General features: G+C 39.3%; 37 protein-coding genes. 17 read left to right on the top strand and 20 right to left on the bottom strand.

All coding sequences use genetic code 11. The annotated features are described in order from the left end of the window. The first annotated feature begins 1,368 nt into the window (after positions 1-1,368). A complete protein-coding gene (locus L1283_RS25015; RefSeq protein WP_115047668.1) occupies positions 1,369-2,391 on the top strand; it encodes a LacI family DNA-binding transcriptional regulator in 1,023 nt (340 codons plus the stop codon). Positions 2,392-2,538: 147 nt separating this feature from the next. Here the strand turns inward: L1283_RS25015 and uxuA are convergent, their stop codons facing one another. The 9 genes from uxuA to ettA form a co-directional block, all read right to left on the bottom strand. Continuing rightward, positions 2,539-3,699, bottom strand: coding sequence for a mannonate dehydratase (gene uxuA / locus L1283_RS25010; protein ID WP_115047666.1), 1,161 nt, complete (start codon positions 3,697-3,699; stop codon positions 2,539-2,541). 12 nt (positions 3,700-3,711) lie between these two features. Next, positions 3,712-4,530 carry an SDR family oxidoreductase gene (locus tag L1283_RS25005; protein ID WP_088160737.1) on the bottom strand — a complete coding sequence of 273 codons (819 nt, stop codon included), beginning with the start codon at positions 4,528-4,530 and terminating at the stop codon, positions 3,712-3,714. Positions 4,531-4,609: 79 nt separating this feature from the next. Next, positions 4,610-4,798, bottom strand: coding sequence for a cbb3-type cytochrome oxidase assembly protein CcoS (ccoS, locus tag L1283_RS25000; RefSeq protein WP_088160736.1), 189 nt, complete (start codon positions 4,796-4,798; stop codon positions 4,610-4,612). Between the two features lie 5 nt (positions 4,799-4,803). Next, positions 4,804-7,197 (bottom strand): heavy metal translocating P-type ATPase, encoded by a 2,394-nt coding sequence (locus tag L1283_RS24995; protein WP_429626565.1) that lies wholly within the window; start codon positions 7,195-7,197, stop codon positions 4,804-4,806. A 9-nt stretch (positions 7,198-7,206) separates the two neighbouring features. Continuing rightward, the gene (gene hemN / locus L1283_RS24990) at positions 7,207-8,577 is read right to left on the bottom strand and encodes an oxygen-independent coproporphyrinogen III oxidase (RefSeq protein ID WP_175442018.1); all 1,371 of its coding nucleotides are present in this window, start codon (positions 8,575-8,577) and stop codon (positions 7,207-7,209) included. A 1-nt stretch (position 8,578) separates the two neighbouring features. Further along, positions 8,579-8,995 carry a lactate dehydrogenase gene (locus L1283_RS24985; protein ID WP_070567181.1) on the bottom strand — a complete coding sequence of 139 codons (417 nt, stop codon included), beginning with the start codon at positions 8,993-8,995 and terminating at the stop codon, positions 8,579-8,581. A gap of 373 nt (positions 8,996-9,368) precedes the next feature. Beyond that, on the bottom strand, positions 9,369-10,436 hold the full coding sequence (locus L1283_RS24980) for a response regulator (RefSeq protein WP_070567183.1): 1,068 nt from the start codon (positions 10,434-10,436) through the stop codon (positions 9,369-9,371). Between the two features lie 42 nt (positions 10,437-10,478). After that, a complete protein-coding gene (locus L1283_RS24975) occupies positions 10,479-11,663 on the bottom strand; it encodes a PAS domain-containing sensor histidine kinase (RefSeq protein ID WP_070567185.1) in 1,185 nt (394 codons plus the stop codon). A 9-nt stretch (positions 11,664-11,672) separates the two neighbouring features. Further along, a complete protein-coding gene (ettA, locus tag L1283_RS24970; protein WP_046672222.1) occupies positions 11,673-13,355 on the bottom strand; it encodes an energy-dependent translational throttle protein EttA in 1,683 nt (560 codons plus the stop codon). 185 nt (positions 13,356-13,540) lie between these two features. On the opposite strand from ettA, the gene L1283_RS24965 reads away from it, so the two are divergent. Both L1283_RS24965 and L1283_RS24960 read left to right on the top strand, forming a co-directional pair. After that, the gene (locus L1283_RS24965; RefSeq protein ID WP_312352707.1) at positions 13,541-16,066 is read left to right on the top strand and encodes an ATP-dependent Clp protease ATP-binding subunit; all 2,526 of its coding nucleotides are present in this window, start codon (positions 13,541-13,543) and stop codon (positions 16,064-16,066) included. Between the two features lie 43 nt (positions 16,067-16,109). Further along, positions 16,110-16,625 (top strand): hypothetical protein, encoded by a 516-nt coding sequence (locus tag L1283_RS24960; protein ID WP_312352708.1) that lies wholly within the window; start codon positions 16,110-16,112, stop codon positions 16,623-16,625. A 65-nt stretch (positions 16,626-16,690) separates the two neighbouring features. Here the strand turns inward: L1283_RS24960 and recN are convergent, their stop codons facing one another. Beyond that, the gene (recN, locus tag L1283_RS24955) at positions 16,691-18,352 is read right to left on the bottom strand and encodes a DNA repair protein RecN (protein WP_286851490.1); all 1,662 of its coding nucleotides are present in this window, start codon (positions 18,350-18,352) and stop codon (positions 16,691-16,693) included. Positions 18,353-18,655: 303 nt separating this feature from the next. On the opposite strand from recN, the gene L1283_RS24950 reads away from it, so the two are divergent. Further along, complete coding sequence (locus tag L1283_RS24950; RefSeq protein ID WP_145331110.1) at positions 18,656-19,270, top strand: sprT domain-containing protein; 615 nt, start codon at positions 18,656-18,658, stop codon at positions 19,268-19,270. A 67-nt stretch (positions 19,271-19,337) separates the two neighbouring features. After that, positions 19,338-19,751 carry a hypothetical protein gene (locus L1283_RS24945; protein ID WP_088160727.1) on the top strand — a complete coding sequence of 138 codons (414 nt, stop codon included), beginning with the start codon at positions 19,338-19,340 and terminating at the stop codon, positions 19,749-19,751. Between the two features lie 174 nt (positions 19,752-19,925). Here the strand turns inward: L1283_RS24945 and L1283_RS24940 are convergent, their stop codons facing one another. The 4 genes from L1283_RS24940 to L1283_RS24925 form a co-directional block, all read right to left on the bottom strand. Further along, entirely contained in the window at positions 19,926-20,186 is a 261-nt protein-coding gene (locus tag L1283_RS24940) for a hypothetical protein (protein ID WP_075991712.1), read from the bottom strand. Between the two features lie 82 nt (positions 20,187-20,268). Further along, positions 20,269-20,598, bottom strand: a complete 330-nt coding sequence (locus L1283_RS24935; protein WP_286851493.1) for a hypothetical protein — start codon at positions 20,596-20,598, stop codon at positions 20,269-20,271. A gap of 16 nt (positions 20,599-20,614) precedes the next feature. Then, on the bottom strand, positions 20,615-21,907 hold the full coding sequence (locus L1283_RS24930) for a FecR domain-containing protein (RefSeq protein WP_286851495.1): 1,293 nt from the start codon (positions 21,905-21,907) through the stop codon (positions 20,615-20,617). Positions 21,908-22,010: 103 nt separating this feature from the next. Further along, complete coding sequence (locus tag L1283_RS24925; protein ID WP_286851497.1) at positions 22,011-22,541, bottom strand: RNA polymerase sigma factor; 531 nt, start codon at positions 22,539-22,541, stop codon at positions 22,011-22,013. A 261-nt stretch (positions 22,542-22,802) separates the two neighbouring features. On the opposite strand from L1283_RS24925, the gene L1283_RS24920 reads away from it, so the two are divergent. Next, entirely contained in the window at positions 22,803-23,390 is a 588-nt protein-coding gene (locus L1283_RS24920; RefSeq protein ID WP_286851498.1) for a MauE/DoxX family redox-associated membrane protein, read from the top strand. Between the two features lie 160 nt (positions 23,391-23,550). After that, positions 23,551-23,922, top strand: a complete 372-nt coding sequence (locus L1283_RS24915) for a hypothetical protein (protein ID WP_286851500.1) — start codon at positions 23,551-23,553, stop codon at positions 23,920-23,922. A 62-nt stretch (positions 23,923-23,984) separates the two neighbouring features. Here the strand turns inward: L1283_RS24915 and L1283_RS24910 are convergent, their stop codons facing one another. From L1283_RS24910 to L1283_RS24900, 3 genes are all read right to left on the bottom strand, one after another. Continuing rightward, positions 23,985-25,340, bottom strand: coding sequence for a RagB/SusD family nutrient uptake outer membrane protein (locus L1283_RS24910; protein WP_286851501.1), 1,356 nt, complete (start codon positions 25,338-25,340; stop codon positions 23,985-23,987). Positions 25,341-25,350: 10 nt separating this feature from the next. Continuing rightward, on the bottom strand, positions 25,351-28,569 hold the full coding sequence (locus L1283_RS24905) for a SusC/RagA family TonB-linked outer membrane protein (RefSeq protein ID WP_429626564.1): 3,219 nt from the start codon (positions 28,567-28,569) through the stop codon (positions 25,351-25,353). A gap of 61 nt (positions 28,570-28,630) precedes the next feature. Next, entirely contained in the window at positions 28,631-30,916 is a 2,286-nt protein-coding gene (locus L1283_RS24900; RefSeq protein ID WP_312352709.1) for a TlpA family protein disulfide reductase, read from the bottom strand. Positions 30,917-31,711: 795 nt separating this feature from the next. Here L1283_RS24900 and L1283_RS24895 point away from each other — a divergent pair. Both L1283_RS24895 and L1283_RS24890 read left to right on the top strand, forming a co-directional pair. Beyond that, positions 31,712-32,266, top strand: coding sequence for a hypothetical protein (locus L1283_RS24895; protein ID WP_286848558.1), 555 nt, complete (start codon positions 31,712-31,714; stop codon positions 32,264-32,266). 47 nt (positions 32,267-32,313) lie between these two features. Beyond that, positions 32,314-32,976, top strand: coding sequence for a hypothetical protein (locus L1283_RS24890; protein ID WP_286848556.1), 663 nt, complete (start codon positions 32,314-32,316; stop codon positions 32,974-32,976). A gap of 193 nt (positions 32,977-33,169) precedes the next feature. Here L1283_RS24890 and L1283_RS24885 read toward each other — a convergent pair whose 3' ends face one another. Next, positions 33,170-33,880 (bottom strand): DUF1016 N-terminal domain-containing protein, encoded by a 711-nt coding sequence (locus tag L1283_RS24885; protein ID WP_286848555.1) that lies wholly within the window; start codon positions 33,878-33,880, stop codon positions 33,170-33,172. Positions 33,881-34,145: 265 nt separating this feature from the next. On the opposite strand from L1283_RS24885, the gene L1283_RS24880 reads away from it, so the two are divergent. From L1283_RS24880 to L1283_RS24870, 3 genes are all read left to right on the top strand, one after another. Further along, positions 34,146-34,289 carry a hypothetical protein gene (locus L1283_RS24880; protein WP_286848553.1) on the top strand — a complete coding sequence of 48 codons (144 nt, stop codon included), beginning with the start codon at positions 34,146-34,148 and terminating at the stop codon, positions 34,287-34,289. A gap of 38 nt (positions 34,290-34,327) precedes the next feature. Further along, positions 34,328-35,113: an esterase/lipase family protein gene (locus L1283_RS24875; RefSeq protein WP_286848550.1), complete on the top strand. Its 786-nt coding sequence runs from the start codon at positions 34,328-34,330 to the stop codon at positions 35,111-35,113. Positions 35,114-35,189: 76 nt separating this feature from the next. Further along, positions 35,190-35,678 (top strand): hypothetical protein, encoded by a 489-nt coding sequence (locus L1283_RS24870; protein WP_157625984.1) that lies wholly within the window; start codon positions 35,190-35,192, stop codon positions 35,676-35,678. Here the strand turns inward: L1283_RS24870 and L1283_RS24865 are convergent. Beyond that, positions 35,675-35,956: a WGR domain-containing protein gene (locus tag L1283_RS24865; RefSeq protein ID WP_286848548.1), complete on the bottom strand. Its 282-nt coding sequence runs from the start codon at positions 35,954-35,956 to the stop codon at positions 35,675-35,677. The two genes, L1283_RS24870 and L1283_RS24865, sit on opposite strands and share 4 nt — an antisense overlap. A gap of 233 nt (positions 35,957-36,189) precedes the next feature. On the opposite strand from L1283_RS24865, the gene L1283_RS24860 reads away from it, so the two are divergent. Then, positions 36,190-36,930, top strand: coding sequence for a hypothetical protein (locus tag L1283_RS24860; RefSeq protein ID WP_429626563.1), 741 nt, complete (start codon positions 36,190-36,192; stop codon positions 36,928-36,930). 421 nt (positions 36,931-37,351) lie between these two features. After that, positions 37,352-37,879, top strand: a complete 528-nt coding sequence (locus L1283_RS24855) for a hypothetical protein (protein ID WP_286848354.1) — start codon at positions 37,352-37,354, stop codon at positions 37,877-37,879. A gap of 69 nt (positions 37,880-37,948) precedes the next feature. Here the strand turns inward: L1283_RS24855 and L1283_RS24850 are convergent, their stop codons facing one another. After that, a complete protein-coding gene (locus L1283_RS24850) occupies positions 37,949-40,300 on the bottom strand; it encodes a BamA/TamA family outer membrane protein (protein ID WP_286848353.1) in 2,352 nt (783 codons plus the stop codon). Positions 40,301-40,308: 8 nt separating this feature from the next. Here L1283_RS24850 and L1283_RS24845 point away from each other — a divergent pair, with 8 nt between their 5' ends. From L1283_RS24845 to L1283_RS24835, 3 genes are all read left to right on the top strand, one after another. Beyond that, the gene (locus L1283_RS24845; protein ID WP_286848351.1) at positions 40,309-41,058 is read left to right on the top strand and encodes a TrmH family RNA methyltransferase; all 750 of its coding nucleotides are present in this window, start codon (positions 40,309-40,311) and stop codon (positions 41,056-41,058) included. A 340-nt stretch (positions 41,059-41,398) separates the two neighbouring features. Beyond that, on the top strand, positions 41,399-42,571 hold the full coding sequence (locus tag L1283_RS24840) for an MFS transporter (protein ID WP_182332949.1): 1,173 nt from the start codon (positions 41,399-41,401) through the stop codon (positions 42,569-42,571). 253 nt (positions 42,572-42,824) lie between these two features. Next, on the top strand, positions 42,825-43,012 hold a 188-nt coding region (locus L1283_RS24835), incomplete at its 3' end, for a DUF4372 domain-containing protein (protein ID WP_429626562.1).

Genomic DNA, 43,012 nt, shown 5'->3' with positions numbered 1-43,012 from the left:
TCCGTTGGGACTGCAAAGGTAGAAATCTTTTCTGAACTTCCAAAAACTTTTTGAAGTTTTTTTTCTTTTCCCTTTTTTCGATTTCCGCGTTTAAACTTAAACCGGGCGGGATTTTTGATCCTGCCAAACTCCCTTAAACCCTTCTTTTTTTCAGGATTCCTTCTTTCGAAGCAACCGTCCCTCCCTTGCGGAGTGGTGCAAAGATAGGGAGTTTACTAACAAACTTCCAAGCCTTTTGTTCTTATTTATTTCATTTTCCCCTTAACTACCTGTAACGGTGCGAGATTCTTTTTGTAAAACAGGTGGGCGGAAGGCTGGGAACGCCGGATCCGGCACAGGATAGGGACGGGAACCGGGATCTAACCTGGACATTGCGGGGGAAACATGGATGATCCTGAAAATTGGATCGCACCACGGACATCCGCGGAACCGGGCTTCGGTACAGGCTCCGCAGCGGAAACATGGATGGACATTGTATTGCTCGATCTGCTTAAGCTCGGGATCACTATGGTAGCCCGCTCGCCTCAATGCCCAATTGAAGACGGTGCGCACAGGCGCAGCAGATGGACGGGAACAAGCGTAAAAGATCGCAGAACTCAGCGCTCCGGAATACCTTCTTTTGCAGCTATACTTTCCTACCTGTTTACTTAGGTTTAGTTTAGGTTTTAGTTAGGTTTTGTTTAGGTATAGTATAGGTTAGAGCTAAACAAAATCTAACTTATTGCTAAGCTAAATATAAACAAAAGCTAACCTAAGGAATAAGAAACCCTCAACTTTTCTTTATTTACTGGGGAAGCATGGCTCATTTAGGGCTAACTAGTGTTCCGCCCCGTGGACTGGGCTCCGGCTGCTACGCAGGCCTTGCGGGAACCTTCGGCACCCCTCTCCACCTGCTTCGTGCCATGCTCGGGGCAGGTTTGCCCTGCAACCGTGTTCTGTCCGTGTTGAGTCCGAGTCTGGCATGGATTCAGGTTACTTTCAAGGTAGCCGCACCCTGCCCGCAGAGCGAAACTAAGCCCTAGCTAAACCCTCGCTAGGCCCATTCAGGATAGATTTTGGACTGGTTCAAGATCGAAAACGAAACGAACCGCAGCGCGACATCTTACCTAGAAATACCGAAAAATAGCCCAAAAAACACCAAACACTCGGACTCGCATAGGTTACATGGGCCGAAAAGCCCTTGGTTAGCTTCGTGTATGTGCTGAACTTCCTTTTAATTTTGAAGAGGGATTGGAAAAAGGAAATCCTGCCAATCAAATCCATTGACTAAATCCCAGCCGACCTTAGATAATGGCTAATTATGAAGATAAAAACACATTTATACATTTTTTTATGTAGATTTATATTCTTAAAATAACCACCAAAGCGATGAGCAGAACTACCCTGAAAGATATAGCGTTGGCACTCAATATTTCTGTTTCGACGGTTTCCAAAGCATTATCAGACAGCTACGAAATAAGTGAAGCGACTAAAAAGATGGTTCAGGAATATGCCAAAAAGCATAATTTCCATCCAAATAAATTGGCACGGAGCTTAAAAATAGGAAAATCCAATACAATAGGGGTTATTGTATCCAATATTAGCAATACATTCGTTTCACAAATCCTCGATGGAATTCAGATCGCTTCTCAGCAGACGGTCTATGACGTTATTTTCATGCAAAGCCGGGAAGACGAACGGATTGAAAAAAATTGTATTGACGTTTTACGCATGCGCGGTATTGATGGCTTAATGATATCTCCAGTCTCTTCTGATTCAAATATTGAAGAACTAAAAGCATTGATAAAATCGCAGATACCTGTGGTTATTTTTGATCGCATCAATCACCAGCTCGATACATTCAAGGTCGGGGTCAATAATTTCCAAGGTGCATATAACGCCACAAAACACCTCATCGAACAGGGGAAAAAAAACATTTTGCATATCACGGGAAAGAACTTAGGGGTCGCAGCCGAACGATTAAATGGCTTTAAATCTGCTTTATCAGATGCGGGTATTCCTTTTGATAATAGGCATTACATCGAATGTAGCTTTAATAATACCACGTATATCGACCAAACAATAAGAGAGATTTTGCTCAAAGAATATCTTGAGCATAAAAATATAGATGCAATTTTTGGAGCAACAGATATTATTACAACCCGCACATTGGGTATTTTGGCTGAACTTCAGATTCAGGTTCCTTCCGAAGTTGCCGTTATCGGTTTTTCAAACACACAAATTGCTGCTTCGTTAAATCCAGCACTATCAACCGTTGTACAGCCTGCAACAGAAATTGGAGAATTAGCAACAAATAAATTAATGGCGACTATTAACCAAACAAGACCAGTGTATGAATTTGAAACAATTGAGCTTCCGACACAGGTCATCATTCGTAAATCTTCTTTATAATTTCGTTGATTATAAGCTTCGAAGAAGCATTTAAAAGTAAAACAGCCGAGAAACAGAAAGACATCGCTTCTAATTTCCCGGCTGTTTTTTTTTATAAACGGTCCAGACCAAAAGTTATTGATCACAAATTAAACTTGCCCCTTGATATTATTCACCGACAATACCGTATTCCAAACCACGCAATTCTGCAAGCCCTCTCAATCTTCCAATAGCAGAATACCCGGGATTTGTTACTTTATTTAGATCATCCAACATCTGATGACCATGATCTGGTCTGAACGGGATAGCTGTAGATCTCAATTGATTTTCAGCAACCAAAATTTTCATCACTTTATACATATTGACATCACCATCCAAATGGTCTGCCTCGTAAAAACTCCCGATCGCATCTTTCTTCACATTCCGCAAGTGAACGAAGTTCACACGCCCTTTGATATTTTCCAAGATAGCTGGCAAATCGTTGGTCTGACTAGCCCCCAGGGATCCTGTACAAAAACAGACGCCATTAAATTGCTGCGGAACTGCATTCAGAAAATAGTCAAAATCCTCGCCATTACTGGCTATGCGGGGCAAACCTAATATCGGATATGGTGGATCATCCGGATGAATCGTCATGCATATACCATTCTCTTCGCAGGTTGCCGCTATTCCTTGAAGAAAATAAACCAGATTATTGCGCAAACCGTCTTTTCCAATATGCTTATAGGTATCAATGCTTGCTTTCAATGCCTCCAATTCCACATTCTTCTCCCCCGGAATTCCCATTAAGACAACATTTGCCAATTCATCTTTTTGCTGTTCCGAAATTTCATCAAATCGCAAAGATGCACGTTTTACAACATCTTCTGGATACGCTGCTCGAGCTTCATCACGTTTTAATATAAATATATCAAAGAGGGCCAAATCAATCCAATCAAAATACAATGCTTTTGAACCATCCGCCATGGTTAAATCCAATTGTGTACGCGTCCAGTCCAGCACCGGCATAAAATTATAACAAATTGTTTTGATGCCGCATTGTGCAAGATTGGTTAAAGTCTCATTATATTTCTGGAGGTATTCATCGACCCTAGCACCTTTTGTCTTAATCTCCTCATGTACTGTCACACTTTCTACAACAGACCAGGTAAGACCCGCATCTTCTATAATGCGTTTTCTTTCTTGAATATCGGCAAGTGGCCATACCTCACCGTGTGGAATATGATGTAATGCCGTAACAATACCAGTAGCTCCAGCCTGTTTGATATCTTGTAAAGATACCGGGTCATTGGGGCCATACCAACGCCAGGTTTGTTCTAATTTTCTCATCTTAAAGTTTAATTAAACGCCACACCATGCATTAAAACCACCATCGACAAAAACAGTCTCCCCTGTCACAAAGGCCGATGCATCACTCAATAGATAGATTAAAGTTCCTTTTAACTCACGGGGGTCGCCCAAACGGTTATAGGGAGTTCCGTTAAGAATACGTTTGGTACGGTCGCTATACGTACCGTCTGGATTGATCAATAAGTTTTTGTTCTGCTTGGTTAAGAATACGCCGGGAGCGATTGCATTGACACGAACTTGATCGCCATAACGCTGAGCGAGCTCGGTGGCCATCCATTTTGTATACCCATCGATACCGTGTTTTGCAACAGTATAGCCCAAAACTCGTGTAAAAGGACGACTGGCTGTAAGAGAAGATATATTGATGATGACGCCTTTTCCGCTTTCAGCAATCACACGACCAATAATATGCGTAGGAATCATTGTACCATACAAATTAAGCTCTATTGCTTTAATGGTATCCTGAATATTGCTCGCAAATAAATCTTGATCGGCACCAATTGTTGCACCTGGAATGTTGCCTCCAACGGCGTTTACTAAAGCGTCTATCCTACCCCACTTTTGCAAAACTTCATCTTTCGCCCGAGTGACATCCTGTTCGTTCATGATGTCAACTTCAACAAATATAGCTTCGCCACCAACAGACTCTACCTGCTGAACACGCTCCGCTCCGATTTGTCCATTACGTCCAAGTACTGCGACTTTGGCTTCTGCCTCGGCCAAAGCCTCAACAAATGCTTCGCCTAAAATCCCTGTACCTCCCGTAATTACAACTACCTTATCTTTTAATGAAAATGGATTATTATGCATGTATTTTTATTTCAAATTGGTATTTACCCCCAATTTTATTGATAATAACCTTAATTACAAAAAAAAGTAATTGATTTAATTACGATAACGTTTTAGTTACGTCACCTTCTTTATCTTCCTCTTCTGTCGTTTCATCATCAAACAGAATCCGTATAGAAGGTGTATAGGTATCATTATGCTGACCGGTTTTATTTGCCCAGAAAAAAGCACATAGGAAAACCAAAGCCAACAAAACACTACAACCGATCAAAATATACATTATTTCCATAACAACTAGAGTTTACGACGTTTGGCATACCACCTCGTCATGAGACTTGTAAAAGAGATGATCGTTACCGTACTTATTGGCATTAGAATCGCGGCAAATAACGGCGACATAATACCCTGCACGGCAAAGCTCAATCCAATTACATTATATAAAAGAGAGATACCAAAGCTCATGTGTATTACTTTCACCGCATTTTTGCTAAAAGCAAAGAAATCCGGCATTTTTGAAAATGACTCCCCATCCAGTATCGCATCGCAGCCGGGAGAGAAGTTATTGATATCATCACTCACGGCGATGCCCAGATCTGCTTTACGCAATGCCCCCGCATCATTAAGGCCATCACCAATCATGCAGACATGCTTTCCTGCTACCTGAAAATTTTGAATGGTTTCCAGTTTTTCCATTGGTGATTGATTAAAAAGCAAACTTGCATTCGAGGGAAAAATTAACTGGAGTGCATCCAGACGTCTATCGTTATCCCCTGAGATTAAATGAAGGTCGTATTCGACTTTAAAATCTTCAATCAAAGCCGAAAGGCCATCCCGCCAGGATTGCTCCATAGTAAAATATCCTTTTAACTCCTCACCTATACGAATAAAAACCACAGAACCATCTGTTTTAATATTACCGATATTCAAAAAGTTAGCACTACCGATTTTAATTTCCTTGCCACTTACATTAGCCTGCATCCCCTTTCCCGGAAATTCCTTAAAATCCTGTATCGAAATAGCAGAAGAGACATTCAGCCACTTGACAATCTCACGGCTCAACGGATGGCTAGAGTTTCTACATACCGCATTCAGTAGTTTTTTGTCAACTGCCGAAAGGCTACCTTCAAAATAAATTGAGGTTGCTTTAGGCGACGATATTGTGCCAGTTTTATCGAACACCAGGGTATCAATCCTCGCCATCTGCTCAATTGCGGCCGTATTTTTCACATAGAACTTATTTCGATCAAAAATACTTAGCGCTGCAGAAAGGGTAAATGGAGAGCTCAACGCCAACGCACATGGACATGCGATAATTAATACCGCCGTAAAAGCTCCCCAAGCCCGGCTTGCACTTCCATCAACGGCCCAAAATAAGGCAGCCAATAGTGCAATAGCCAATAAAACAACAGTAAAATATTCACTTATAAAGTTGACAAAAGTCTGAAAATGTTTGTCATAATCTTTATAATTCTCATTATTCCATAATTTGGTCAAATAGGACTGTGAAATCGGTTTGACTACTTCAAGTTCTATCGCTTCCCCCGTCTGGCGCCCGCCGGCATAGATAATTTCACCCAAGGTTTTACTGACCGGGCTTGATTCTCCGGTCACAAAGCTAAAATCTATCGCAGCATCACCTTTTAAAAGCATGGCATCAGCGGGTATAATTTCATTGTTCCGAACCAAGATACGGTCACCGATATGAACGTCAGCTAATTGTACAGGTTTGTCCCCTGATTCCGTCAATACTGTTACAGCCACGGGGAAATAACTCCGGTAATCCCGTTCAAATGAGATATGATAATAGGTACGTTGTTGTACCCATTTTCCGATCAATATAAAGAATACAAGACTACAGAGTGTATCCGTAAAACCAGCTCCTGTCTGTGTGATCACCTCAAACGCGGAACGCAAAAATAACACGAGGATTCCTAGAGCTAATGGCACATCCAGATTCAACCGCTTTTGTTTCAGACTCCAATAGGCCGATTTGAAATAATCCGATGCACAATACAATAAAACAGGGAGACCAAAGGCCAGGTTTATATAACCAAAGAAATTGGCATATTCCTTTTCAAAACTCCCCATTCCAAAATAATCAGGGAAACTGAATAACATAGAATTTCCAAAACAGAAACCGGCAACAGCAATTTTTGCGACCAAAGGATTCAAATTATTTCTATTCCCTTCCTTTACAACATCCTGCAAAGTGATTTTAGGGTCATAACCGATATTGACCAAAAGATAAACCAGGTCTTTCAATGGCAGCTCATTGTGATTGAATGTAATGCTCGCCTGTTTCTTCATAAAGTCCACGCGCGACTGCAGTACGTTGGGATTTAGTTTATATAAATTTTCCAGCAACCAGATACAAGAGCTACAGTGAATAGCTGGAATATAAAAGGTGATGATAGTCATCTTATCATCTTTATAATCCACTAATTTACCGGCAATCTGTGGTTCATCCAGATAGGAAAAATCTTCTTGCTTGGATTTATTTGATTTACCCGGGTGCTGATTATAGCGATAATATTGCTGCATACCACTATCGTTCAGTACTTGGTAAACGGTCTGACAGCCCAGACAGCAAAAATCATGATGATCAAGCTGATAGCCCGTTTCCTCAATTTTATCACCGCAATGGAAACATTTTTCTGCAAGTTGTATTTCATCCCTTAGCTCTGCCATACCTTCGTTCTAAATTGCCTGACTAAATAATTGATTTTGTGCTTTTGAACGCAATAATCGCTGATCAAAGGCCATACAGATATTTCTTAAAAAGGAGCGTCCAATAGCAGTACATTGAATTAGATCGCCGGATATGGAGACTAAACCATCTGCAACAAGTTCAGACAATTCGTCGATAATCTGCTCATTCAACGGCGCACCTGTCGGCAAATGCACTTTGCCTTTACACATCATATCGAGGATATAACGCCTTACAAGAAGATCCTCCTCGTTGAGTATATGTCCTTTTATAACGGGCAATACCCCTGCATCAATAAGTTTATGGTATTCTTCTACGGTCTTCACATTTTGAGCAAAAGCCCCCCAGGCATCGCTGATCGAAGAGACTCCGATACCGATTAACAAGGGACTAAATCGATCGGCATACCCCATAAAATTGCGATGTAATCTTTCTTGTTGAAAAGCCACAAATAACTCGTCCTCTCTTTTCGCAAAATGATCCATACCGACATCTTCATAGCCATGGGCCAAAATCATTTTTTTTCCAAGGTTATATAAGGCGAGTTTGGCTGCGCCATGAGGTAGATCTGCTTCAGTATAATGCCGTTGACCGGGTTTTATCCAAGGCACGTGGGCATAGCTATAGAAAGAGATCCGGTCTGGACCGAGCAGCATCGCTTTTTGGATCGTATCTTCCACCGTAGCCAATGTTTGCTTGGGCAATCCATAGATCAAATCGAAGTTGATCGACTCAAATCCAATTTTCCGCGCATTCAGCATAACCTCCTCCACTTCCTCCAAAGTTTGATGCCTATTGATCACAAACTGCACAAGTGGATCAAAATCCTGTATTCCCAGGCTCAAGCGCCGAAATCCCAAGTCAAATAAGGTTTCTAAATGTGTGACGGTTGTATTAGCAGGATGAGCTTCGAAAGAGAATGAACGATCAGGAGCCAGGTCTGCGTGTTTAAGTATCCCCTCAATCAGTACTTTCAAATTATCCGGATGGAAAAAGGTCGGAGTACCACCACCCAAATGTATTTCTGCCAATAACGGTCTTTCTCCCTTAAATAAAGCGACATACATTTCCCATTCTTTCAAAAGAGAGGCAATATAAGGTTCTTCAACGCGATGGTTTTTTGTAATGCGCGTATTGCAACCACAATACGTACATAGGCTTTCACAAAAAGGAAGGTGAATATATAAGCTGATACCTTTTTCTTTCGACTGCTGGAAAGTTTGGTAGACTTGATTAGTCCAAGCTGCCCGGGAAAATGCTTCATTATCCCAAAAGGGAACAGTAGGATAGCTTGTATAGCGCGGTGCGGCAACATTATATTTTTGCACCAATTCTTCCATTGTAACCTGCGATGTAATCATTTTATTTTATTTTTTTAGCACAGTCGTTTAGACAACAACAGGCTTTACCAACACATTTTTCTAATCCCCATAAGTTGAGATTCCGGACGGTCTGCTCTGCCAGTCCTTTTGGACTCTGATCTTCAAATGGTGCATTGGCAATCTGAATATTCAGATCTCCAGCCTTTACCAGATCGATATGAGCAGTATCCTTACTGCGGGTCATAATCTTATTGATCCCTAACCCTTTTAAATTAAGTAGCATGCTCTCGTCCAACATATCGCTCACGGAAATAACTACCGCATCTTTTCCACGCGCGTAATTCTGTGTCTCCGCATTTAATCCATTTGAAATCAAAGTCAAATCATGTTGTTTGGCATTTGCCAATGCCCAAAACTCTTTTTCAAATGACCTTACATTATATACTACTACTTTCATTCTGATTCTACAATCACCAATTAAGGTTTATCCTAAGAACAAAAGTAAATCATGCATATGGGCAAAAAGATGATATAGCACCACACCTTAAAATGATATTTATCACAATTCACAAAAACTTGCATGATTTCGCTAACATCAACAGCTGTAAAAGTCAACCGAAAGCTATTATATGGCCAATAATCGCGTACTATACGTTCATTGAAACCAATGAAACCAAACTAGTTCAATAAAACGGCATAGCGAACTCGCATTGATACTTTAATGAAAAGACACAAATCAGTAAACATAGGCTATCAGAAAAAAAGCGTGTTCAGAAAAACTGAACACGCCTTTTTTAGTAAATTGATTTTTAAATCTTAGCTGCTGATCGCTACTGCTTCACATCCCGCAGGTTCTTGATGGAATTGATGTATATCTTCCCTTTTTCTTTCGAAATCAGTTTTTCTTCTTTAAAGTCGGAGAGCATACGGGAAACAGTTTCATTGGCTGTCCCTGCAATTGAAGCTAGGCCGTCTCGTGTCACATCAATTGAGCATGCATCAGCCTCATTGATATTAACTCCACTTTTTTCAGCAACGCTAATCAAGGCATTGGCGACACGCTTACGGACAGAATGATAGGCAAAACCCAGCAATTGCTCTTCTTTTTCACGTAAGTCGACAGAAAGGAGCTTAATAAATTTACTGGCTATTGCAGGTTTTTTCCATAACAGCTCCAAAAAACTGTCCTTTGGAATCAACACAATTTCACTTTGTTCAACAGCTTCGGCGTAGTCTTCATAATTATCATTCAACAAAATCGAAGCATAACCAAAGTAATTGCCTTCAATAAAAATACCTGTAGACAGCTCACGTCCATCTTTATAGGACTTAAAGCTGCGCACCTGACCAGATTTCACAAAATAGACGTACGTTGGCGAATCATCTTTTTCATAAATAGACTGTTTTTTCTTCACTGTTTTCACCCGTGAATTGGCAATTAGCTCTTTTAGCAACAATACCTGCTCTTCGGCGCTCAAACTCAAATCTTCTTCCTGAGGAATATCTGCTGCAAGCTGCTCATGTCTTTTGAGGCGAACATCTATTGCATTCATCAATTCAACATCATCAAAAGGTTTCGTCAAATAATCATCCGCCCCCATTTCCATCGCTTTGCGCATATCTGCGCGTTCCGCTTTGGCAGTCAGAAAAATGAACGGAATTTTAGCAGTACTCTCAATTTTGCTTAACATAAATAAGACTCCGTAACCATCCAATTCAGGCATCATGATATCACAGAGAATCAGATCAGGTATATGTCTTGTCGCCAGGTCGACGCCAACACGTCCATTTTCGGCAGTAATGACATCATACCTTCCTGTCAACTCCAATATTTCGGTAGTCCCTTCTCGGATATCGATATTATCTTCAATAATTAGAATTGTCTTTTTATTTCTCATCTGCAATTATTTATTCAGTTATGCGAATCTGCAAGTTCACCTTTATTTAAAGCTTACTCTGAATGAAGTTCCTTTGTGTACTTCCGATTCAAATTCCATCTGCCCCGCCATCAATTCGATGTATCGTTTTACAATATTCAAACCTAATCCTGTACCAGGGATATTACCTGTATTATGTGCTCTAAAAAAAGGCTCAAACAAATGTACCTGATCTTCCTCGGGTATACCAATACCATTGTCTTTCACGGATATTAAGCAGCCTTCTTCGTCGATACAGGTTGTGAATTCGATCAAGGTATCTTCTCCGGAATATTTGATCGCGTTGGAGATTAAGTTGACCAAAGCATTTTTCAACAAATTTGGATCTAGGGTGAAATGCCCAATTTCTCCGGTATGTTGGTATACAATATGCTGATTTTTCTTACAGATCATTTGCATTTCTTCGGTGATCTCTTCTGCCAACTCAACGAGATTGATGTATTGCTTATTCATCACAACAATACCCGCTTCCAATTTTTCAAGTGACAGAAAGTCGTTCAGGATACTTGTGAGCAATTGAACTGCACTTTTAATTTTATTGGTGTGTTTAATGATATTAGCCTTATCATCCGGTCGTTCGGAATACTTTTCAATAAGAGAAGCCGAAAGCTGAACCGAGCTTAAAGGTGTCCGGAACTCATGCGAGGCCATGGACACAAACCGTGATTTCAGCTGGTTAAGTTCAATTTCTTTTTCCAAAGACTTTGAGACTTCTGCTTTAGCTTTTTCAAGTTCAGATACCAGAGAGATCAGATCGCGTGTACGCTCACTGACTTTATGTTCAAGTTCGGTTGCATGTTGCTTGAGCATATCCTCGGCAGCTTTCTCACGCGATAAATCGTGAATAAAGCCCGTAAAGATATTCTTATCTTTTAACCAAACCTCACTGACTGCCAAGCGGAATGGAAATGTTTCTCCATTTTTCTTTAAGCCCATCACTTCACGGCCGATTCCGATAATTTTCTTGTGACCTGTGGTTTGGTAATTATGCAGATAACCATCGTGATTACCACGATCAGGTTCAGGCATTAACATGGAGATATTGTGTCCGATCACTTCTTCAGCCTGATAACCGAACAATTCCAAGGCAGCAGGGTTAATGCTTTCCACATTCCCCCTGTTGTCTATGGTAATTATTCCATCAATAGCGTGATCTATTATAGCAGCTAAAAGCCTTCCACCGTCCATGATCGTTGCTTATTTTACCAGTTTCTTGTATTTAATACGGTGCGGTGTTACGTCACCAACGCGTTTTTTACGGTTTTCTTCATATTCAGTGTAGTTACCTTCAAAGAAATAAACCTGTGAATCCCCTTCAAAAGCAAGGATATGGGTACAGATACGATCCAGGAACCATCTATCGTGGGAGATCACAACGGCACAACCACCGAAATTCTCCAAGCCTTCTTCCAGTGCCCGTAAGGTATTTACATCAATATCATTGGTCGGCTCATCGAGTAAGAGCACATTTGAGCCTTCTTTGAGTGTAATAGCCAAGTGAACACGGTTACGTTCTCCACCGGAAAGTACACCTACTTTCTTTTGTTGATCAGCACCGTTAAAATTAAATTTGGAAACGTAAGCTCTTGAGTTTACCGAGCGGTTACCCAGCATCATATTGTCGCTGCCACCCGTAATATTTTCCCAAACCGATTTTTCAGGATCGAGGTCGTGGTGCATTTGGTCTACGTAACCCAATTTTACTGTTTCTCCGACCTTGAACGAACCCGTGTCAGGTGTTTCCTGACCTGTAATCAGACGGAATAAGGTTGTTTTACCCGCACCGTTGGGTCCAATAATCCCTACAATACCCGCAGGCGGCAACATGAAACTCAAATTTTCAAACAAGATACGATCGCCATACGCTTTGGAAATATTAGTTGCCTCAATGACCGAATTACCTAAACGTGGTCCCGGAGGAATAAACAATTCCAATTTTTCTTCACGTTCTTTCGTTTCCTCAGAAGCTAATTTTTCATAGTTATGCAAACGAGCTTTCGATTTGGCGTGGCGTGCTTTCGGTGCCATACGCACCCATTCCAGCTCACGTTCCAAGGTTTTTTGACGTTTGGTTTCCTGTTTTTCTTCCTGTGCCAAGCGTTTTGCTTTTTGATCTAACCAAGAAGAATAATTTCCTTTCCAAGGAATACCCTCACCGCGATCCAATTCAAGAATCCATCCGGCTACATTATCCAAGAAATAACGGTCGTGGGTAACGGCAATGACCGTTCCTTTATATTGTTTTAAATGTTGTTCTAACCAATCAATCGACTCGGCGTCCAAGTGGTTGGTCGGCTCATCTAGGAGTAATACATCAGGTTCCTGCAACAATAAGCGACATAATGCTACACGTCTGCGCTCACCACCTGACAAATTGACAATCTTCGCATCTGGTTCGGGGCAACGTAAAGCATCCATTGCTCTTTCCAATTTCGAATCGATTTCCCAAGCGTTAGTGGCATCAATGATATCCTGAAGTTCCCCTTGTCTAGCCAACAATTTGTCCATCTCATCGGCATTTTCATACACCTCTGGCAAGCCAAATTTTTCGTTGATTTCTTCGTATTCCTGTAAGATGGCTGTAATTTCAGCGACACCTTCCTGAACGACTTCAAGAACAGTCTTTTCAAGATCCAATTGAGGTTCTTGTGCTAAATAACCCACAGAGTAACCTGGGGAGAACACCACCTCGCCTTGGTAGGATTTATCCAATCCAGCGATAATTTTTAATAGGGAAGATTTACCTGATCCGTTTAAACCGATCACACCGATCTTCGCACCATAGAAAAAAGATAAATAGATATTTTTTAACACTTGTTTTTGAGGCGGATAGATTTTGTTGACACCCGCCATCGAAAAAATGATCTTCTCGTCTGACATAAAATTTAAAAAAATTCGAAAACTCTTATTATATTAACATACAAATGTAATCTTTTATACTGACATTTTGGACGTGTAACGGTCATGGCTTAATTGTTGATGACATTATTTAAAATAATTTTAAGGTTTGAAATGCAGAATTTACTACATTTATATATCCTTAATATAAAACAGAAAGGTATTCAATGGAAGCAAAATTTTCACCGCGCGTAAAGGATGTCATATCGTACAGTAGAGAGGAAGCTTTGAGATTGCGTCACGATTATATAGGAACGGAGCATTTATTGCTCGGATTGATTCGTGAAGGCGATGGTATGGCGATAAAGATCCTTAAAAACATAGGCATTGACACGACAGCACTACGTCAATCTGTGGAGGACGCAGTGAAGGGGGCATCGGTTTCACGCGCTCCTATTGGCAATATGCCATTAACAAAACAGGCTGAAAAAGTTTTGAAGATCACTTATTTGGAAGCTAAAATATTCAAATCGGACATCATCGGAACGGAGCATCTATTATTGGCTATCTTACGGGATGAAGATAATATTGCTTCTCAGATTTTACAACAATACAATGTGACTTACGACATCTTCAAATCTGAAGTTGAGCAAAATAGAACGACCATCAAGGATGAGGCTCCGGGCTCTCCTACAGGCGACGATGATTTTGCTGAGGATGATCAATATATCCAACCTAAAAAAGTTTCGGATATCAAATCCAAAACTCCGGTATTGGACAACTTTGGCCGTGATTTGACCAAAGCTGCCGAAGAGGGTAAATTGGATCCTATTGTGGGTCGCGAGAAAGAAATTGAGCGTGTATCTCAAATTTTATCCCGACGCAAGAAGAACAATCCTTTGTTGATCGGTGAACCGGGAGTTGGTAAATCAGCTATTGCGGAGGGACTTGCTCTTCGTATTGTCCAACGCAAGGTCTCACGTGTACTATTCAATAAGCGTGTAGTCACATTGGATCTGGCTTCATTGGTTGCCGGGACGAAATATCGCGGTCAATTTGAAGAACGTATGAAAGCGGTCATGAATGAACTGGAGAAATCACCGGATGTCATCTTATTTATCGATGAGATTCACACAATCGTTGGTGCAGGTGGCGCTTCAGGATCGTTAGATGCTTCCAATATGTTCAAACCAGCCTTGGCAAGAGGAGAAATCCAATGTATTGGTGCAACAACATTGGACGAATATCGTCAATACATTGAAAAAGATGGTGCTTTGGACCGTCGTTTCCAACGTGTAACGATTGAGCCGGCAACACATGATGAAACGGTTGAGATATTGAATCGTATCAAGGAGAAATATGAGGATCACCACAATGTGACCTACACTCCCGAAGCGATTGAAGCCTGTGTGTCGTTAACAACACGTTATATTACAGACAGATTCTTACCAGATAAGGCTATTGATGCTTTGGATGAGGCAGGCTCTCGCGTGCACTTAAACAATATTCATGTACCGCAGTCCATTATTGACATTGAAAATAAAATTGAAGAGGTCAAATTGGAAAAGAACAAAGTCGTTCGTAGTCAAAAATACGAAGAGGCTGCCAAATTGCGTGATACGGAGAAAAAATTGATCGAAGAGCTCGAGAAGGAAAAAATCGCTTGGGAAGAAGAGACGAAGTCTAAACGCTATACTGTTTCAGAAGAAAATGTTGCTGAAGTAGTGGCCATGATGACAGGTATTCCAGTACAACGTGTTAGTCAGACAGACAGTCAAAAGCTGTTGAATATGGCTGAGTTGATGAAGGGAAGAATCATTGGTCAAGATGACGCTGTAGGTAAATTGGTGAAAGCTATTCAACGTACACGTGCGGGCTTGAAGGATCCTAAAAAACCAATCGGGTCATTTATCTTCTTAGGTCCTACTGGGGTCGGTAAAACAGAGTTGGCTAAAGAATTAGCTCGATTTATGTTTGATACAGAAGATGCACTGATCCAAATTGACATGAGCGAATACATGGAGAAATTTGCGGTATCTCGCCTTGTTGGAGCGCCTCCAGGATATGTTGGTTATGAAGAAGGTGGTCAATTGACTGAAAAAGTGCGTCGTAAACCTTATGCCGTTGTCTTATTGGATGAGATTGAGAAAGCGCATCCAGATGTATTCAATCTGTTGCTACAGGTATTGGACGAAGGTCAATTAACAGATAGTTTGGGCCGTAAAGTAGATTTCAGAAATACCATAATCATTATGACTTCAAATATTGGTGCACGCCAATTGAAGGAATTTGGTCAGGGTGTTGGTTTCACCACTGCAGCAAAATCACAACAATCTGATGCACATTCACGTGGAGTTATTGAAACCGCTTTGAAAAGAGCTTTCGCTCCTGAATTTTTGAACCGTATCGATGATGTCATTGTGTTCAACTCATTGACAAAAGAGAATATCTTCAAAATCATTGATATTGAATTAAGGTCATTGTTCAAACGTATCGCTGATTTGGGTTATACCATCAATTTAACGGATGAGGCAAAAGATTTCATCGCAGACAAAGGTTATGACAGTAATTTTGGTGCACGTCCATTAAAACGAGCAATCCAAAAATATCTTGAAGATCCGATTGCAGAAGAGATCCTCAAAGGAAATGTGCAAACAGGTTCAGTTTTGACCGTGAGCATTAATCCTGAAACCAAAGATATTGAGGTTTCTAGCTCAGATCCGAAGTCTTCAAAAGACACAGCTGAGAAGTAAGCTTCAGCTATCTTTAAAAATAATTTCAATAAAATGCACCTTTATGGTGCATTTTTTGTTGTATATGAATTTGGCGTTAAACTTTCGCACTATTTTATCGTCCTATAATAAAAAAATTATCACAAATAACACGAACAATATGAAAAGACTTTTATTCGCAGCACTAATTGGAACCGCAGCCTTGGTTTCATTTTCTTCTTGTAAAAAAGAATATATTACACAAGAAGTGAACGTCTTAGACGGCACAAGTTATGTATTTCCCGTAAAATCAACTGAATGGATTAAAGAGGGCAATAACACTTATAGAAAAGACGTCGCAATCAGTGATTTAGATCAACGTTATTATGAAGACGGTCATGTTAGTGCGGCGATCATTTTTGACACATCTAATGATAGATACGAAGCGATTCCTTCAGAACTATATGGATATCAGTTTTCGTACAATTACTCTATTGGTGTTGTTCGCATTTATGCCAATGATGTAAGCGGAAGTACACCAGTTGCGCCTGACAATATGAAAGTTAAGATCGTTTTAACGGATGCGAGTATAGGAAACTAGGAATTTATTTTCAAAACTATAATGCCTCAAAAGTTAGTTGTTTTTGAGGCATTTTTTTATGTTAACTATCCTTTCAGTAACAACTCCGCATGTTCCAGTGCTGCATCTGTGGGATTGGTACCACTGAGCATCTGAGCAATTTCCTTGACTCTCCCCTCTTGATCTAAACGAACAATGTTAGATATGGTTCGGTTGGCTTTGTCTTCCTTATATACCTTATAATGCGCAGCACCTTTAGCTGCAATTTGGGGCAAATGGGAAATAGCAATAACCTGCATATTCTCAGCAAGACTTTCCATCACCTCTCCTACGCGTAGCGCAACCTCTCCAGAGATTCCTGTATCGATCTCATCAAAAATAATAGTAGGTAATGCAGAAGTTTTAGCAACTAAGGATTTAATGGCCAACATAACACGAGAAAGCTCTCCTCCGGATGCAACCTTATGAATGGATTGCAATGCCTGTCCTTTATTGGCCGAAAATAAAAACTGTATTGAATCCATCCCCGACTCCCGCATATCCCGCTCCTTTAATGGTTCCAGATTAATTTGAAATCGTGCATTCGGCATACCTACATTTGACAAGGTCGCCTGCACATCCTTTGCGATCATCTCCAGTACCTTTCTCCTGGCTGCTGATAGTTCCTTTGCATTTTTTTGGGCAATGGCTAATTTAGCCACAACCTCTTTCTCCAATCGCTCCAATTGCTCATCCGAAGAATTTATAGCAAACAGTTTGGATTCAAGATCATCACGTAATTTGATCAACTCCTCAACGGAGTCCACATGATGTTTTTTCTGTAAGGAATACAATAAGCTCAAGCGCTCATTGATTTCCAATAAAGTACCTTCGTCGATTTGGGTATCCTCCTCAAGAGAGCTCAGCTCTGCAGCGACATCCTTCAGCTCAATCCATGTGCTCTTTAATCGTGCAGCCAAATCTGCAGCCTCAGGCAGAAATGAGGCAATGCCTTCCACCTGGCTCATCGTCTCTTTTAAACGGCTTAAAACTGCCGTATCTTCATTTTCCAATAGATGTGATGCCCCAGTTAGTGCACGCTTGATATCTTCTGCATTTTCCAACTGCCGCTGTTGTACTTCGAGTTGTCCCTGTTCATCTGCGACCAATCGGGCGGCGTCAAGTTCATCAAATTGAAACTGAAAATAATCCTGTTCTATTGCAGCTTTTTTTACCAGATCCTTAAATTCTTCGAGTTCTTTTTTGGCTTTCTTATAAGCGAAGAAGCTCTCTCGATGGCTTTGCTTCAGTCCGAAAGAGCCTGCTACACTATCCACTACCAAAAACTGAAAATCTTCTGTATTAATCTGCAATGTTGCATGTTGAGAATGCACATCAATCAACTGCTCGCCTAAAGCTTTAAGGATAGCCAGGGTGACGGGAGAATCATTAATAAATGCCCGGGATTTACCATCGGGAGATATCTCTCTTCGAATAATCGTATGGTCCGCGTAATCGAGATCATTTTCCTCAAAAAAACGAAGTAGCTGGTAAGAACCAATTTTAAATTCCCCTTCAATCACACATTTCTTGGTTGGGTCGAAAAAATGCTTGCCCTCTGCTCTATTTCCTAAGATCAACGATAATGCTCCCATGATAATAGATTTACCGGCACCGGTTTCACCGGTAATCATATTCAAACCTTTATCAAATTGGATTTCCAATTCGTTGATGAGCGCATAATTTCTAATATGTAAGGTATCTAGCATATTCTTGAAGGTCTAATTACAGTTTAGAGGAAATACCGTTCCTCAATCGGATCCTATGTTTCATGAACCTTTCTGTAGGTAATTTACCTAAAACTCAGGCGATTTCAATATATTTTATTTAAAAAAAACAGCTACTCTGCTTTAATAACATGCCCACTTTTAATATTCTTAGGTACTAAATACTAAAAATAATATCATTTTTCCAAATTAAAAACTACTATTTTTAGTAAACTGATTTTATTTTTGACAAAAGAATGTTCTCATTTAGCACTATTGACATGAATAAATCCCTATTTTTATGGCATGCAAGATTATAGTGCTACGCTTAAAAAATACATGCCTGAAGAAGCTGCGCCGATTATATCCAACTGGATTAATCATACCCGCTGCTTATTTAAGATCTCTCGTTCAAGGAGTACCAAACTAGGAGATTACCGTGCGCCATTTAAAGGAAGCCCACACCGCATCTCAGTCAACCATGACTTAAATTCCTATTCATTTCTGATTACGACGATCCATGAATTTGCCCATTTACAAACCTGGAACAAACACCAGCATCGTGTCAAGCCACATGGTACTGAGTGGAAAAATAATTTCAAGGAACTGATGGAGCCCTTCCTTAAATTGAATATTTTTCCAATCGATATTAGCAGTGCCATTCATCGCTACATGGAAAACCCCGCGGCTTCAAGCTGCACGGACCTTCACCTGTTTCGCACCTTAAAATCATACGATACCGTCAAAACCAGTGCCCTTACGGTGGAATCTTTGGAGGATGGCCATTTCTTTAAACTAAAAAATGGTCGTTCATTTCAACGCATTGAAAAGGTAAGAAAACGCTATAAGTGCATGGAATTGACCAGCAAACGCATGTACCTATTCAATCCAATAGCGGAGGTATTTCTGTTGGAACAATGATTTTTGACAAATACATTCATTATATTTTTATCTTTGCTAACTTAGGAAATAATTAAAGAGAGCTTTTATGTTACACTTACACTCGACTATAGCAATTGTATTATTGCTAGCCCTGGTGATATCGATCGTGATCACCCTATCAAACTACCTAGGCAACAAACCGTACAACCGTAAAATTGCTTTATTGGGTTTTATCGCATCACATATTCAATTATTGGTGGGATTGATTTTATTCTTTTATTTAAAGTACCCATCAATGATCTCTGGCGCCGTAATGAAAGATCCGACATTACGTTTTAAAATCATCGAACACCCTTTGACAATGATCATTGCCATTGTATTGATCACAATTGGTTACTCTAAAGCTAAAAAGATTGAAAATGCCAGAAAAGCAAACCAAACAGTTGTAATTTTCTATATCATCGGTTTGATCTTGATCCTTGCTCGTATTCCTTGGTCTACTTGGTCTCTTTTCGCATAGTCTGCGATAATCATACAAAAAAAGGCTTCACGATCGTGAGGCCTTTTTTTGTACCTTGTAGATCATGGAAGCATAACGGACGGGATCGTCAACGATGAACTGAGTTCGAAAAAAGGATTAAAATAAAAAAGCCCCAGTAAACTGGGGCTTTCAAATATCTTAGTTGACTTTTAATTAGTCACGGTTTTTTCCAAATCCCAAAATTCCGAAAACGGTTTTGAATGCGATAAGTGCACCTACGATCATGGAGATGTTAGCTATCGCGGAAAACAAAAAAGTTTGTTGACCCATTGCCGCACATACATCCGGTACAAAACGGATAAATGTACCTATTAAACCTAAAGCGATCGCTACTACCAATGTTTTGTAGTAATGAGTTTGGTTCGCATTATTATCAGTTGTCTTTGGACCTCTTGGTTGTACAGTTTCTGCCATTTCAATTTCGATTTTATTCGATACAAATGTACAAAATAATCTATGTTAGAAAAATAAAAATGAAAAAAGCAATGATCATCAATTATTCAGCATATTTCTGTTCATATTTTTCTTTTTTTCGCTTATAATCATGCGGATGCTCCTTCGTAATATGATATCCACCACAGTGGATACAGCTATACACATAGCGCTGCTTTGGCTTTCCTTCCCTACTGCCATATCGGTACTTTCTCCGATTTTTTCCCCGTAGCCACTTCTTATAGCGCCATTTTAACCATTGTATAAAGAAGCCTGCTTCGCCCTTGCTATTAAAACGCACCTTACCGGTGGCACGGCATTTGCGTCGCTCGATCAGGCTATTGATTTCGAAAGTAGTGAATACTTCGTCGATAAACTGCTTTTTGCTACTCATGATACTTACTCCTTTCTTACTTTAATTTCCTTTCATATCCATCTAATAGCCACATGGCTACTCTATCACGTTTATCCTCAGGACAGAAGCTAATCATCCCTTTCTCTTCATGCAGCAGCACACCTGCCTGGCGGATAGCACTGTACACTTCTTCCTTGCCGCTCTGATAACAGATCGCTGCCGAAATGTGCTTGTCCTTTGGAATACATTCCCATCTTTTGATCGTAAACCCTTCCCAGCGGCTCATTTCATCTACAAAGGCCCACAAAGGCATGTTTCTATAAATCCGGATTTTTCGGGTCCACATCTTGGCTTCTTTGAAATCCTGGTTCGCAACATAGGTCATTGTATCTCGGAGCTGCTGATTTTTGTCTGCATATTTAGCGCCAACATATACGAAGTCCCCGGGACAGACTATGGACTGTACTTTGTTCAGGTTATAGGAATAAACTTCCATTGTTCCATCATTAAGCATGACCTTCATGTTACTTGTATCCGCCCTGATTAAAAAGTCAGCACGGTTGGCTGTAATTTTACCCTTTTTAGTACCAATAATCAGCGGAGCATTGCTATAACGGCTATTGGCGTCAACATACGCCTCTCCTTTTATGTATACTACTGTTGAATCCCCTTTTCGGAGCGAATAACTCAACTGGGATTGTGCATTCATCCGAACCCTGGTACCATCCTCCAGTTCCACGACACATTGCTGGCGTGGAGCCGTATAAATATTTAAACTTTTTAAAGTTGTCTCACCGCCTGCCATTGATTTTCTCTGGATACGCATCAGCCCTTCCCCGGTACGGGTGACAGCCAGCTCGCCCAGCTGTAATAGTGTGCCAAAGGTATCCTGCTCTACTCTTATCCATGTGGAGTCAGCTGCCAACAGGAGACAGGAAGACTCTATTAAAGGTATCTCTGTGTCATCTGCGACGCCAAGACATTGCCCCTCCAGATGCAGCATGATATCCTCTTTTTTATGTGGATAAAATAAGTATAACAATACACCTCCAATAATTAGCAGCAAAGCTGCTGCATACCCAACTTTGCTGTACCGCTTTATTTTTTCTTTTCTTCGTATAGCTTCCCCCCGGCATTTTATTTCCCCGTAATCAGGTGTCCAGTCCTCAAGCGGATCCTTGGGCAGCTGACCTTCCAGCTGCCCGAGTACCTCTACCACCATAAGGTCGTATTCATCCTCCGTATAGTGCGATCTTTTCTCTTTTAGATCTGCCTCTTCTTCAGGGCTGATTATTCCCAGCAGCTGTTTTTTGATCAGCTCTTGAACTTTTATAGTATCGCGTTCCATTTTCTTCAATTCTAATCTATATTCAATTAATACTAGAACTCGCTATAGATAAGTATAACTTATCTTTTCTTCAATTCTAATTTATATCCAATTGTAACCCGGTTCAAGATCCCTTTAAGAGCCGTCGGATCTTGGCAAGCGCCGTACTCAGTAGATTGCGCACCCGCTGTGGCTTTAGGTCATGACGGGTCTCCAGTTCCCTGTTATCCATGCCGTGCACTTTGGCATCTATAAAAATTTTCTTTTCCATCGGTGTGAGCTGTTCCGCTTTTGACAGCACTGCTTCCAGCATTTCCTGATAGTTTAGATGAGCATCGTTGTCATCGCTATGGGGTACAGTCCGGAGCTCGTCTATCGCTATCTTCCGGTTTTTCTTTTCCTGACGGAGCATTTTCAGAGCAATATTTCTCGCGATTGCCATCATCCAGGCAAAAGGATCTTTGCATATAGCGACTTTTTCCCGCTGCACAAATAATGTGGTCAATGTTTCTGAAACCACGTCTTTGACCAGCTCATCATCATTGTTAACAATGTTTCTGATACGATTTTTTAGCTGGCTACCATGTTTAGCCATAATAAGCCGCAAGCCTCGGTCGGGCTCTTTAACTAAAATTTCAAAAGGATCTTCCCCCATAGCTCATCATTTAAGTATAACAAAGGCTTTATATAACCATCTAAATAAAAAAATAAACACTTAATAAACAGCTATTTAAAAAATAAAACCATTTATAGCAGGTACATATTGCTTACTTATGGTAGCTATATATAAACAGGAATGAAATAATTGAATTTGGTAAAACTAAGATACAAACACAAAACCGAATAAACAAATTTAAATATCTGATTTATAAATAGTTGTATTAAATATACGACCTGAAATTATACTGTTTAAAAAATGAAAACAAGAGCTTCACATATCACCGCTACCAGTATCCGTGTCTTTATGATACTCTTTTGGGCATACGTTGCGCTGGATAAGCTATGGGATCTGCCGGGCTTCCATCAGGCACTGAAACTGCAGCCTTTTCCCGGCTGGTGGGCAGGAATATTGTTCTGGTCCCTGCCACTGATGGAGCTGGGTATAGTGATCCTGTTTTCTATTCATTCTTTCAGAAATACAAAACATCTATTTTTTTATCCTTTCGTGCTGTCTGCATTGCTGTTAACGGTCTTTACTGTCTACATCGGTCTTGGCGTCGCTGGTTTATACGCGCAGAAGCCCTGCGGCTGTGCTTCGGTACTGAGCAGGCTCTCCTGGGGCGGACACCTTGTTGTCAACCTACTGTTATTGCTGCTGTCCATATTGGGGTGGTACTTGACTGGCCCAACTGCCCCCATGGCTGGGTGTAAGCGATATAAAAAGCAGGTCATTTTATTCTTTACCAGACGCTTATTGATTACCGTACCGATCTATGCTGTTATGCTGCTGCGCATCAAGAAATACAAAATGCGATTTGCGCTCTTCCCGGCCGGGCCGGTATAGCTATAAATTATGACACGTGAAGGCACAGCCCGTAAAAACAGATCCCGAGGCATAGGACAGACTGACACACCTCGTTAAAGCAAAGTGTTGGTCAAAAAAAATTAACATAGAGTTTTTTGTGGGGGTAAACTTTTTTTGCTACTATAAAAAAGGCCTCGGTATGAAAGCAATATCTTTCATCAAAAATAATGCAATGGCTATGGTAGCCGGCGCTGCAATAGTTGTGTTCAGTTCGTTTAAGTTGGCGGAGAAAATCATATTTCCAGCTGACGAAGTATGGTTTGAGTTCAACAGTTCTTTAAATCCGGGTGACTCTGGTTATGAAACTGCGATTACTACACCTAGTAATTATACAAATACAGGGTCTGCCACAAATCCATCCCAATGTTCAAGTACACCAAAGGTCTGTGCGGTAAAAGCGGAGCCTGACGGATCAGGACATGTGTCAGTTTCCACTTTAAATTCGCTAAAAGCAGATATGCTTAATCCTTCGAGTAGCAATCCGGCTATTTCGAAAAAACCTAACGACTAATTTATAAAGCGTGTAAATGCACTCAGATAGTATCTATCTGAGTGCATTTATAATGTTAAAATTTATTGATTTTGATCCACACCAGACAATTCAATCACTTTTTGTGGGAAAAGAAAAGTGAATGTTTTAATTTCTTTTAAACCAACACTATATACTTTATTATCAATTATTCGTTTGATCTCTTTTTTTCCAAGATAGAAATCTTCCAGTCTTCTAAGATCCATCCATCTTATACCACGTAACAGAAGTTCCTTTCTTCGTTCTGAATAGATAAGCTTGAGCAGTTCTTCCTGAGCTATAGGAAACGGTTCCATAAGCCCGCCATCCACGTATCTTTTTTGCATAAAAAATTCTATCGTTTTAATGGCAAGCGTCAATCGTCCTAGTCTCGCCTCACATTCAGCTTTCGTTAGCCACAATTCTGCAGTTGTTATCCCATTAAATTTTTGTGCATTTGAATTCCCTGAGTAATCTCCTGTAAATGCGAAATACCCATCAGCCTGTTTCGAAAAAAAACACGTTTTACGTAAATCACTATCTGTGTAACTATCGTACAAAACGGTATCAATACGGAGAACTGACTCTCTCGAAAGATTTTCGGCGGCATGAATAGAAAAGAACAATACCTCGGGATTAAATCTTTCAAATGGATATTTTTTACCGCTATTGATCTGATTATAATCCATAAGTTTATCATAAGATTCTAAAGCTCGTTTTGAAATCGCCAATGCCTGTTCGTAGTCTCCCATAGCAAGATATACCCTAGAAAGCAGCCCCAATGCAGCGTTTCTATTCGGTCGAGTTGGGTAAGTCAGATTCTGATCCGTCAGATAATCAGATGATAGTTTCAGATCTGCAATGATAAGGTTCATTGTTTCTTTTAGAGACAATCTTATCGGCTTTTCATTTACATCAGAACTCATTTTCATTGGAGGGCCCAAGACCGATTCCGCTGTCTTCTGATCATAGGCCGGTGCGTATATCTGCGCTAAATCAAAATAGCTAAAAGCTCTAAAAAACAAAGCCATTCCTTCCAAATTTTGCCGATCCTTTTGATCCAGCTGAATCTTATCCAGATGTTCAAGTACCGTATTAACATTAAGTAAACGACTATAGGATACCCAATACCAATCAGCCAAAGGTTTTCTATCCCATATATAAATTGCTCTATCGGACATCTGACTGATTCCCATATATTGTTTGTCCAATATAAAGAAATCATCTGAAGCAATATCTCCAACAGCTGTTACGTAACTTTGATTCATTACAACTGTATAGTCCATAAGGGCATAGAGATCCGATTTTGAGCTAATAGTAGCCAATGACATATCGGATTTCTCCTCTAAAAACTTGCTACACCCCAGCGTTAACATCATAACAATTCCAATCACCGTTTTTGTTAGTTGCTTATTTTTCATAATTCTTCTGTTAAAATGTTAATGTTGCTCCCATACTAAAAGATCTTGGAGCGGGAATATTTCCGAAATATTCAGGATTTATATCTTTTTTAGTAGCCTTCCAAATCAAACCTATATTCTCTGCCACAATAAAGAATGCCAATGATTTAATTTTGGATCCAATAGGCAATGCAGGATTATACTGCAACCGGAGATCCTGAAACTTAATATGATCTCCACGTTCTACCAAAACGGAAGCATCCTTATAAAATAGATCCGCCCCATCATCCAGTGGATAGACCATAGCGGGCACATCTGTTAATAATTCGTCTCCAGGTTTTTGCCATCTATCATAAAAGTCTACATGGCCGTCATACTTTCCAAAAAGAGACTGATAACTTATACTACTTCTTTTAAAGTAATATTTTAGGCGATAGCTTATTGTTGCCGAAAGATTGAATTGCTTATAACTGAACGTATTTCTAAAAGTCCCGAAATAGAGCGGGCGTGCAGAACCAATTTTTTGGAGCACATCCAATCCTTTGCTTCCCATTATATCCCAGTAGGCGGTACTGTTCTCATGATTTAATAATCCCTGTGGCTTACCTTCACTATTCAAACCCTGCCATTTATAGGCATAAAGACTATAAACCATGTCTCCCGGCAGATTTGAGATTCCACCTTTAAGCACATAAGAAGTCGGCGATTGCTGATCCGTTAATGTTTTCACGATCCAATTGTTATTATAAGAAAACAATAGACTGCCGGACCAGTTTAGCTCTCTCCAACTCTTGTTGAGCGCCAAATTTACATCGATACCTCTTGATTTAGTGTTAGCGGCATTTAGAACCATGGAACCTATCCCTGTCGTTGGATCCAATGGCTGTGCATCGAAAAGATCAAAAGTATACTTATTGTAGTAATCAATACTTCCGGAAAACGAATTATTCCATGCGCTAAATTCGATCCCAACATTGACATTTCGCAACTTCTCCCATCTTAGTTCCTTATTAGGCAAATTAACTATCCGCGCCATAGGATAAGATACACTCCAATTATTATAACCAAAATATTGTATAGTAGTCAGGGCACTCATACTGTTATCCACATTTCCACTATAACCTAACGATCCTCGTAACTTTAGAAAATTAATCACAGAGCTTTTGAAGAATTTTTCATTATGCAGATTCCAGCCAAGACCTACCGACCACAAAGGTGTCCATTTATTGTTCGTCTCTACACCAAATAAGTTTGATGCATCCCTGCGTACGCTTCCTGACAGTAAATATCTGTTTTGGAATCCATAATCCATGATACCGTACAGCGAGACAAAGTTTGTGGTAATATCGGTGTTGGGATAACTGTTAAAGGGAATTGTATTGTTACCACCAAGTCCACCAAAAGTTGGATACTGTTTACTGAAATCTATATTCGAAACAAAAGAAAGATTTTCAGGGTTATAACCATACAATATATTACCCATAGAACCATCATCTTTGTTCCGCCATTCCGCCCCGGCAAGAGCAGATACACTGTGTCCTTTAAAATCCGTTTTATAGTTTAGCTGCATGCGAAAATTCTTTTCGGTAGAGACCCCATCCTGCTGCCTAAGAATACCTCCATAAGGAAAATTGTAAATTAAATTCCCATTACTAACCTGTGTCCCTCTATTTATTAGATCCCTGGCGTAAAAAGTATTTATAAAATAGCGTTCTTCTTTTTTCCTATCATAAAAATTGTATCTATATTTTAGATCTGCTGTCAGGCCTTTCAATAGAAATAGTTGAAGACCAAGATCGGCGAGCAGGTTTCTATTGGCTGTTAAAATAGGCGGCTCATCAATATAATCAAGTGGGCGATATTTCCAGTCTAGCAGATTTCCAGCGCCCACAGTATCTATATATGAATATCGATATTTATAGGGAACAGCAAGATTCTCTCTTCCCTCTTTCAATTTTAAATATGGAAATGGATATCCGTTATCAGAATAGAAGTCGGTAGCTAGCGCACTAATACTTTTCAGTTCGTTGTACATCACTCTACCGGAGATATTCACAAACCGATTAAGTCTGGCTTCCAGACTTAATTGGCTGCTAATTCGATCAGTTTTATCACTTCGTAAACTAGCCAGAGTCCTATCATACCCTATTTGCGCCATGCCATTTAACTTCTCTGACCCGCCCTTAACCGAATAGTTATACTGTTGTAATGCCGCACCTCTATACATATATTTAAGCATATCGTCACGCACATCTGTATATTGATAAGGCTTAATTCCTGCGGCTAGCGCTTCATCATCAAAAACCCCTTTACGTTTAGCTTCCAATAATTCAACCACAGGCGATATAACTGGTCTACTATTACTAGCTAGCTTCCCATCAAAATATCCCTTTTCGAACAAAAAATGCTCTACGTTTATCAGATCTTTGCTTGAAATAACACGATGACTATATAAATCAGGCTTCATATCCATTCGTATAGACGCTTTGAATTCTTGTTGCAGGGGTGTTTCAAATCGTCCTTTTTTTGTGGTTAATACAATAACGCCGTTGCCGGCCCTTGCTCCCCATATCGCGGAAGCGGCACCGTCCTTCAAGAGGGTCACACTCTCGATATCATTCGGACTCAAAAGATTGATATCTCCCTCATAGGGAAAGTTATCTACAATTACCAATGGTTTACTACCTCCAAGGCCTGCCTTCCGTAAGGTACTGACACCATGCATGAAAATTTTAGGTTCAATAGGTTTACCGTTGTCATTAAACGAATATTCTGAACGATCAAAATAAGTACCTGTGGTCAGGTGTTCCAACTTCGATAATACGTCAAAATTAGCAGTCCTATCCAGCAATACCTTATCAATTTTTTCATAGCTGCCCACACTTCTGGCTTTATGAAGGGAATGATATCCAGAGACAAGCACCTCATCAATCATACCCATCTTTGCCGACAAGATCATTATTTTCTTTATATCTTTAGTAGACAGTACAGTTCTTAAACTTTTATAATTAAGATGTGAGATTTCTACTTGAATTTTGTCGAGATTAGCATTTATTTTATAGGAACCTGTGCTATCTGTTTTGATAACCCGCCCATCTTTAATTACTCTAATATTTACGTCAGAAATACCTTTTCCACTTGAATCCTGTATTACACCTTGACAAATCCATGCGGTTCCCTGTTGGGCATATACCCGAAGGGGCCATGTTATCGATAATAGTAACATGGAGAAAAACAGTATATTTTTCATGTATATAAATTGTTTTTACGATTTTATAGCTATTAATTAGCTGCTCGATATAATGTAAAGGTTAGTGTATTCCATATTTTTCAATGACAGGCATATAGCCATAGGAACCAAGTTCAAATTTCCCAAGGTTGCTCGTATCAGGTAAAGCATCTTTATAGAATACAAGCATTGGGATCAAATTAATTTGAGAGTGCACTTCAAGTCCATGTGCTTCACACACCCTTTTTATTTCTTCGAAACTATGAGGATGCTCTTCCAAACTCATTTTAGGTAGATTTTCCAAATTTTTCCCTAAGAGTACTGGTGGTAATTTAAAAGTCGGATGATTGAGATAACGGAGAAATGTATTCTTATCGATGTTTTCCTCAAAATCAGAAGACAGATTAGACTTCCTAGCAATCACATAACATTCCATTGGCACCATCAAAAGCCTTGATTTTACATTAAGAAAATTATCGAGATCCTCTGCCAATTGAATTTTTAATTTCTCATCAGAAATACTATGTGCTGCCAAATTTTCATAAGTATAATAGTATTTACGCTGCACATCCAATCTAGCTTCTCTGGGATATGTTCCTAAAGGTTTAGGCAATAGCAATGCTGTCAACTCTGGTGTTAGTATTATCCGTCTATTAGGAAAGTTTGCCAATCCAACAAAGTCATCACTTTTCTTATTATAGTCAAAATATGCTATTTCAAACAATGACATGATATCCATATTTGGTATCAACCATCTTGTTATAGCCGTATCTCTCTTTAAAAGAACATTACTGATCAATCCATCTTGAAAACCTAGAATAGTACGGTATACTATGGGCCGATACTGTCGCACATCTTTAAGTGAAGAAGACAACAAAGTGGAATTATCGATAATAGCATCATCTTTTTTAATTGGTATATATGGTTCATGATAAATAATAAGGTTTGCAATCGCCTCTTCCGTGAGATATTCTGGAAGAGTAATTGACACAACTCTTCTATCTGCTATAACAATTACGTGCGGGAAGCCCAAAGTCGGAAAATAATCGCCTAAAGTACTATCAATCGCCGTTACAAAACCGGTAATATTCTTTATGGGACTTTTATTAAGACTTGTCAACACACGCTCTCTTGATTGATTGACTACTGGCAAGACTTTAATCTTTTCCTGAAATTTATTCTGTAGATGGAATAGATGAGGAAAACTATTTATACAATAAGTACACCATGTCCCCCAAAGATCTATTATAATTACCCTTTCTTTAAAATCGTCAAGGACAATATTACTTTCAGCCCCCGTCTTATCAAAAATCTTTAAACTGGTTTTAAGCAGAAGATCTGGGACAGTATCTCCAACTTTCAGTGCTTTTATCTTATTTGGCCAATCAGCCCCGCTATCCTTGCGGGGCGTCTGAGCCGATAAACTAAACATATGAAACAAACAAACCAAAATAAACAGGGCTTGTTTGTTCTTCAATGCCTTGAAAGAAAAATTAGATGATTGGAAAACTATCCATAAGTGTATGCATGCCAAAACCATGCGATAAGTAAGTTCATAATTCGCAAGGAATAAAAAGTATTTTAAAGCCCGCTGAACAACTGGATCTATTGATCCAAGCAAAGTATTGACTCGAAACACAAAAGCCTTACAGGTCGGCTTAAAACACCTTAAAACAGATTGTTCAGATTCTACTCCATAAGTCAATCTAGACTCTCCCCCCTCCTGAAAAGCTTCCTTTTGTTGTGTGGGGCTTGTGCAATCGTTTAGTTGTCCTTGTGTATAACAAGGGCTTAGCAAGGGTGAACCTAGGGTCGCGCTATAGTCAAGCTTGTGTGTTTCTTGTGCCAAGCTATAGTCGACCATCTTTTGAGCAATTCCTACAGAATTTTTACATTTCATCGGCTTTTCATCGGGTCGGCATCGGGTTTTGATCGGTGCAACCCGATGAGATCCCGATGAAAACTCAAGACAGACTGCATGAAAGGCAGAAGCTTGGGCGAAGTTGGTTAGGCAAAAGACAGAAGAAGGTGATACCTCTTCCCCTCTTCGACTGACCTTTGGCTCGGCTTCGAGACTTCTTTGGGACATGGTCGAGACAGGCTCGGGAGCTCTTTGGCTAGGCTTCGGCAGGGCTTCGGCTACGCCTCGACTCCTACCCGAAGCGCAGTCGAACAACAGTCGAAGCATTCCCGAAGAAGAGGCGACGTTGGTACGACGCAGTGTCGAAGGATCCTCGAACAAAACCCGAAGGCTACTCGAAGAACCAGCTGTTTTAATTTGATTTTGAGCGCTAATTTTACAGCGATTTTTTAGCAGGATCGCAGTACCTTTAAAGTACGTTTTTCCTTGTCGAATTTTCTTACGCAAATTTTGAGTAATTAGTACTATATCTGTGCTTGAGGAGTGCTTTATCCGTACTGGAGGTATGCTGTTAAAATATAGCCTAAAAAGCACTACTAATTTAAAGACCAGAGGCCATAATTTTTTGGATTTAATTTGGTTTGAGCAGGAGGAACCTTTTCCAGTAGGCAGTTCACTCCCACCCTTATAAAAACTGTTCATTTTTAAAGGTGTTGAGGGCTGTGACCTGCTGACTCGGTTCTTTTTATTGATACTTACAAACGTATCCTCTTGCTCCTAAGCCTAGCTTAGGTCACAAATAAAAAAATTGTTGTAAATGCGGGAAGCGCAAGACGTTAAATGACAGTTGCAAGTATATAATTGGTTCGATACGTCTTCAACAGCTAGGAAAGTCATCGTATGACTTTGGTCGCCGAGCTACTCGGGGGCCGTGATGATGTTTTTTGATTGTTGCTTTTTGTTCATAACTCGTTTTATTGGTAACGAGTCTTGTGGGTTGGTCTCAAATGATAAATGTGGGACTGCACACCGTACCTGAAATAAAGTTTCTGACGCCTTACACACCACGGATTTACAGCAGTACCCACATCTATCTGTTATGCAAATATAACATAAAAGTATAGACATGGGTGTTTAATCTGCTGTCTTGCGGTGTGGCGTCAGAAAATACAGGCACAAGACTCTTTGATTTAAACACCAAAGAAGATTCATAATCTTCTATTAACAAAACAAATATACATACACATCTATTAAAATGCAAATTATTTTAAAACATTAATATTAAAAAATTATCCGCTCTTAGTGGATATGAGAATACGGGGAAAAGTAACAGCACTATCGCAATATTTTATTGATTATTTTCGAGTAGAAAGATTAGAAAGAGGAATATCTGCAAAAAAACTATCAATAGGTATTGCTCCCTTTGAGGGAGAAACCTTAGTTGGTCAAATTGAATACGAGTATTCTAGCGCCAAGTACACATCTACCACTCTGAAAAAAGCTTTAAACTATTTCTGTTTAACTATGCAGGATCTTTTACCTGATGAACTATTGGATGATGACCAATTAATTGAGAAGACCAGAATACCCATTCTTAAAAAGATGAGTGTTAAAGCAGCGTTTAACTCATTAATTGAAGAGGGATTTTTTGATATTCCTCGCCTACGCTCTGAAATTACAGCCTATTATAATTCATTTTTGGAGCAGGAAGACCACAAAGAGGACACTTACTTTTCCGCCCAGTTGGAGGAATTATGTAACGAAGGAAAGTTACTTAAATTAAAAGACGATGACGCCGACGACAAGAAAGGCAAACTTATCCGCTTTGTTCGCAACAAGGAATTGAAAGAAGATTGAGTCTTTTACCCTTTATTTCCTAAATTTGAATTTGTATCACTCGTTATATGCCGATTACCATACCCACACTTTCGTACGAGCTTAATACCACAGTTCGAATGCATCGTGAAGCCAAAGGCTACACACAGGAGGAATTTGCATTTTTGATTGGCAAGGACGTCAAGGAGGTAGAAGATAATGAGGATCTCACGACTGATTCTGCTTATGATATCAATCAAACTAATTTCTATGCAAGGGTTTTGGAAAAATTACCTAAGGAAATGTTTTTTAAGGACTCATTTGAGGAGGCTACCATTAAGATATATGCCACGAAAACCGAAATAGAAAATAAGAAGACCGGTAAGAAAACCATTAAATTTAAAGGAACAGGCAGTTTTAACAAAAAATCAACCGTGATTGAATCCTATTCCGTTCCGGTAGATCCAGATTATGACGTCTCTGCCGAAGATCAAGATTTGGTCTTAAGCATACTAGAAGATTGGTTGAGGAATAATTATTTTAAAGAGGGCGTTACTGGTTATAACCTTTACCAAGATTTATTAGCCAAAGCAGAGTCCGAAGAAATACAACGCCCTGACTCTTTTCGACCTATCTTGGTCTCGCGCGCTATCACGAAGCTATGCAATAAACGCAAGAAACCTAAATTACTACCACATAGAAAGCTTCCTAAAACAGCTGAAAAGTGGTTGTTGTATAAGGAGGATGTTTAAACTCTTGAATCTATGCTAACAGAAAATGACAAAGCCTGTCTGGTGGAAGTGGATGTTTCCCTGAAAGAATCAAGTGTCACATCATATAAGAATTAAATTGCATTTATCAAATCGCACTTTAGAACATGTTTAAAAAGTATCCGTCCTACCAAGTACATAGTGACTTAAACTCTGTTAGGTGGTAATTTTGTTGTTATGAACAACTTTCATCAAAGCTACTTTCAATATCTAAGGCCGTTGCAAAATAATCTTGATGTTTTCTGATAAGTGATTTTTGTTTTTTTTTGTAGTGTTTTCCAGTTTGGCTTCGGAAATGTGCTTTCATCTTCTTGAAAAAGCCTCTTTTCTTTTCCCGTTTCAAACCCAAAAATTCCAATATCATCGGATCTTTGGTAATCTCCTTGGCATCTGAAGGCATCTTTTCCCTTCTTGCAACAGCCAAAACACTTTCTTTATCGTTGCTAAGCAACAGGCGTTCGTATAAATTACTAAAAACTTGTCTTTCGAGCTGTCGTGATGTCCAGTTATTTTTGATTGTTTCAGCCGTATAGAATTCTCTTTGTTCGTCCAAGTCAAGTCGCATTAACAATCGATATTGTGTCCAGCTCAATTGCGAACGCAGTGCGTTCGCAATTGGAAATACCCGGTAAAACTGCCGGAACAATTCAATTTGCCTTCGCGAGAATCCACTCCCAAATTCAGGTTCCAATGCCTTAGCAAGATATTGGGTCAGATATTTCCCATAATCAGCCCTATCTTTACCTTGCTGTTCCTGCTCAAAAATACGTTTGCCTATGTCCCAGTACATTAATGTGCGTTGATGATCGACAGCACGCACAGCATTTTCCTTGGACTGCACAATAATTGCCTTTATATCGGATACTAAAGTTTGATCGGACAACATAATTGTTTATTTTCTTGGTATTACTTCTGTAAATGAATAATACAAAGATAACTATAAACAATATAAATACTAAATATTTTAGTAAAAAAATTCCCTATCACATCAAATTTAATTACCCTCTTCAAGAATTATTAGCTAAAATGATTCTTTTCTATACTTTTAAATTTCAGCTACTTTTTAAAATCAACAGAATAGGAGATACGCGAGAATTTACTTTTATTCTATCATAAAGTTTGGCTAACTTCACTGACAAGAAGAAAAGTAAATGAAAATAGCTGACATTTATTTATCTGGTTTAAAGAAAGGATACTATGACAATGGTAACGAAGAAACCTGGAATCATTTTGAACAGATTAAACATGGTGCAAGCAAAACAGATATTTTTATAAATGCGATAAAGCTAATTTAAAAAATCTATTGGATGGATTAAAACGTATAAAAAAACCAATGAATGCCTTTAAATTAAGATATCCTATTATATTGATCCATGGCACTGCAGCTGGAGATAGTAGTTTGTTTTGGGGCAGGATTCCCAAGACTTTCAAAAAAAACAATATTTCATTTTTTTATGGTAAGACCGATGGATGGGGCACCGTTGCTAACAATGCACAGATGCTGAAAAGAAATCTGTCAGATCTTGCAGAAAAAACAGGTGTCACTAAATTTAATCTCATCGCGCATTCTAAAGGTGGGATCGACGCTCGCTATTTTATTTCAACGCTAAAAGGCCATCAAATGGTGGCCTCCTTAAGCACAATATCCACGCCACACTTAGGAACACCAATAGCAGATTATTTAATGGAAAAACATCTATCCGGGGATTCTGTTACAAAAAAACTGATCCAACGTATTTCTTTCTTATTTGGAGGGCAATCTCCGGCCCCAATCGAATTAATCCGAGATCTCAGTGTAAAAAAAATGCGTACTTTCAACCAGCTCAACCCCAATATGGACAATGTATTTTATCAGAGCTTTGCTTCGACAATGAATAAGCCACAGGATGATTTATTGTACGCATTGAGTTTTAAATACCTGATGGGACTGGCAGGTAAAAATGATGGGATGGTCCCATTAGAAAGTGCAGTGTGGGGAGCCAACTTTAAACATATACATGCTTCCCAGGGTATCTCGCATGCTGGTATTACCGATATCACCCGTAACAATATTGGGAATATACATATACCACAAATCTACTTAGACATTATTAGTGGATTAGCAGCTTTAGGATTATAACGATTAACAAATGTATACGTTATACACACTAATTTTTTTGATATGGTTTGGTATCCCAGGCCTATTCATCTATTTAATGTACTGGATCCTAAAAAAATCTGGCCGTAAAAAGTTGGGAACTATCGTCTCGATTGTTTTAATATTGCCTTTTCTTATGCTCACGCTATACCTACTATTTGATGATCTATTATTCTCTAAATCTGATGCAAGACAACTACTCAGCGAACACCATATCACGCTAAACGATGATTTTAAAATTATTTCCAATCAAAGTGGTGGCTTAAGAGATTACACACATCAATTTGAACTATCTATTTCCGAAAAAGACAAACAATCTTTTATCAATCAACGAACTTGGAGTGACAAAATGGATGAAAGAATAGAAGTTCATAGCTCTGCGGTAGACAGATATGAAGGTGACACGCTACGCGCCAATTATCATGACAATGATTCCTATACCTATTCCATGTATCGTCCAAATGGCAAAGGCATCACTCCAACATTTATAAAAATCTGTGTATCCAATCATAAAAATACATTGACATACGAAGAGATCTTAGACTAATTCAATAACTGGATGGCAGCCGTTGGCTGTCGAACAGCGGATCCTTTTTCCTTGCTATCTGCATCTACAGCACCATCTTCAGAATAGCCTTTTTTAGTCTTCTCCGCAATTAGTTTTTCAGCATCCTTTAGACAGGCTTCCTCGGAATCAAAGGTTTTACTTTTACTTTGCCCAGCGGTTCCGTTCCGTCCGTAGGTGACTGTATGAGTTGCTCCCGAAGTTTGTATTTCCCAAAATTTATCCGATGTACCGTCTATGTATTTTAAGTGCTTAAACATTATTTATAACTGTAATATCAATTATTTCGCTTACTGTTTAAATATAACGAAAGTAGCGAAAAAAACGTATATTGACATTAAATCACAGACAGATCATGCGTATATATTTCTTATTCAGTTTTTCACTACTATTAGTTACTTTAACGTCAGAAGCCAAAATTTCAACAGCGGAAGAGTATACCCGAATATGGTCCGATCCCCCTTCTAACAATATAAAAAAGTACATGATTAAAATGGCAATTTCAGATGGGCTAGATAAAAACTCTATAAAAATAGAAACCGATAGCTGGGGAGAAGTTATTCTTTCAGACACATGGAGAAATACCATTAAATTTAGACGGGGTAGCCTGGGTGAATATACAACTGTCAATAAGAGTGGTATTAAACTGACCATAAAAGAAGATTTTTCAGGAAATATTGTCGTAAAAGATGAGGATGGAGATAAAACTACTATCAGAAAAAATAGCAGCGGCGATTTTGATATCCCCGATCTAGACAGAAGTTCATCTACAGTTTTAAAAAATATACACGGTAATTTAGAAATACATGATGAAAAAGGAAATGTAAAAACTGTATCAAAAAATATTTTTGGAGGTCTCGACATCCGAGATAATCAAGGTAATAGCTCAACGATATCCAAAGATATTTTAGGAAATCTGGAAATTCGAGACAACAAAGGTAATTCAAGCCGGATAACAAAAGATATTCTTGATAATCTCACTATCGAAAATAGCAATGGTCAACGTACCACAGTGAGAACTGATATTCTAGGTGGTAAAACGATTGAAGACAATAGCGGAAATCGAGTTTCAGTTAGAAAGGATATATTTGGAAATTATGAAGCCAGCGATAACAATGGACACCGGGCGTCGATTAAAAAGGATATCTTTGGAACGGTAATCATTGATGATCCAAAAGGTATTCTAAATGACGCAGTGAAATTGCAATTGATCCAAGAACTTTCAAAGAACTAAATTTTTCTAGAAATTAGTCTATTTTATAAGTGAATAATCCAACGTTACGATGGACCAAAATATTATCGATTTAATTATAGATGAACTAGCAAAAGACACAGATAAAAGCAATTCGTATGCTTTACCCAACGAGGATAACACTTACAATTTACCCATAGAAGAAAATAAAAGGAGGATTAACTGAAGCAGGAGATCGTACCTTCTTCTGATGAATAATGAAAAACCCTCGAGCCTATTTACAAAGGTTTCAACATTCGTATAGTTAAAGATTTTCAAAAGAAAATTAAAATCCCTAAAATTGCAGTCTCATTTCAAGGAAATCGGATTCAGTATATTAATGCTACTGATCTTCCAAACGATATTGACGCTACGGAAATAGGCCCTAAAAAGGGAAATAAGCGAGTTGAATAAAAATAAAACGATGAAAAAGATTATATTTTTTCTATTACTGATACCTTTTTGGGCGGCTGCTCAAGAGCAAAATATCCAAAACTTTATCGTAAAAGAAAACCTTTCCAAAAATGGAAAATTGGCTGTAGTTGCATTGGATTCACTTGGAAACACCAATGAAAACATCCATGGCAATTATCTATTTACAATCAATGGTTTCTCGCAAGCACTACAATTTCATGAGGGTGTCGCTGTCCCTAATCAGAAAATTGAGTCATCAACATTTGTATTCTTTAGCCATAAGAATCAACAAACTTCCAAAGGTCGCTTATTTTATATCTATAAGAGCGATAGCGGACTCTCTCCTTTTGCCATTAGCGGATTGATGTTTTTGATTATCCCGGCCATTGTATTAGGAATAGCTTACATGTTTAAAAAAGTGATTTTGACAGCGATCGCACTGGCTATAGTTTTCTTTTTATTCAACCATTCACAGGGTTTAGACTTGAGTAAAATTTTTGAATCTATATTTTCAAGTCTCAAAAATCTCATCGGTTGACAACACGATCTCTCGGGAAATCCTATCAATTGATGTGATCAAAGTAAATCATAACAAAACGATTGTACATTAGAACGGCATACCGATTCCAAAATTGTATTGAATAAAATTGTATCTGTCGGGTCTATGGGTTTCATAATATTGTGCCTTAAATTCCTTGGAATCAAAGAAGTGCTTGATAACCCATTGATCAGCACCTGAGAATTGTGGATCTTTTAGTTTAAGCCCGGCATCTAAGCGAATCACAAAATAGTCCGAATCGAAACGAAGTCCGAAACCGGTACCGATGGCGACTTGCCCAAGGAATTTATTGAATTTAAACTCTCCACCCGGATTTAGTTCTTCATCCTTCTTCAGTCGCCAAACATTTCCCATATCCACAAATGTCGCTCCATTCATCTTCGCGCCCAGGAAGTTATTAAGTAATCTGAATCGATACTCCGCATTCGCTTCCAGCTTAATCTCCCCCAACTGATCCAAATTACGCAGGTTTAAACGCAAATCCTCACTAAGACTCTGCCGGTTATAGGCACCTGGTCCCAGGGTACGCGCCTGCCAAGCGCGTATACCATTCATCCCCCCACTATAAAAGCTCTTTTCAAAAATCAACAGTTTAGAGTTATTACCATAAGGAATCGCTATCCCTGGATTAAAACGGAAGACAAACTGCCTATTTCCACCAAGATTTCGGTATAAACGATAATCGAATTCTGTCTTGGCGTATTGAAGAAAGGGCACACCAAATATTTTTTTCTCACCGTCAGCATTCTTGGGCAATTTTGCTAAGGAGCTAATAAGGTCCAGCACGTTTCCACTCACGTCCAATGTTCCTCTGAAATATTGAAAATCCTCCTTGCTATTCAATTTCTTGCCATTCAGGATAAAGGTATATTGTGTTCCTAAACCAAAATACTGGCGATCGTTGCTACGTACATACAACTGGTAGCCTTCCTGTACAAGCTTGTTCCGAAAATTGGAATCCAAGCGTCCATCCCGATACTCCAAAACGATAGGCGTAAAACTATGGTACTTATTTTCTGTTTCATACCAAGAGTAATTCAGCGATGTGATAAAATAGCGGTTTGAATAGGTTTTATCTTGATCGAACAACTGCAATGTCATCGAGTAGGTCGTTTTGGGCAAACCAAACTTCCCCCCTGGATTAATATGAAAGGGCACCATCAGACGAGGAATAACCAAATTTACGCCCGCTTGAAAATCGTTATTGAATATTTTACTGGAAAGCCCTCCTGCTAAACGCGGATCAAACAATACGCCATAACGTAATTTCACTTCCAATTGCTCCGAACCACCAAAGATATTGCGTTGTGAGAATGTATTTCCAATATTGAATCCGCTCATACCTGATCTAAAAGTATACTCCCCCTCTATCTGGTTTCCCATACGAGGTCTTGGAACGAAATCATAGTGCACATCGAGTTTATTGGAATCTTTTTTGACAAACTGCATTTTGACAGAACGAAAACCATTCATCTCGTACAATCGGTCATAGGATTTATTTTCCTCCCGCAAGGAATAGTACTGACCTGAGCGTAAATACATATAACGTTCCAAAGGTTTCCATCTGAAACTATTCGTTTCATCAATAAATAAAAGGCGTTTTGCAGAATCTAGGATACGACGTGGCTCCTTCTTCGAGATTGTTCCATAATTCCTTATCGTCATATAAACACTATCTATTTGATACTTTTTATGTATCGTAGAGTCAGATGGATTTTCGACATTAATTTTCAAGTCGATCAAAGGTCCATCGAGAGTTGAATCGACCCCAGCACGCATATATTGCCTTACATAATCGTAATACCCATTGTTTCGCATCGAAACATAAAGTTTCTCCCGCTCATCAAGCAACTTTGCGGCATCGTACTGGGTATTGGATTTTACGGAAGTTTTAGGAAGTACCTCCCGTTCAAATATTGCCTTTATATCTTCATCCTCAAATTTTCGATCTATATTTCTAACTTGATAAGGAACACCTTCATCTACTTTAAAATCGATATGTGCTCGCTTTTTGGAAACTGAAATCGTAGGTTCGACCTTAGCTTTAAAGTAACCTTTTGAAAATAGAAAACGCCGGATTTGATTGGCAGACAAATCTACCATTGCCGAATCCAGCAAGTGAGGTGGTTCGCCGACATTCCGAATTTTCTTGGTTTTATAGCGTCCGTTTTTAGTATTGAACGTATTGTAAATAAATAGATTTACCCTTGAATTGGGTCTTATTTGATTGGAAATATACGTTTCGGATGATTCTTTCAATGCAGGGGTGACACCAGAAATCTGTACTTTTGTAACCAGAGCTTGGTCATCGTCAAGATATTTTGAAGACCGGCATGATGCAAAAAATAACACTAAAAGCGTTATACTTGCAAATCCGATAAAACGAGTATACTTAATCATCAATAAAAATGTTGTCAAAAGCGCAAATCAGTCTAATAACGTCTCTACAAAATAAAAAGTATAGAAAACAACACGGCCTGTTTATCGTTGAGGGTATAAAATCCGTGATGGAATTTATTTCATCAAGTTATGAGGTTGAGTCTATTTTCTACACGGACGACGCCAACACAAAAGTGGGTAAAATCTCGCATAATATAAAATCCCATGAACTAACGGAAACTGAATTCCAAAAGATTAGTGCACTGAAATCGCCACAAGGTATACTCGCTTTGGTCAAACTTCCTTTACAGCAAAAAATTGTACCAAGTAATTTAAAAAATAAGTTTAGCCTTGTACTCGATGATGTGCAGGATCCAGGCAATCTTGGGACAATTATCCGCACGGCGGAGTGGTTTGGAATCGAACATATTATCTGTTCCATTGGCACTGTAAACGCTTACAATCCGAAAGTAGTGCAAGCAACTATGGGCTCATTGGCAAGACTGCAGATCCACTATACTGATTTAACTGATTTTATTCCGGCTACTGGATTGAAAGTATATGGCGCCCTACTTGATGGTCAATCCATTTATCAGACTGTATGGGCTGATGAGGGGCTAATTGTTATGGGTAACGAAGGAAATGGCATCAGCGACGAAATAATAGCTTTGATCGATCAAGCTGTCACTATACCTCGCCTAGGGCAAGCCGAATCATTGAATGTAGCCGTAGCAACAACGATCTTCTGTAGTGAGATTTCCAGACAAAAATTGACCTAAAAACAGATTCTATTTGATACTTAGAGCTTTTGATGTAATCCAATCCTATTTCCTTCCAAATCTTCAATCTCTGCGACGGCAAAGCCCAAGTCGGTATGAAAGGTGGCTGGATATACCCTTCCATATTTAAACTCTGATCTTCATGAAAAATATCAATTTTAATAGAGAAAAAGCCCCGTAGCGACATTTTTCTATTCGTTTAAAAGATTCGATTAATTTTTATCAAAAGAAAAAGCTTAATCGCTCCAAAAACTGTACATTTGAACAGTTCAATTGAAAGACGGATCGATACCGCTATCCATGTTCTTTTTTGAATATTCACACACGATAAAATTACACCATGCCCGCTGAACAGAAATCCATCTATACGTTACAATTTATTTTACTTTGCTTAAGCTCACTCCTATTTTCTTCTAGTTTCAATATGATTATTCCGGAACTACCCAATTATCTGAGCAGTTTGGGGGGTGCGGAGTACAAAGGGCTAATTATAGCATTGTTTACTTTGACTGCTGGAATTTCGCGGCCTTTTAGTGGTAAATTGACCGATCGGTGGGGACGTGTACCGGTCATGGCAATTGGATCCATCGTCTGTTTCATCTGTGGTTTTCTTTATCCCATTTTAACGTCAGTCGCGGGCTTCCTATTCTTACGATTGATACATGGTTTTTCCACCGGTTTTAAACCTACCTCAACTTCTGCGTATGTCGCCGATCTGGTTCCTCAAAAAAGATGGGGTGAGGCTCTTGGCATGCATGGACTGGCTTTTAGCGTCGGTACAGCTGTTGGCCCAGCAATTGGAAGTGCCATTTTCGAGGCCTTTGGTATCAATGTTATGTTTTATTGTTCTTCTTTCATGGCACTTCTCTCCATTCTTATCGTCATTAACATGAAAGAAACACTGGCGAAAAAAGAAAAATTCAATCTTTCCATGCTCAAAATAAACCGCAAGGATATTATTGAATGGCGTGCCCTTCCAGCTGGAATCGTCACGTTTTTATCTTATACCGCTTATGGAGTCATTTTAACTTTAATTCCCGATTGGAGTGAATACCTGGGACTTAAAAATAAAGGGCTATTTTTTCTGGCATTTACAATCGCATCGGTGCTGATACGTTTCGTATCCGGCAAAGTTTCGGACCGTTACGGGAGACCAAAAGTCATTGTTGTCGGAATAGTCATTATTGCTATTGCACTCGTTGCTATCGGTATGGGCAATAGTTTCATTGGAATGATGATCGGCGCAAGCATCTATGGCGTGGGCACAGGTATACTCTCCCCTGCCGTCAATGCTTGGACGATCGACCTAAGCCTACCTGAACATCGGGGCAAGGCAGTAGCAACCATGTATATCTCACTTGAAGCTGGAATAGGGCTTGGCGCACTGCTCGCTGGATTATACTATAGTGATGTTATCCTCCGGATTCCAGTCATTATGTATGCCAATGCAGTAGTTTTGCTACTGGCACTGACCTATATGCTGAGCTGGCAGAGAAAGCACAAAGCCCACTAGCCTTTATTGCTTTTACAAACTCATGCAGGACAAAACCTCATTTCCTCTTTAAATGTATTTCTCAATGGATAGCGGAGAAATCAGTAAACTGCGCAGTAATTCGAGTACCGAGAAGAACAGATAAGATCGAATACATGTTTTTATATGCCACGCAATTATATTGCATCACTTGCGTCCTAAACGTTTAAAAAGTGGCGGTGATTGGATATAGCAAAGTTGCTATATTTAAATTGCAAAATTATAACACACCGCCATGATAAATTTAAATGTTTTTAGTCAGATTTTATCTCTTATCGACCGCGAATTATTCAAAGATTTGGTTTCAAAGCACAAAAGTGATAAACACCAGAAAGGGATCAACAGCTGGACGCATCTAGTCAGTATTCTTTTCTGTCATTTTTCCTCGGCAGATTCGGTTCGTGATATTAGTAACGGCCTACG

It is taken from the genome of Sphingobacterium sp. HSC-15S19 (assembly GCF_050433745.1).
Taxonomy (GTDB): Bacteria; Bacteroidota; Bacteroidia; order Sphingobacteriales; family Sphingobacteriaceae; genus Sphingobacterium; species Sphingobacterium siyangense.
The sequence above is the reverse complement of the archived record's forward strand: the minus strand, read 5'-3'. Positions and strand labels throughout refer to the sequence as shown.

Bases quoted from the DNA above. Each gene is read 5' to 3' on its own strand.
- L1283_RS24870 (WP_157625984.1), top strand. From the start codon at position 35,190: ATGTACTGGATCCTAAAAAAATCTGGCCGTAAAAAGTTGGGAACTATC.
- L1283_RS24865 (WP_286848548.1), bottom strand. From the start codon at position 35,956: ATGTTTAAGCACTTAAAATACATAGACGGTACATCGGATAAATTTTGG.
- L1283_RS24965 (WP_312352707.1), top strand. From the start codon at position 13,541: ATGGAAGCAAAATTTTCACCGCGCGTAAAGGATGTCATATCGTACAGT.
- L1283_RS24860 (WP_429626563.1), top strand. From the start codon at position 36,190: ATGGCAATTTCAGATGGGCTAGATAAAAACTCTATAAAAATAGAAACC.
- L1283_RS24980 (WP_070567183.1), bottom strand. From the start codon at position 10,436: ATGAGAAATAAAAAGACAATTCTAATTATTGAAGATAATATCGATATC.
- L1283_RS24940 (WP_075991712.1), bottom strand. From the start codon at position 20,186: ATGGCAGAAACTGTACAACCAAGAGGTCCAAAGACAACTGATAATAAT.
- ettA (WP_046672222.1), bottom strand. From the start codon at position 13,355: ATGTCAGACGAGAAGATCATTTTTTCGATGGCGGGTGTCAACAAAATC.
- L1283_RS24950 (WP_145331110.1), top strand. From the start codon at position 18,656: ATGCAAGATTATAGTGCTACGCTTAAAAAATACATGCCTGAAGAAGCT.
- uxuA (WP_115047666.1), bottom strand. From the start codon at position 3,699: ATGAGAAAATTAGAACAAACCTGGCGTTGGTATGGCCCCAATGACCCG.
- L1283_RS25015 (WP_115047668.1), top strand. From the start codon at position 1,369: ATGAGCAGAACTACCCTGAAAGATATAGCGTTGGCACTCAATATTTCT.
- L1283_RS24920 (WP_286851498.1), top strand. From the start codon at position 22,803: ATGAAAACAAGAGCTTCACATATCACCGCTACCAGTATCCGTGTCTTT.
- recN (WP_286851490.1), bottom strand. From the start codon at position 18,352: ATGCTAGATACCTTACATATTAGAAATTATGCGCTCATCAACGAATTG.
- ccoS (WP_088160736.1), bottom strand. From the start codon at position 4,798: ATGGAAATAATGTATATTTTGATCGGTTGTAGTGTTTTGTTGGCTTTG.
- L1283_RS24845 (WP_286848351.1), top strand. From the start codon at position 40,309: ATGTTGTCAAAAGCGCAAATCAGTCTAATAACGTCTCTACAAAATAAA.
- L1283_RS24840 (WP_182332949.1), top strand. From the start codon at position 41,399: ATGCCCGCTGAACAGAAATCCATCTATACGTTACAATTTATTTTACTT.
- L1283_RS24945 (WP_088160727.1), top strand. From the start codon at position 19,338: ATGTTACACTTACACTCGACTATAGCAATTGTATTATTGCTAGCCCTG.
- L1283_RS24855 (WP_286848354.1), top strand. From the start codon at position 37,352: ATGAAAAAGATTATATTTTTTCTATTACTGATACCTTTTTGGGCGGCT.
- L1283_RS24890 (WP_286848556.1), top strand. From the start codon at position 32,314: ATGCCGATTACCATACCCACACTTTCGTACGAGCTTAATACCACAGTT.
- L1283_RS24905 (WP_429626564.1), bottom strand. From the start codon at position 28,569: ATGAAAAATATACTGTTTTTCTCCATGTTACTATTATCGATAACATGG.
- L1283_RS24995 (WP_429626565.1), bottom strand. From the start codon at position 7,197: ATGGCAGAGCTAAGGGATGAAATACAACTTGCAGAAAAATGTTTCCAT.
- L1283_RS24875 (WP_286848550.1), top strand. From the start codon at position 34,328: ATGAATGCCTTTAAATTAAGATATCCTATTATATTGATCCATGGCACT.
- L1283_RS25005 (WP_088160737.1), bottom strand. From the start codon at position 4,530: ATGCATAATAATCCATTTTCATTAAAAGATAAGGTAGTTGTAATTACG.
- L1283_RS24915 (WP_286851500.1), top strand. From the start codon at position 23,551: ATGAAAGCAATATCTTTCATCAAAAATAATGCAATGGCTATGGTAGCC.
- L1283_RS24850 (WP_286848353.1), bottom strand. From the start codon at position 40,300: ATGATTAAGTATACTCGTTTTATCGGATTTGCAAGTATAACGCTTTTA.
- hemN (WP_175442018.1), bottom strand. From the start codon at position 8,577: ATGATTACATCGCAGGTTACAATGGAAGAATTGGTGCAAAAATATAAT.
- L1283_RS24985 (WP_070567181.1), bottom strand. From the start codon at position 8,995: ATGAAAGTAGTAGTATATAATGTAAGGTCATTTGAAAAAGAGTTTTGG.
- L1283_RS24960 (WP_312352708.1), top strand. From the start codon at position 16,110: ATGGTGCATTTTTTGTTGTATATGAATTTGGCGTTAAACTTTCGCACT.
- L1283_RS24925 (WP_286851497.1), bottom strand. From the start codon at position 22,541: ATGGGGGAAGATCCTTTTGAAATTTTAGTTAAAGAGCCCGACCGAGGC.
- L1283_RS24935 (WP_286851493.1), bottom strand. From the start codon at position 20,598: ATGAGTAGCAAAAAGCAGTTTATCGACGAAGTATTCACTACTTTCGAA.
- L1283_RS24930 (WP_286851495.1), bottom strand. From the start codon at position 21,907: ATGGAACGCGATACTATAAAAGTTCAAGAGCTGATCAAAAAACAGCTG.
- L1283_RS24975 (WP_070567185.1), bottom strand. From the start codon at position 11,663: ATGGACGGTGGAAGGCTTTTAGCTGCTATAATAGATCACGCTATTGAT.
- L1283_RS24885 (WP_286848555.1), bottom strand. From the start codon at position 33,880: ATGTTGTCCGATCAAACTTTAGTATCCGATATAAAGGCAATTATTGTG.
- L1283_RS24910 (WP_286851501.1), bottom strand. From the start codon at position 25,340: ATGAAAAATAAGCAACTAACAAAAACGGTGATTGGAATTGTTATGATG.
- L1283_RS24880 (WP_286848553.1), top strand. From the start codon at position 34,146: ATGAAAATAGCTGACATTTATTTATCTGGTTTAAAGAAAGGATACTAT.